General features: G+C 53.1%; 57 protein-coding genes, 1 tRNA gene and 1 other RNA gene (1 of these 59 only partly in view). 34 read left to right on the top strand and 25 right to left on the bottom strand.

Going from position 1 to position 57671, the window contains the following annotated elements; all coding sequences use genetic code 11:
• On the top strand, window positions 1-1410 hold the 3' portion of the coding sequence (locus H6853_03865; GenBank protein ID USO04414.1) for a replicative DNA helicase. The gene continues 75 nt to the left of window position 1, outside the view; only the last 1410 of its 1485 coding nucleotides appear in the window; its start codon lies beyond the left edge, outside the window; it ends in the stop codon at window positions 1408-1410.
• Window positions 1403-2482, top strand: coding sequence for an alanine racemase (alr, locus tag H6853_03860; GenBank protein ID USO04413.1), 1080 nt, complete (start codon window positions 1403-1405; stop codon window positions 2480-2482). Before H6853_03865 ends, alr begins: the two co-directional genes overlap by 8 nt.
• 1 nt (window position 2483) lies before the next feature.
• Here alr and H6853_03855 read toward each other — a convergent pair whose 3' ends face one another.
• Window positions 2484-3257 (bottom strand): DUF1223 domain-containing protein, encoded by a 774-nt coding sequence (locus tag H6853_03855; GenBank protein USO04412.1) that lies wholly within the window; start codon window positions 3255-3257, stop codon window positions 2484-2486.
• 47 nt (window positions 3258-3304) lie between these two features.
• On the opposite strand from H6853_03855, the gene H6853_03850 reads away from it, so the two are divergent.
• The 10 genes from H6853_03850 to H6853_03805 all read left to right on the top strand — a co-directional run bounded on the left by H6853_03850 (window position 3305) and on the right by H6853_03805 (window position 10988).
• A complete protein-coding gene (locus tag H6853_03850) occupies window positions 3305-3859 on the top strand; it encodes a DUF4864 domain-containing protein (GenBank protein USO04411.1) in 555 nt (184 codons plus the stop codon).
• Window positions 3860-3905: 46 nt separating this feature from the next.
• On the top strand, window positions 3906-4382 hold the full coding sequence (gene gpt, locus H6853_03845) for a xanthine phosphoribosyltransferase (protein USO04410.1): 477 nt from the start codon (window positions 3906-3908) through the stop codon (window positions 4380-4382).
• 26 nt (window positions 4383-4408) lie between these two features.
• Window positions 4409-5173 carry an alpha/beta hydrolase gene (locus tag H6853_03840; protein ID USO04409.1) on the top strand — a complete coding sequence of 255 codons (765 nt, stop codon included), beginning with the start codon at window positions 4409-4411 and terminating at the stop codon, window positions 5171-5173.
• Between the two features lie 114 nt (window positions 5174-5287).
• Complete coding sequence (gene rpmI / locus H6853_03835) at window positions 5288-5530, top strand: 50S ribosomal protein L35 (protein ID USO04408.1); 243 nt, start codon at window positions 5288-5290, stop codon at window positions 5528-5530.
• Window positions 5530-5886, top strand: coding sequence for a 50S ribosomal protein L20 (rplT, locus tag H6853_03830; GenBank protein USO04407.1), 357 nt, complete (start codon window positions 5530-5532; stop codon window positions 5884-5886). The genes rpmI and rplT overlap by 1 nt, the downstream gene beginning before the upstream one ends.
• A gap of 165 nt (window positions 5887-6051) precedes the next feature.
• A complete protein-coding gene (locus H6853_03825) occupies window positions 6052-6450 on the top strand; it encodes a CBS domain-containing protein (GenBank protein ID USO04406.1) in 399 nt (132 codons plus the stop codon).
• A 76-nt stretch (window positions 6451-6526) separates the two neighbouring features.
• A complete protein-coding gene (gene pheS / locus H6853_03820; protein ID USO04405.1) occupies window positions 6527-7618 on the top strand; it encodes a phenylalanine--tRNA ligase subunit alpha in 1092 nt (363 codons plus the stop codon).
• A complete protein-coding gene (locus H6853_03815; protein USO04404.1) occupies window positions 7561-8055 on the top strand; it encodes a GNAT family N-acetyltransferase in 495 nt (164 codons plus the stop codon). The genes pheS and H6853_03815 overlap by 58 nt, the downstream gene beginning before the upstream one ends.
• Window positions 8052-10430 carry a phenylalanine--tRNA ligase subunit beta gene (locus H6853_03810; GenBank protein USO04403.1) on the top strand — a complete coding sequence of 793 codons (2379 nt, stop codon included), beginning with the start codon at window positions 8052-8054 and terminating at the stop codon, window positions 10428-10430. Before H6853_03815 ends, H6853_03810 begins: the two co-directional genes overlap by 4 nt.
• A gap of 111 nt (window positions 10431-10541) precedes the next feature.
• Entirely contained in the window at window positions 10542-10988 is a 447-nt protein-coding gene (locus H6853_03805; GenBank protein USO04402.1) for a hypothetical protein, read from the top strand.
• Window positions 10989-10991: 3 nt separating this feature from the next.
• On the opposite strand, the gene H6853_03800 is transcribed toward H6853_03805, so the two are convergent.
• A complete protein-coding gene (locus tag H6853_03800; GenBank protein ID USO04401.1) occupies window positions 10992-12677 on the bottom strand; it encodes a long-chain fatty acid--CoA ligase in 1686 nt (561 codons plus the stop codon).
• Between the two features lie 221 nt (window positions 12678-12898).
• Between H6853_03800 and H6853_03795 the strand changes: the two genes are divergently transcribed.
• On the top strand, window positions 12899-13453 hold the full coding sequence (locus H6853_03795) for a cold shock domain-containing protein (protein USO04400.1): 555 nt from the start codon (window positions 12899-12901) through the stop codon (window positions 13451-13453).
• Here H6853_03795 and H6853_03790 read toward each other — a convergent pair.
• The 4 genes from H6853_03790 to H6853_03775 all read right to left on the bottom strand — a co-directional run bounded on the left by H6853_03790 (window position 13450) and on the right by H6853_03775 (window position 17444).
• Window positions 13450-15054 (bottom strand): heparinase II/III family protein, encoded by a 1605-nt coding sequence (locus H6853_03790; GenBank protein ID USO04592.1) that lies wholly within the window; start codon window positions 15052-15054, stop codon window positions 13450-13452. The genes H6853_03795 and H6853_03790 overlap by 4 nt on opposite strands.
• Before the next feature lie 48 nt (window positions 15055-15102).
• The gene (locus H6853_03785; GenBank protein USO04399.1) at window positions 15103-15762 is read right to left on the bottom strand and encodes a ribulose-phosphate 3-epimerase; all 660 of its coding nucleotides are present in this window, start codon (window positions 15760-15762) and stop codon (window positions 15103-15105) included.
• A 79-nt stretch (window positions 15763-15841) separates the two neighbouring features.
• Complete coding sequence (gene rsmB, locus H6853_03780) at window positions 15842-17143, bottom strand: 16S rRNA (cytosine(967)-C(5))-methyltransferase RsmB (GenBank protein ID USO04591.1); 1302 nt, start codon at window positions 17141-17143, stop codon at window positions 15842-15844.
• Between the two features lie 13 nt (window positions 17144-17156).
• Complete coding sequence (locus H6853_03775; GenBank protein ID USO04590.1) at window positions 17157-17444, bottom strand: chorismate mutase; 288 nt, start codon at window positions 17442-17444, stop codon at window positions 17157-17159.
• A 16-nt stretch (window positions 17445-17460) separates the two neighbouring features.
• On the opposite strand from H6853_03775, the gene H6853_03770 reads away from it, so the two are divergent.
• From H6853_03770 to typA, 3 genes are read left to right on the top strand one after another with little or no spacing between them, the layout of a single operon-like run.
• Complete coding sequence (locus tag H6853_03770; GenBank protein USO04398.1) at window positions 17461-17625, top strand: DUF1674 domain-containing protein; 165 nt, start codon at window positions 17461-17463, stop codon at window positions 17623-17625.
• Between the two features lie 12 nt (window positions 17626-17637).
• Window positions 17638-18246 (top strand): GNAT family N-acetyltransferase, encoded by a 609-nt coding sequence (locus tag H6853_03765; GenBank protein ID USO04397.1) that lies wholly within the window; start codon window positions 17638-17640, stop codon window positions 18244-18246.
• A 50-nt stretch (window positions 18247-18296) separates the two neighbouring features.
• Entirely contained in the window at window positions 18297-20141 is a 1845-nt protein-coding gene (typA, locus tag H6853_03760) for a translational GTPase TypA (protein USO04396.1), read from the top strand.
• A 152-nt stretch (window positions 20142-20293) separates the two neighbouring features.
• Here the strand turns inward: typA and H6853_03755 are convergent, their stop codons facing one another.
• The 6 genes from H6853_03755 to ffs all read right to left on the bottom strand — a co-directional run bounded on the left by H6853_03755 (window position 20294) and on the right by ffs (window position 24410).
• Window positions 20294-20503, bottom strand: coding sequence for a hypothetical protein (locus tag H6853_03755; GenBank protein USO04395.1), 210 nt, complete (start codon window positions 20501-20503; stop codon window positions 20294-20296).
• Between the two features lie 41 nt (window positions 20504-20544).
• Window positions 20545-21330: an exodeoxyribonuclease III gene (xth, locus tag H6853_03750; protein ID USO04394.1), complete on the bottom strand. Its 786-nt coding sequence runs from the start codon at window positions 21328-21330 to the stop codon at window positions 20545-20547.
• Complete coding sequence (locus tag H6853_03745; GenBank protein USO04393.1) at window positions 21327-22172, bottom strand: hypothetical protein; 846 nt, start codon at window positions 22170-22172, stop codon at window positions 21327-21329. Before H6853_03745 ends, xth begins: the two co-directional genes overlap by 4 nt.
• A 12-nt stretch (window positions 22173-22184) precedes the next feature.
• Entirely contained in the window at window positions 22185-22505 is a 321-nt protein-coding gene (locus H6853_03740) for a YbaB/EbfC family nucleoid-associated protein (protein ID USO04392.1), read from the bottom strand.
• A 12-nt stretch (window positions 22506-22517) separates the two neighbouring features.
• Window positions 22518-24215, bottom strand: a complete 1698-nt coding sequence (locus H6853_03735; GenBank protein USO04391.1) for a DNA polymerase III subunit gamma/tau — start codon at window positions 24213-24215, stop codon at window positions 22518-22520.
• A 96-nt stretch (window positions 24216-24311) separates the two neighbouring features.
• Window positions 24312-24410, bottom strand: an RNA gene (ffs, locus tag H6853_03730) — signal recognition particle sRNA small type.
• A 442-nt stretch (window positions 24411-24852) separates the two neighbouring features.
• On the opposite strand from ffs, the gene H6853_03725 reads away from it, so the two are divergent.
• Window positions 24853-24927, top strand: a tRNA-Thr gene (locus tag H6853_03725).
• 90 nt (window positions 24928-25017) lie between these two features.
• On the top strand, window positions 25018-25440 hold the full coding sequence (locus H6853_03720) for a hypothetical protein (GenBank protein ID USO04390.1): 423 nt from the start codon (window positions 25018-25020) through the stop codon (window positions 25438-25440).
• A 243-nt stretch (window positions 25441-25683) separates the two neighbouring features.
• Here the strand turns inward: H6853_03720 and H6853_03715 are convergent, their stop codons facing one another.
• From H6853_03715 to H6853_03695, 5 genes are all read right to left on the bottom strand, one after another.
• Entirely contained in the window at window positions 25684-26697 is a 1014-nt protein-coding gene (locus H6853_03715; protein ID USO04389.1) for a bifunctional DNA primase/polymerase, read from the bottom strand.
• Entirely contained in the window at window positions 26690-26890 is a 201-nt protein-coding gene (locus H6853_03710) for a helix-turn-helix domain-containing protein (GenBank protein USO04388.1), read from the bottom strand. The genes H6853_03715 and H6853_03710 overlap by 8 nt, the downstream gene beginning before the upstream one ends.
• A 164-nt stretch (window positions 26891-27054) precedes the next feature.
• Window positions 27055-27561, bottom strand: a complete 507-nt coding sequence (locus H6853_03705) for a hypothetical protein (protein USO04387.1) — start codon at window positions 27559-27561, stop codon at window positions 27055-27057.
• The gene (locus H6853_03700; GenBank protein USO04386.1) at window positions 27518-27769 is read right to left on the bottom strand and encodes a hypothetical protein; all 252 of its coding nucleotides are present in this window, start codon (window positions 27767-27769) and stop codon (window positions 27518-27520) included. The genes H6853_03705 and H6853_03700 overlap by 44 nt, the downstream gene beginning before the upstream one ends.
• Window positions 27770-27902: 133 nt before the next feature.
• Entirely contained in the window at window positions 27903-28712 is an 810-nt protein-coding gene (locus tag H6853_03695) for an integrase family protein (protein ID USO04385.1), read from the bottom strand.
• Between the two features lie 251 nt (window positions 28713-28963).
• On the opposite strand from H6853_03695, the gene H6853_03690 reads away from it, so the two are divergent.
• Window positions 28964-29413 (top strand): hypothetical protein, encoded by a 450-nt coding sequence (locus tag H6853_03690; GenBank protein ID USO04384.1) that lies wholly within the window; start codon window positions 28964-28966, stop codon window positions 29411-29413.
• Here the strand turns inward: H6853_03690 and H6853_03685 are convergent.
• Window positions 29324-30745 (bottom strand): Eco57I restriction-modification methylase domain-containing protein, encoded by a 1422-nt coding sequence (locus H6853_03685; protein USO04383.1) that lies wholly within the window; start codon window positions 30743-30745, stop codon window positions 29324-29326. The genes H6853_03690 and H6853_03685 overlap by 90 nt on opposite strands.
• 401 nt (window positions 30746-31146) lie before the next feature.
• Here H6853_03685 and H6853_03680 point away from each other — a divergent pair, with 401 nt between their 5' ends.
• The 4 genes from H6853_03680 to H6853_03665 all read left to right on the top strand — a co-directional run bounded on the left by H6853_03680 (window position 31147) and on the right by H6853_03665 (window position 37358).
• Window positions 31147-31539 carry a hypothetical protein gene (locus H6853_03680; GenBank protein USO04382.1) on the top strand — a complete coding sequence of 131 codons (393 nt, stop codon included), beginning with the start codon at window positions 31147-31149 and terminating at the stop codon, window positions 31537-31539.
• A 51-nt stretch (window positions 31540-31590) separates the two neighbouring features.
• A complete protein-coding gene (locus tag H6853_03675) occupies window positions 31591-32949 on the top strand; it encodes an efflux RND transporter periplasmic adaptor subunit (protein ID USO04381.1) in 1359 nt (452 codons plus the stop codon).
• A gap of 49 nt (window positions 32950-32998) precedes the next feature.
• The gene (locus H6853_03670; protein ID USO04589.1) at window positions 32999-36097 is read left to right on the top strand and encodes an efflux RND transporter permease subunit; all 3099 of its coding nucleotides are present in this window, start codon (window positions 32999-33001) and stop codon (window positions 36095-36097) included.
• Between the two features lie 235 nt (window positions 36098-36332).
• The gene (locus H6853_03665) at window positions 36333-37358 is read left to right on the top strand and encodes a hypothetical protein (protein USO04380.1); all 1026 of its coding nucleotides are present in this window, start codon (window positions 36333-36335) and stop codon (window positions 37356-37358) included.
• 22 nt (window positions 37359-37380) lie between these two features.
• Here the strand turns inward: H6853_03665 and H6853_03660 are convergent, their stop codons facing one another.
• Genes H6853_03660 through H6853_03650 form a run of 3 tightly spaced genes read right to left on the bottom strand, consistent with a single transcriptional unit; the run spans window position 37381 to window position 40233 of the window.
• Entirely contained in the window at window positions 37381-38364 is a 984-nt protein-coding gene (locus H6853_03660; protein ID USO04379.1) for a D-alanine--D-alanine ligase, read from the bottom strand.
• 4 nt (window positions 38365-38368) lie between these two features.
• Complete coding sequence (locus H6853_03655; protein USO04378.1) at window positions 38369-38797, bottom strand: SET domain-containing protein-lysine N-methyltransferase; 429 nt, start codon at window positions 38795-38797, stop codon at window positions 38369-38371.
• A gap of 29 nt (window positions 38798-38826) precedes the next feature.
• Window positions 38827-40233: a KamA family radical SAM protein gene (locus H6853_03650; GenBank protein USO04377.1), complete on the bottom strand. Its 1407-nt coding sequence runs from the start codon at window positions 40231-40233 to the stop codon at window positions 38827-38829.
• Between the two features lie 210 nt (window positions 40234-40443).
• Between H6853_03650 and xrtD the strand changes: the two genes are divergently transcribed.
• The 8 genes from xrtD (at window position 40444) to H6853_03610 (ending at window position 49916) form a co-directional block, all read left to right on the top strand.
• Window positions 40444-41997 carry a VPLPA-CTERM-specific exosortase XrtD gene (xrtD, locus tag H6853_03645; GenBank protein USO04376.1) on the top strand — a complete coding sequence of 518 codons (1554 nt, stop codon included), beginning with the start codon at window positions 40444-40446 and terminating at the stop codon, window positions 41995-41997.
• A 41-nt stretch (window positions 41998-42038) separates the two neighbouring features.
• Window positions 42039-43067, top strand: a complete 1029-nt coding sequence (locus H6853_03640) for a glycoside hydrolase family 5 protein (GenBank protein USO04375.1) — start codon at window positions 42039-42041, stop codon at window positions 43065-43067.
• A gap of 3 nt (window positions 43068-43070) precedes the next feature.
• Complete coding sequence (locus H6853_03635; GenBank protein ID USO04374.1) at window positions 43071-44297, top strand: hypothetical protein; 1227 nt, start codon at window positions 43071-43073, stop codon at window positions 44295-44297.
• Window positions 44298-44430: 133 nt separating this feature from the next.
• Window positions 44431-45333, top strand: a complete 903-nt coding sequence (gene cysD / locus H6853_03630) for a sulfate adenylyltransferase subunit CysD (GenBank protein USO04373.1) — start codon at window positions 44431-44433, stop codon at window positions 45331-45333.
• Window positions 45333-47222, top strand: coding sequence for a sulfate adenylyltransferase subunit CysN (cysN, locus tag H6853_03625; GenBank protein ID USO04372.1), 1890 nt, complete (start codon window positions 45333-45335; stop codon window positions 47220-47222). Before cysD ends, cysN begins: the two co-directional genes overlap by 1 nt.
• Window positions 47223-47265: 43 nt before the next feature.
• Window positions 47266-47784, top strand: coding sequence for an acyltransferase (locus H6853_03620; GenBank protein ID USO04371.1), 519 nt, complete (start codon window positions 47266-47268; stop codon window positions 47782-47784).
• Complete coding sequence (locus H6853_03615) at window positions 47762-49102, top strand: lipopolysaccharide biosynthesis protein (protein ID USO04370.1); 1341 nt, start codon at window positions 47762-47764, stop codon at window positions 49100-49102. The genes H6853_03620 and H6853_03615 overlap by 23 nt, the downstream gene beginning before the upstream one ends.
• 7 nt (window positions 49103-49109) lie before the next feature.
• Window positions 49110-49916 carry a hypothetical protein gene (locus H6853_03610; GenBank protein USO04369.1) on the top strand — a complete coding sequence of 269 codons (807 nt, stop codon included), beginning with the start codon at window positions 49110-49112 and terminating at the stop codon, window positions 49914-49916.
• On the opposite strand, the gene H6853_03605 is transcribed toward H6853_03610, so the two are convergent.
• Entirely contained in the window at window positions 49913-51106 is a 1194-nt protein-coding gene (locus H6853_03605) for a glycosyltransferase family 4 protein (GenBank protein ID USO04368.1), read from the bottom strand. The genes H6853_03610 and H6853_03605 overlap by 4 nt on opposite strands.
• 208 nt (window positions 51107-51314) lie before the next feature.
• Between H6853_03605 and H6853_03600 the strand changes: the two genes are divergently transcribed.
• Window positions 51315-53204 carry a WecB/TagA/CpsF family glycosyltransferase gene (locus H6853_03600; GenBank protein ID USO04367.1) on the top strand — a complete coding sequence of 630 codons (1890 nt, stop codon included), beginning with the start codon at window positions 51315-51317 and terminating at the stop codon, window positions 53202-53204.
• Window positions 53205-53216: 12 nt separating this feature from the next.
• Here H6853_03600 and H6853_03595 read toward each other — a convergent pair whose 3' ends face one another.
• From H6853_03595 to H6853_03585, 3 genes are all read right to left on the bottom strand, one after another.
• Complete coding sequence (locus tag H6853_03595) at window positions 53217-53552, bottom strand: hypothetical protein (GenBank protein ID USO04366.1); 336 nt, start codon at window positions 53550-53552, stop codon at window positions 53217-53219.
• Between the two features lie 236 nt (window positions 53553-53788).
• Window positions 53789-54565 carry a hypothetical protein gene (locus H6853_03590; GenBank protein USO04365.1) on the bottom strand — a complete coding sequence of 259 codons (777 nt, stop codon included), beginning with the start codon at window positions 54563-54565 and terminating at the stop codon, window positions 53789-53791.
• A 154-nt stretch (window positions 54566-54719) separates the two neighbouring features.
• Window positions 54720-56066 (bottom strand): UDP-glucose/GDP-mannose dehydrogenase family protein, encoded by a 1347-nt coding sequence (locus H6853_03585; protein USO04364.1) that lies wholly within the window; start codon window positions 56064-56066, stop codon window positions 54720-54722.
• Window positions 56067-56246: 180 nt separating this feature from the next.
• Here H6853_03585 and H6853_03580 point away from each other — a divergent pair, with 180 nt between their 5' ends.
• Together H6853_03580 and H6853_03575 are read left to right on the top strand one after the other, a co-directional pair.
• Window positions 56247-57023 (top strand): SapC family protein, encoded by a 777-nt coding sequence (locus tag H6853_03580; protein USO04363.1) that lies wholly within the window; start codon window positions 56247-56249, stop codon window positions 57021-57023.
• A 28-nt stretch (window positions 57024-57051) separates the two neighbouring features.
• Window positions 57052-57639: an entry exclusion 1 domain-containing protein gene (locus tag H6853_03575; protein ID USO04362.1), complete on the top strand. Its 588-nt coding sequence runs from the start codon at window positions 57052-57054 to the stop codon at window positions 57637-57639.
• Window positions 57640-57671: the final 32 nt, after the last annotated feature.

The raw sequence follows: 57671 nt of genomic DNA, 5'->3' as shown, positions 1-57671 counted from the left end.
GCAGAACAGGGCCTGCTCGGCATGCTTCTTATTGATAACCGCCATCTTGAACGGGTCAGCGACTTTCTGCGCACGGAACATTTTTACCAGCCGCCCCACCAGCGCATTTACGACGCCATCCTCAAAATCGTGGATCGCGGGCAAAACGCCTCCCCCGTCACCCTCAAGGGATTTTTTGAAAAAGACGAAGGGTTAAGCGATGTCGGCGGCGCGAAATATCTGGCGGAGCTGGCAAGCGAAGTGCCTCTGATGAACAATGCCAAAGACTATGCCGATACGATTTACGATCTGTATTTGCGGCGGGAACTCATCCTTCTGGGGCAGGACGTTGTGAATGACGCCCACGAACAAACCGTGGACCGCGATGCCATCGGCGTCATTGAATCGGCGGAAAACAAACTCTTCCAGCTCGCCGAAACGGGGCAGATACAAAACGGTTTTTCGACGTTGCGCGATTCCGTTCTCACCGCTATTGAAATTGCCGAAAAAGCCTATCAATCGGACACCCATGTCACCGGCACGACCACGGGGCTGAACGATCTCGACCAGAAACTCGGCGGGCTTCACGACTCCGACCTTCTGATTTTGGCCGCGCGGCCGTCCATGGGGAAAACCTCTCTCGCGGTCAATATCGGCTTTAACGCGGCCAGGGCTTACGCGGAAAGCGGCGGAAAGGAGGGCGCCATCGTCGGGTTTTTCTCTCTGGAGATGTCCTCGGACCAGCTTGCCACGCGGATACTCGCGGACCAGTCGGGCATTTCCGGCGACGCCATCCGAAAAGGGAATATACAGGAAAGCGATTTCCGCCGTTTTGTCGAAGCCAGCCAGAAGCTCAGCCAGATTCCGCTTTATATTGACGACACGCCGGCTTTAACGATCGGCGCATTGCGCACGCGGGCGCGGCGTTTGAAACGCCAGCACGGCCTCGGGCTTTTGATTATTGACTATCTTCAGCTCCTGCGCGGCTCCGGCTCGCGCCAGTCGGAAAGCAACCGCGTGCTGGAAATCTCCGAAATTACGCGGGGACTGAAAGCGATTGCGAAAGAACTGCAAATCCCGGTTCTGGCCCTGTCCCAGCTTTCGCGGGCTGTGGAACAACGGGAAGACAAGCGCCCCATGCTGTCCGACCTGCGGGAGTCCGGCTCTATCGAACAGGATTCCGACGTGGTGATGTTTATTTTCCGGCAGGAATATTATCTCTCCCGCGAAGAGCCCATGCGCAAAAGCGGGGAGGACGAGGTCAAATTCAATGACCGTTACGCCCAGTGGCAACAGGATCTGGGCGACACGGCAAATATCGCCGAGGTGATTATCGCCAAGCAGCGCCACGGCCCCATCGGCATCGTCAAACTCTTCTTCGAACCCAATCTTACCCGTTTCGGGGATCTGGATACACAGCATCATGGCTGATAGCGCACGGCTCACGATTGATCTGGCGGCTCTGGCCTCCAACTATGTGCTCTTTTGCGCGCGGGCATCCGCCGAAGTGGCCGGCATTGTCAAAGCCGATGCCTACGGCGTCGGTCTGGCCCCTGTTTTTGAACGGCTGAAAAAAGAGGGCTGTAAAAAATTCTTTGTGGCCACGCCGGATGAAGCGCTTCAAATCCGGCGGATAGACTCCGGCATTTCCGTTTTCGTTCTGGGCGGGTTGTTTCATGGAAGCGAGGCAGAATATCTTTCTCAAAACATCCAGCCTGTCCTGAATTCTCCAGGCGACATCGAGCGCTGGAAAAATCTGGCGCGCCAAAAGGAAAAAAAGCTTCCCGCAACCATCCATTTCGATACCGGCATGAACCGTCTGGGCCTTGGCGATGATGAAACGCGCGCGCTTCTGGAAGATTCAAGCATGCTGGAGGGGCTGGATGTCCGGCTTGTGATGAGTCACTTTGCCTGCGCGGATGAAAAAGACCATCCTTTAAACGGGCAGCAGGCCGCCCGCTTTGCCGAAATCGCCCGGCATTTTCCCAAGGCGCAAAAATCCCTGTCCAACTCCTCCGGCCTGTTCCGAAACGAAAGCTGGCATTACGACCTCCTGCGGCCCGGCTACGCGCTCTATGGCGGGAACCCGACGCCGGAAACGAACAATCCTGTCCGGCCCGTGGTCCGGCTGGAAGCGCGCGTCCTGCAAACCCGCAACGTCCGGAAAGGAGAGTCCGTCGGTTACAGCGCCACCCATGTTTTCGAAAAAGACACAATGACCGCCACCCTTGCGCTGGGCTATGCAGACGGCTTCCTGCGCAGCGCCAGCGGCAAAGCACAGCTTTACTGGAAAGGGAAAGCCTGCCCTGTCCTCGGGCGGGTGTCCATGGATCTGGTGAGTATTGAGATCGGGCATCTGGACATCAAGCCACAGCCCGGGGACTGGATCGAAATTCTTGGCCCGCATCAAACCGTGGATGATCTGGCCGCCCGCGCCGGCACCATCGGCTATGAAATCCTGACCTCTCTGGGCCCGCGCTACAAGCGGGACTATACAGGCTGACCTACTGCGTATAAACCGCGCCGGCGGCAATGATCCGGCCGTTTTTTCTGTCCTGCGCAAAAATCGCCATCCCGGCATTTTCTTCCCGGAAAGAAGGGTAAACAGACCGGGTCAGGGCGGCGCCCGTCCAGGGACCGATATCCTTCAGGCGGCTGATGACATTATAGTAACGCATCTTTTTGCCCAGATTGCCGCCTTCCGTAATCGTCATTTCATGCGGCTTGTCGAAAACCGCCTGCCACAAACGTATGTCCCGGCCTTCCAGATCCTTTTCCGGTAAAGAGAACCGGTAAGCCCCGTCTGCGCCCGCCAGAATTTTGACGGTCCCTATTTTTTCCGCGCGCGCTTTCAGGATGGCGGCGCGCACTTTGTCGCTTTCATAGCCGATCACATCCATATGGCCGTTGACCACCATTTGCGGCGTATAATGCGTCGGCACGTCCAGAATTTTCAGGTAATCCGTCTGCCGCTTGGTGCAAAATTCCCTGGAAAGGGATCCGTCCTTCACATCAAAGTAATCGACATGGCAGGACAGGGCGATCAGGCCGGTTTGTTTGGCCAGACTTCCCATGAAACGGTCGGCGGGCGGACAAAATGTGCAGGCCTGGGAAGAAAACAACTCGACCACGACGGGCGCCGGAAGCCCTGCGGAAATCCTGCTTTTCCCGCTCTCTTGCAAACGGGTCTGGGCCTGCGCATCTCCGGCACAAAGCAGGCAAAGAAGCAATCCGGTTAAGAGTGTCTTAAGTTTCAGTCGGTTATAATAGTCTGGCATGGATTTTCATTCTTTTTAAGGAGAGATCACGCGCGTCAAAAAAGGGGATGTTACGTGGTTTTGAGGGCATTGTCATGACTCTTGTCGGAAATAAAAACGTTAAGACACAGGCTGTCTTTATGGCCGCACTGGCTCTTTTGCTTTGCATGAACGCTTCGACGCAGGCCGGCGCGGCGAAATCCGCACCGGAAACCGAAGAAAAGACGCAAAGCATGGAAATCATGCTTGAAGCGCCGAAGGCCGCCATGGCGGATCCCGCCGCAGACCGGATCAGGGACACGCTCAAGGCGGAATTGAAAGCCTTCCGCAAACACGATATTGAGGCGGCCTATTCCTACGCATCGGACAAGGCGCGCACGAAGTATAAGACGCCAAAACAGTTCTTTCGTGTGATGAAAAACACTTGCGGGCCGCTCTCCGACCATCTCTCTTATAGTTTTCTGGACAGGAGCCGGGTGGGAGATGCCATTTTTCAAAAAATGCAGTTTGTCGGCGCAAACGGAATCCCGACGAAAGGCGTTTTCAGGCTGATACAGGATGAAAACGGTCTCTGGCGCACGGACAGCTGTATCATGTTCGAAACGGACGCGCCGGCCGTCTAAACTTTCAGCCTAGGATCAAAACGCATTATCGGTTACCCTGTCTCTTATGGTGGAAGAAACTTACCGCAAAGATTTTCCTGTCTCCTGGGAAGAAATGCACCGGGACGCCAAAGCCCTCGCCTGGCGGCTGCAGGATAAGGGGCCGTGGAAAGGCGTTGTCGCCATCACCCGCGGCGGCATGGTGCCGGCCTGCATCGTCGCCCGCGAAATAGATATCCTGACGGTCCAGACTCTCTGCATTGCCTCTTACGATTATAAAGACCAGAGCAAAGCCAAACTCCTGCACGAACCTTCCCTTGAAGACGGCGGCAAAGGATGGCTGGTGATTGACGATCTGGCCGACACCGGAAAAACGTTCAAGCTGGCGCGGGAGATTCTCCCGAACGCGCATTTTGCCTGTATCTACCTTAAACCGGCCGCCGCAGGCACCGCCGATACTTTTGTCACGGAAGTCTCGCAGGACACATGGATTGATTTTCCATGGGAATGCGACGCCCTCACAGGAACCCCCCAAAAGAAATAAAGGGAAATAAAGAAAAAAGCGAAGCGATGAGAAAACCGATCGAAATTTCCACCGGAACGGAAGACGACCATATTTCCGCCCTGCTTAGCCCGCCAACGGAAATAAGGCCGGACCAGACCGACCTCCCTCTTGTCGTCATGGCGCATCATTTCCCCGGGACGAAGGAATCCCATGACGATCTCTTCGGCGATCTGGAATTTTTGTTCAACACGTCCGGCCTGCCCTCCCTGCGCTTTGATTTTCGCGGCTGCGGGCAAAGCAGCGGGCGGCAGGAACATTTCACCCTTGCCCGCGCACGGGAAGATTTCGATCTGGTTCTGCACTGGGCCAAAAAGAAGGGATATAAAAACATCATCCTTGTCGGCGAAGGACTGGGCGCCCGTCTGGCGCTTGAAAAAACAGGCGATAACACCATGATGCTTTTGCTCTTCTGGCCGTTGATCGATCTGCCGGATTACGCGAAGCGGCATTTTGACACTGAAAACCTCTTCAAAACGGACGGTTCGGCAGATTTCATCATGATAGACCGGAATAAAATCGGCATGCATATGATAGGGGAAATGCTTGATTCCCCGCCTTTTGTTTTCCCAAAACTGGAAATTCCGGTCCTGATCCAGCATGGCGCGCAAGATACCGTTGTGCCCGTCGAACAGCTTGATTTGCTCAAAGGCATGGAGGCAAGGCGGCTGGATATCACGACCTATCAGGACGGAGGCCACGGCCTGCCCGATCCGCGCCACCGGAAAATGATCTTTTTTCATATTGGGCAGTTTTTGGAGAAATATACCTGATTTTTGCTTGATTTTCGGGAGCCTAAGGCTGTATAACCCTCTCAATCGTTGCGGTACGGGCCGAAACTGGCATGCCCTGCGCGCAAAACATGAAGAATATCAAGGAGATATCAAATGCCGAAAATGAAGACCAAAAGCTCTGCCAAGAAGCGTTTTAAACTGACGTCCAAAGGCAAAATCAAATCAGGTGGCGCTTTCACAAGCCACATGATGATGAACAAACCCAAATCCATGAAACGTAAAGCCAAGGGCACCTTTATCCTCAGTGCCGCAGACGCGCGTATTATCCTGCGCAACTGGCTTCCGTACGGGCGGAAGAAGAAAAAATCCGCTCCCAAAGCAGAAGGAGGCAAATAATGGCTCGCGTGAAAGGGGGACCGGCGTCCCATGCAAGGCACCGCAACGTTCAAAAAGCCGCCAAAGGGTATTTTGGCCGCCGCAAGAACTGTTTCCGCACCGCCAAGCAGGCAGTCGAAAAAGCAGGGCAGTACGCCTATATCGGGCGCAAGCAAAAGAAACGGAATTTCCGCGCCTTGTGGATCCAGCGCATTAATGCCGCTGCCCGCCTGAACGGCATGACCTACTCCGTCCTGATGAACGGCCTTAAAAAGGCAGGGATTGAGCTGGACCGGAAAGTGCTGGCCGATATCGCCGTGCACGATGAAGCCGCCTTTGCCGATATTGCGAAAGCCGCCCAGGCCGCACTGAAATAGGCATCAATTGCTCAAAATTTTTCCAAAAGCCCCCGTTTTGGGGGCTTTTTCGGTCATGTGGCACAAAAAAAGGTCATCGGTACAATTACAATCATAAATTTATTCTTTTGTAGTACAATGAAGAAGACTTGAGACACCCCGCCCCATAAAAAAGGAGCTTATGCCATGAAAATTAAAGATGTACCGGCTTTTCAGAAAAACATGGAAGTCCTGTCCATGGATATCAAAACGACGGTTCTTGAGGCTGCCCGGGAAATGGAAAAACGCAATGTCGGCTCCGTCATCGTCACGGAAGGCAAGATGCTCTGCGGCATCGTGACGGAACGGGATTTATTGAGGCGCGTTGTGGCCAAAAACATAAGCCCCGACGGCATTTTTCTTGAAGATATCATGACCTCGAAGCTTGATATCGTGACCCCCGAAGACACGACGGCAAAAGCTGTTGAACTTATGACAAACGGCAATTTCAGGCACCTTCCGGTGGTCGGCGAGTATGGCGAAGTCATCAGCATGCTCTCCCAGAGGGACTTTTATGCCGCTCTGAGGGATTTGCGGGCCTCCTGACGCACTTTTTTACTGGAAACAAACGGCGCAGCCCTTTAAGACATAGGGCTGCGTTTGTTTATTAAGAAAACAGAAAATGACGGATATGACACAAAATATTAATGCGCTGAAAGACGAACTGGCCGGACTGGTCGGCGCAGCCAACGACCTCCAGAGCCTGGAAGAGGCCCGCGTAAAGGCGCTGGGCAAGAAAGGCCGGATAACGGACCTTATGAAAACACTGGGCGGCATGGCCCCGGAAGAGCGTAAATCCACCGGCGCCGCACTCAACAAGCTCAAAGACGAAATCGCCGCCCTGATCGAAAAACAGGAAAACGCCCTGAAACGTCAGGAAATGACGCAGCGGCTTTCCACCGAAAAGATTGATATCAGCCTGCCCGTCCGGCCCGAAGAAAAAGGGGCCGTCCACCCGATCAGCCAGACCATCGAGGAAATGCTCACCATTTTTGCCGAAATGGGCTTTGAAGTCGCCGAAGGGCCGGATATCGAAGATGACTGGCATAATTTCACGGCGCTGAACTTTCCGCCCGGCCACCCGGCGCGGGAAATGCAGGATACGTTTTTCCTGCCCGAAGACCCCGAGGAAGAGGGAGAAAGAGCCAAGAAACTGCTGCGCACCCATACCTCTTCCGTACAGATCCGGCATATGGCGTCAAACAAACCGCCGCACAAAATCGTATGTTTCGGCCGCACCTACCGCTCGGATTACGACATGACCCACACGCCGATGTTCCACCAGATGGAAGGGCTGATGATTGACAAAAAAACACATATGGGCCACCTGAAAGGCTGCCTGATGGATTTCGTGCGGGCTTTTTTCGAGATTGACGACCTGCCCGTCCGGTTCCGCCCGTCTTTCTTTCCTTTTGTGGAACCGGGCGCGGAAATGGATATCGGCTGCTCCCGTAAGGACGGCGGCCTGAAAATAGGCGCCGGCGATGACTGGCTGGAAATTCTGGGCTGCGGCATGACGCACCCGAACGTCCTCAAAAATTGCGGCATCGACCCGGAAGAGTATCAGGGCTTTGCTTTTGGCATGGGTATTGAGCGTCTGGCGATGCTCAAATACGGCATTCCGGACCTGAGAACCTTTTTTGAAAGTGATATAAGATGGCTGAAGCATTACGGGTTCAACCCGCTGGAGCGCCCCAACCGGGCCACCAGCTAGTCCGGCCCTTACAAAAATCCGATTATCCTGACTGGCTTCCGGTCTGGAAGGCGAACTGTCTGCATCGGGTTTCGCAGGACGTCACCTCCGAAACGTGGAGGCGGATATGCAGTCCGGAGGAACAGGTCTTTGCGCTGGGCGCCTGGAAAGACGAAAAGCTCGTCGGGATATTGCACTATGTCCTTCACCCCACCACCGGCAGCCTTACCCCCGCCTGTTACATGCAGGATCTTTATATACTGGAAAATTGCCGGCGGCAGGGTCTTGCCAGCCATCTTGTGGCAAGGCTGTCCTGTACCGGAAACGCGCAAAACTGGGCGCGCATTTACTGGCTGGCGGAACGCTCCAATTTTGCCGCGCAGGCGTTTTATAAAAACCTTGGTGTGAAGCTTGATTTCACGCTACATCTTTTACCAATGCAGGGAAACAGGATATGAAATTCACATTAGGCTGGCTCAAGGAACATCTGGAAACGGAAGCATCTCTGGATGAAATAACGGACAAGCTGACCGCCATCGGGCTGGAGCTGGAAGGGATTGAAAATCCCGGCGAAAAATTCGCCCCCTTTAAAGTCGCTTATGTCGAAAGCGCTGAAAAGCATCCCGATGCCGACCGCCTGCGCGTATGCCTTGTCGATACGGGCAAAGAAAAACTGCAGGTGGTTTGCGGCGCGCCCAATGCGAGGCAAGGCATGAAAGGCATTTTCGCCCCTGCCGGGTCTTATATTCCCGGCACGGACATGACCCTGAAAAAAGGAAATATCCGCGGGCAGGAGAGCAACGGCATGCTGGTATCCGAGCGCGAAATGGGCCTGTCCGACAACCATGAAGGCATTATCGACCTGCCGGAAGACACGCCTGTCGGCACGCCCTTCACGGAAATTTACGGTCTGGACGATCCGGTCATTGATATTTCCCTCACGCCCAACCGTCCGGATTGCGCGGGTGTGCGCGGCATCGCCCGCGATCTGGCCGCCGCCGGTCTGGGCACCCTGAAACCGCTGGACGCCGCGCCCGTCAAAGGCACGTTCAAAAGCCCTGTCAATGTGACGACACAAGTGCCGGACGCCTGCCCCCTTTTCCTGGGCCGCTATATCAAGGGCGTTCAAAACGGCCCGTCGCCGGAATGGCTGCAAAAACGCCTCAAAGCCGTCGGCCTGCGCCCGATTTCTATTTTAGTGGATATTACCAACTATTTCACCGTTGGCTTATGCCGCCCGCTCCATGTTTTTGATGCGGATACCCTCAAAGGGAATATCCACGTCCGCATGGCCAGATCGGGTGAAACGCTGGACGCGCTGAACGATAAATCCTACGACCTGACGGAAGAGATGACTGTTGTGTGCGACGACAGCGGCGTTCTGGGCATTGGCGGCATCGTCGGCGGCGTGCCCACAGGCTGCACGGAAGGCACAACAAACGTATTTTTGGAAGCGGCTTATTTCGACCCCGCCCGCACGGCGAAAACAGGGCGCGCCCTCCAGATCGACTCCGACGCCCGCTACCGCTTCGAACGCGGCATTGATCCTGTTTTCACGTTCGAGGGGATGGAGCTTGCGACCAAACTCCTGATCGAGCTGTGCGGCGGAGAGGCGTCCGACGTGGTTCAGGCGGGAGACCTGCCGGAATGGCAGCGCGACATTGAATTCGATCCCGCTTACACGGCCAGACTTGGCGGCATTGAGGTGCCGGAAAAAGACCAGATCCGGATCCTCGAAGATCTCGGGTTCGACATAAAAGGAAACAAGGTCACGCCGCCGAGCTGGCGCGGCGATGTCGAAGGCAGGCCCGATCTCGTGGAAGAAGTAATCCGCATCGTCGGATATGACCGCATCGAAGCGGTCTCCGTACGCTCCGACGAGGCCATTTCCCATTCGGCGGAAACGCTGTCTTTGACCCGCACCCGCCAGGCCCGCACTGCGCTGGCCGCGCGCGGAATGGCGGAAAGCGTGACATGGTCTTTCCTGTCCAAAGACCTCGCCGCGCAATTCGGCGCCAACGACAATGCGCTGACCTTAAGCAACCCTATCTCTTCGGATCTGGACCAGATGCGCCCCAGCCTGTTGCCCAACCTGATGAGCGCTGCCAGCCGCAACGCGGACCGCGGTTACGGCGACACTGCCCTGTTCGAAGTCGGCCCCTGCTTTGTGTCCGTGAAACCGGATGCCCAGCTTCTGGTCGCCGCCGGAATCCGGCATGGCAATATCGGCCCGCGCCACTGGTCGGGGAAAGAGACAAACCGTCCCAACGATGCCATGGACGCCAAGGCCGATGCGCTTTGCGTTCTGGACGCCGCCGGGGCCAAAGGCAATTTTCAGGTCACCCGCGACGCACCGGATTATTATCATCCCGGACGCTCCGGCGCTTTGCGTCTGGGGCCGCAAACCCTCGCCTATTTCGGGGAGCTGCATCCGGCCGTTCTGGAAAGCATGGACATCAAGGCCCCGACCTGCGGTTTTGAAGTGTTTCTCAACAATATCCCTGCGCCTAAAAATAAAGGGCCGGCCAGAAAGCTCCTGAAACTTTCGCCGCTGCAACCTGTGGAGAGGGATTTTGCGTTTATCGCCGATGAAAATGTCGAAGTCGATTCCATTCTCCGCGCGGCGGAAAGCGCCGATAAGAACCTGATTACCCGCGTGGAGGTTTTCGATGTCTATCAGGGCAAAGGCGTGGAAGAGGGCAAAAAATCCGTCGCGATCAACGTGGTCCTGCAGCCCGAAGACAAGACCCTGACAGATTCCGAAATCGAAGGGCTCGGCCGAAAAATCGTCGATACGGTGGCAAGCAAAACCGGCGCGGTTTTGAGGGGATAGAGGTTTGATCAAATTTTTATTAAGAAAACAAAGCCTTAACAAATATTAATTGACATATTATATGAAAATTGTTACCCTGACTCTCTGTATAAATTCAGGAAGGTTTTGTTCATGAAGGGCATAGCAAGATTTTTTGGCGCCGCAACGCTTGCACTGGCCAGCCTCGGAGCTGCAGCGCAGGAGCCGCAGGAACAAAATCCGGATAACCCGACTTTGGGCTCCCAATCTACAATGGATTTTGTATTAAAATGGGAGAATAATTATTTCCCAGGCGTAGATCCCGCAAGGATGAAAGTATCCCCGACGGTTCTTTCTTTTATAAACAAAATGGATCATTCAGAGATACCGAGGGAAGAGACATATGATGCCCTGAACAAGATCGGCGCTTTTGCCGCCAGAAATTTTGAAAACTCTAACTTTCGAGCAGACGCTTTAGAAATGTCTTTAAAAACCTACGCAAAGTTCAGAGAAATAGGCGCTTCCCATGAAGCGGCCCTTATCCCTCTGGGCGGGAAACATGAAAACACAACAAAACCCCTTCCAACTTTTGAAATTTAGGATTTAGTCCATCACCTCTTCCGCCAGCACGTCCTTGCGGGAGAGTTTGCCGATCATGGTTTTGGGCAGCGGCTGGTCGCGGAACTCCACGCGCTTTGGAATTTCCATGGGGGAAATTTTATCTTTCAGGAACTCCCTTAAATCCTCGAAGGTCAGGAATCTTCCGGTTTTGCATTTGATCCACGCCTTGACGATTTCGCCGCGCTGTTTATCCGGCAGGCCGGCCACGATGCATTCTTCGACGGAGGGATGCAGGTAAATGGCTTCCTCGACATTGCGCGGATAAACGTTATAGCCGTTGGTAATGATAAGGTCCTTGATCCGGTCCACGATGAAGAAATAGCCGTCTTCGTCCATCACGGCGATATCGCCCGTATGCAGGCGGTCTTCATGCATGGTTTCGCGGGTTTCTTTGGGCCGCTTCCAGTAGCCTTTCATCACCTGCGGCCCGCGCGCACACAGCTCGCCGCGCTGCCCGGCGGGCATAATGGTTTTGCCGTCTTCCGCGCTGACGATCTCAATCACGGTGGCGGGCAGCGGCAGCCCGATCGAGCCGGGCTTGTTCTCCCCCTCCACCGGGTTCACGCATAAAACGGGAGAGGTTTCGGTCAGGCCGTACCCCTCCACCAGGACGCATCCCGTTTTTTCCTCGAATGTCTTTTTGACTTCCACAGGCAAAGCCGCCCCGCCGGACACACAATAGCGCAGCGACGACAGATCGTATCTTTTCAGCTTTTTATGGTTGTTGATCGCGGTATAAATCGCCGGCACAGCCGGAAAAACGGTCGGCTTTTTCTTCGAAATCGTCTTGAGCGTCTCGTCAAGGTCGAAGCGCGGCGTGGCGATAATCTCCAGCCCCTTGCGCACGCTTAAATTCATCACGGCCGTCATGGCAAAAACATGGAAGAACGGGATAACGCCCAGCATCTTGTCCTGCCCCGGATGGCAATCATGAAACCACAGGGCCGCCTGTTCCGTATTTGCGACGATATTGGCATGGGTAAGCATGGCGGCCTTGGGCAGGCCCGTGGTGCCGCCCGTATATTGAAACAGCGCGACATCTTCCTTCGGGTCTATTTCGGCGGGCAACGGCGCCACCTCATGCGCAACCATCTCATGAAAAAAACTCGTTCTTTTTCCGGCCTGAACGTACGCAATCTCTTTTCGTTTAAATGTTCGAAACAGCCAGCTTTTGAGGGGCGGCAGCACATCGGTAAAACGGCAGATAACAATATGGTCCAGCCGTGTATCGTGCAGCATTTGCTGCACCTTTTCATAGAGAATCTCCAGATCGAGCGTAATCATCAAATCGGTTTCGCTGTCTTCGATCTGCGCGGCCAGCTCCCGGCGCGCATAAAGCGGATTGAAATGAACCGCCGTCGCCCCCGTATAAAGGATGGCGTAGTAAGCAATCACGAAATAGGGGCAATTCGGCAAAAACAGCCCGACCTTTTTCCCCCTTCCTATCCCCATATCCTGCAGGCTTTTGGCAAACTTCAAGGACAGGCTGTGAATGTCCGCCCAGTTTTGTTTGTACCCTAAAAAGTCAAAGGCCGGATTTTCACCGAATTCCGCCGCCGCCCTGTCCAGCAAATCGAAAACGGGGTGACAGGGAATCTCCGCATTCCATGGAATGTTCTTCGGATAGGATTTTACCCAGACCGGATCGGGTTGATTTTGTGACGTCATGAAAAAGCTCACCTGTTTTTTTTGTTACTCTACCGCCTGCGGGCCGCTTTTGTCACTTCAAACCCGCGGCTATTTTACCCGTTTCAAAATTTTCTATAATCATTTCTTTTTTTTAACATTGGCACACACGCCACAATAATGGTAAAAATAAGGTCAAAGTTCTATTTGTATTCTTTCTTTGTTACCTCTTTTTATAATAATTAAGGATTTGTTTCTTGACGATGGAAGCACCCCCCTGCGACGCCGCACCGAGCACTCCGCCGGTCCGGGCACAATTAAAATGGTTTAACGCAACCAAAGGCTTCGGGTTTATTGTTCCCGAAGAAGACCCTTGCGATGCCTTCGTGCATATCACGACCCTTCAGGACGCCGGCATTCAGGAGCTCGGCGAAGGGGCCATCCTGATGTGCAGCATTGTCAAAGGCCCCAAAGGCGCGCTTGTCACCCATGTTCAGGAACTTGTCGATGCCGGGGAAGACCCCAGCCCTATTTCTTTCCGCCTGGAAGAAGACGGGGAAGAGGTTTTCGAAGAAATGGAAGGGACGGTAAAGTGGTACAAGCCGGACAAAGGGTTTGGCTTTATTATCCCCGAAGACGAACAAAAAGACGTTTTCGTGCACCAGACCTGTCTGGAACGGCACGGTCTTTCCCTTCTTATCCCCGGGCAAAGGGTTCGAATGAAAATCCGCAGCGTTTCCAAAGGGCGGGAAGTTATTGACTTCGATCTTCTGGATTCTTACGAAACGGCTCGGCAAAAAAGCCAGAAACAGGCTTAAGCGCCTTCACACTTCAAACCCCATTTTATTTTGGCAAGATCGCTCTGCATTGTTGCGGTCAAGACAAGCTGTTTTGTTTTTGCGGGGCGAACGCCCTGTCCCAGATAGATACTGTTTTCGACCGACAAAACGGCCCCTTCCGCTACAAAACGCCAGCCCGTGCCGCTCTTTAACTGCAAAAGCGCCTCCGTTCCCCCCTGCACCAGGGATACCGAAACACGCGGATGCAAATGAAACCGGACGGCAATCTTGTGGACGCGCCCCAGCCCGACAGAGCAGCTCAGGTTTTCTTCCCCGCGCAAATCATGCCCCTGATCGCTGAAAAGCAAACGGCGGCGATGCGTAATCCCGTTCAGCGGGACATAGCCGTCATGACAGGCATCCATCAAAACGCGGTCCGGCTTGTCCTCGCGCGTGACCAAGACCTTGCGGGGCTTGCGAACCAAAGAGCCGTCCGCGTGCACCTCGCAAATATTCCGGTCGTCGATCACCAGCGCATTATGGGCCGGCGCTGCGCGCAGGGCATCTTTCCACGCCTCGTTTGTCGGATGCGATCCGCAATTGACAAAAATGCGCTCGCGCCCGTAGCTGAACTCAAAGGATAAGGGGGCCGCATGAACGCCCCGGTCGTGCGGATAGGAAGGCGGCTTCCCGCAATCCATGATAAGAAATCCCTTGCCCAAAACCGCGCGTTCAAAGCCCGTTTCCGGCAGGCTGTTTAGAACTTTTGCGCGGGAGCCAGCATGCATCAAAACCAGCTTGAGCGTATCTTCGTCGCCTTCCTGGGTGCCATTGAACAGCGCAAAACGCCGGTCCCCGTGCCGGAAAAACCGAAGGGCCGGCACCGCGCGATCCAGCGCAAACTGCACTTTTTCCAGCGGAGGATAACCGCCCTGCTGCAACGCGCCGCGTATATCGATCAGGATTTTTATGGCCTCAAGCAGGCTTTGCGGATTGCGGCTGATATGCCCGCCGTCGCTTAAAATCTGCCGGTCCAGTTCACGGTCCAGCAGGTTAAGCGCCCGCTCCAGATCGGCCTCCCGCCCTTCAAAAATCAACCCCCCATATGCCAGCCCTTTAATTGCATGCAGCAAAGGCAATCCTGTGACCGCCCCCGGCAATGCCCTGGCAAGATGATGCACCTGACGGGACAGGCAACAAAAAAACATTTCCTGAAAATCCTCGTCCGCGCTTTCGCCGAAAAAATCGAAACCCGCGGCCCAGTTTGCCACGCGGCGGCCCAGAATGTCGCTGCGCCAGTAAAGCTCATGCCAGCCGTGGTGATGCTCGATCCAGCTTTTGACCATCGCGCGGGCCGCCAGACGCCCCTGATCCCCGCCCAGCGCCTTTAAATCCCGCAGCCAGTCGAAACTGTGAAGATGCTCGATCCAGCTTTCGCTCGCCTCCCCGGGATGCCAGTCCGCATTGTGAAGTTCCAGAGTGTCTCCGCCAAGGGCAAAGACCCCGGAATGAACAAGCCAGCGCCCTTGATCCGCGCTGCCGGGCCACAAATCGCGCGGGCTGAACAAAAGACCCTGCGGAGTCGCGCCGCTGAAAGAGGACCAGCCGTAAAGGAGGGAATTACAGGCCAGACGATGCATCCGGCGATGCAGGGAATGCTTGACGCTTCGGACAAACTGGAAATTCATTCAGGCCCCCCGAAGCGCTTTGATATTTCCGGCATAGGCCTCCGGTCCGCCTTTGAAGGTCGCCGTTCCGGCCACCAGCACATTCGCGCCGGCCTTTACGACATCCCGCGCGGTATCGGCATTGATGCCGCCATCGACCTCCAGATCGATCTCCCGCCCGCACGCATCGATGCGTGCGCGCACATCCCCGATCTTGTCCAGAAGCGGAATAAACGCCTGCCCGCCAAAGCCCGGATTGACCGTCATAACCAGGATCAAATCCACCAGATCCATCACATTGTCCAGCACATCGGTATGCGTCGCAGGATTGAGGGCGACACCCGCTTTTTTACCCAAAGCCTTGATGCTCTGCAGCGTCCGGTGCAAATGCGCGCCGGATTCAGGATGCACGGTGATAATATCCGCGCCAGCCTCCGCAAAATCCTGCACGAACAAATCCACAGGGGCGATCATCAAATGCACATCGAAAGGTTTCCGGGTATGGGGGCGCAAGGCCTTCACGACGGCCGGACCGATCGTGATATTGGGCACAAAATGGCCGTCCATCACATCCACATGGATATAATCGGCCCCGGCGTCATCCAGACGGCGGATTTCCGCGCCCAGATCGGCAAAATCGGCAGACAGAATAGACGGGGCTATTTTAATGGGCTCAGGCATATGGATGTATGTTTTTCGAAGAAAAAAGACCGTTTGGGCCTATTCTATACAGATTTTATCCACAGGTCCAATCCTCTCGTCAGAATTTTTTAAGCCGCGAGATAAAAAACCCATCCATGCCGCCATGCGGGGCCAGATGATAGGGCAGGAGGCGCACATCCCCATCCAGCGTAATCGCCCCTTCGATATTGCCGATTTCCCCGGCCTTAACGGGCGCGCGGCGAAACTCCGGATGCCGGTAGAGGAAGGAGGTGATTTGCCCCTCCCCTTCCGCCTTTTGCAGGGAGCAGGTGCAGTAAATCAGGGTCCCGCCCGGCTGCAAAATTCCGGCGGCATTATCGAGAAGCCGTCCCTGAATCGCGCAAAGCTGCTCTATATCCTTTGGCGTTTTCAAATGGAGCAAATCCGGGTGGCGCCGGATAGTCCCCGTGGCGCTGCAGGGCGCGTCAAGCAGCACGGCGTCAACAGGCTTCTGGGGCTTCCATTCCGCCCCGTCCGCAATCACGGTTTCAACGCGGGCCCTCAGATTCGTCCGGTCCAGATTTTGGAAAAGGATTTTCATGCGCGAAGTCGAGCGGTCGACGGCGATTACATTTGCGCCCATGGAGGCAAGCTGCATGGTCTTACCTCCCGGCGCCGCGCACAGATCCACAACTGTTTTGTCTTTCCTGTCGCCGAACAAACGCGCCGGCAGCGCCGCCGAAGCATCCTGCACCCACCAGCTTCCATCCGCAAACCCGGCAAGCTCGGTGACATTCCCGCCGCCGCTGCGCCGCAAGGAACCGGTCGGCAGCGCGCTGGCACCCAGCGCCCCCTCCCATAATTTTATTTCTCCCTTATCCTTCACGGTTATATCCAGCGGCGCCTCTGTCAAAGATCCCTGCGCAATTTCCGCCGCTTCGATCAGGCCGTATGTCGCAATCCAGTCTTTTAAAATCCACTCCGGCACATTCGTCTGAACGGGATCCTGCTTTTTGACCCACTCGCGCCCTTCGGAAATCATCCGGCGCAGCACCGCGTTGATAAAGCCTTTTTGCCGCTCCGCCCCTTCGGCTTTTGCCAGCGAAACGGACGTATCCACCGCCGCGTGGTCCGGCACATCCATAAAAAGGAGCTGCGTGATGCCGATGTAAAGAATATGGCGCAGCGTTTCCGGGCGCGGCTCTTCCCCCCTGTTCATGGCGCGGCGGATCAGGTCGTCAAGCTGGCCTTTCCGGCGCAGCACCGTTGATACCAGCATACGGGTAAAAGCGCGCTCGCGCCCCGGCAAACTGTAAAAAGCCCGTTCGGATTCCAGGACCTGGTCCAGCGGCCGCTTTTTTTGCAAAACCTGGTCCAGTATCTTCAGGGCGGCGCTTCGCGCGGACAAACCGTCTGACAGGGGAAGGGTCGGTTCAGGCTGCATCGTTTTTACGGATATGGTCGTTTTCAAGATCGCAGCACGCCGTCACAAGAACCGTGTAAAGCCTGCGGATAATCTGCCCGTCTGCGCCTTTTTCCTTTGCGCGGGCGACGCAGCGCTCGATAACCTCTTCCACGCGGTCCTCCAGCACGGCCGGAATATCGCGCGCGGCTTTCAGCTCCGCCACTTCGTGAATAATCTCTAGACGCTGGGCCAGAAGATCAATAATCTGGTCGTCCAGCGCATCGATACGGGCGCGGTAAGGTTTCAATATCTCCATAAAGCGCAGTTTAGCCATGACGGACAAAAAGCCCAGAAAAAAATCAAGCGGAAAGCGGATTCCCGAACAAAAACAGGGGAAAACCGGGCAGGAGCCGCCGAAGGAGATTGGCGGCCCTGTCGGTCCGGAACCCACCCGTTACGGCGACTGGGAAGTCGGCGGGCGCTGCAGCGATTTTTAAAAGTTTAAACCCATGCCCGAAGACCGCACGCTTTTAATCGATATTCCCATGCCGATCGAAACACCGCGTTTGACCTTGCGCAACGTGCTGCCCGGCGACGGGAAGGAAATGCACGCGGCCAAGATGCAAACGTGGGAGATGCTCCACCGCTGGATGCCGTGGGCCACAGATATCGGCACTGAAGAAGATTCAGAGGCCAACATCCGGCAAGCCTATGCCGATTTCATCCTGCGTAAAGACCTTCGTGTACACGGCTTTGAAAAAAGCAGCGGGGAAATGGTCGTTTTTACGGGACTGCACCGTTTTGACTGGAAGATAGGGCGGTTTGAAATCGGCTACTGGGTCCGAAAAGACGCACAGGGAAAAGGCTATGCGACAGAAGCGGCAAACGCCCTGACGCGTTATGCCTTCAAGGTATTGGGGGCCAAAACGGTCGTTATAGACTACGCGGAAGGCAATGAAAAAAGCCAAAGGGTGATTGAAAAACTTGGCTTTGAAAAGGAAGGATGCGCAAAAAAGGACTTGCTCCTGCCGGACGGAACGCTTGCAAACCGCTACCGATGGAGCCGGGAAAATCTTGACGGCCTGCCTGCGCTGGATGTGACATGGGAAACACCATAATGCGCAGAAATATCTGGCTTTTTTGTATGCAGCCCTGTATGTAAGCGCCCATGAACCTGAAACCTGAAAATATCCGCAATATTGCCATCATCGCCCATGTCGATCACGGCAAAACCACGTTAATCGATTCCATCCTGAAACAAAGCGGGTCTTTCCGCGACAATCAGGAGGTGGATGAGCGGGTGATGGATTCCAATGACCTGGAGAAAGAGCGCGGCATCACCATCCTGGCCAAATGCACGGCCATTGACTGGGAAAACACCCGAATCAATATCATCGACACGCCGGGACACGCCGATTTCGGCGGCGAGGTGGAGCGCGTCCTGCACATGGCGGACGGGGCGATTTTGCTTATCGATGCGGCGGAAGGCCCGCTGCCGCAGACAAAATTCGTTCTGGGAAAAGCCCTCAAGCTCGGCCTGCGCCCGATTGTCATGATCAACAAGATCGACCGCGCCGATGCCCGCCCCGATGACGTTTTAAACGAGGTCTTCGACCTGTTTTCCGCGCTGGACGCCACCGACGAACAGCTCGATTTCCCGGTCCTATACGCCTCCGGCCGCGACGGCTGGTGCGATGAGGAACTCAATGGCCCACGGAAAAACCTGCACCCGCTTCTGGAACTCGTCCTGCGCCACGTGCCCGCGCCGGGGCTGGACGCGAACGCCCCCTTTTCCATGCTCACCACGCTCCTGAGCGCCGACCCCTATCTGGGACGGATGCTCACGGGCCGGATTTACAGCGGCAAGGCCAAAGTCAACATGCCCGTCAAAGCCCTGAACCTGAAAGGCGAAAAAGTCGAAACGTTCCGGCTGACGAAACTCATGGCATTTTCCGGCGTGGACCGCGTTCCCGTCGAAGAGGCTGTCGCCGGAGACATCATCTGTCTGGCCGGCATGCAAAAAACATCCGTGGCCGATACCATTTGCGCTCCGGATGTTACCGAGCCGATCGAAGCGCACCCCGTCGACCCGCCGACCATGGCCGTCACCATTTCCGTCAACGATTCTCCTCTGGCAGGAACAGAAGGAAAAAAACTCACCTCCGTCATGATCCGCGAGCGCCTGAAGGCCGAAGCCGAAACAAATGTGGCGATCCGCGTGTCCGAAACGGCGGGCAAAGACGCCTTTGAACTCGCCGGCCGCGGCGAGCTCCAGCTTGGCGTTTTGATCGAAACCATGCGCCGGGAAGGATTTGAACTTTCCGTCTCCCGCCCGCGCGTGCTTTTGAAAGAAGGGGAAAACGGGGAAACGCTGGAGCCGTACGAAGAGGTCATCGTGGATGTCGATGACGCGTATACGGGCGCGGTGGTCGAAAAAATGACGGACCGGAAAGCGGACCTGAACGATATGCGCCCCTCCGGCGCAGGCAAAACCCGCATCACTTTTCTGGCACCTTCGCGCGGCCTGATCGGGTACCAGTCGCAGTTTCTAACCGACACGCGCGGTACTGGAATTATGAACCGCCTCTTTCATTCCTACGGGCCCTATAAAGGAAAAATCCGGGGACGCCGGAACGGCGCCCTTATTTCCACCGATAAAGGGCAGGCCGTCGCCTACGCGATCTTCAACCTGCAGGACCGCGGCGTTATGTTCGTCTCCCACAACGACCCGGTCTATCAGGGGATGATTATCGGCGAGCATAACCGCGAAAACGATCTGGACGTCAACGTCCTCAAGGGCAAAAAACTGACCAATGTCCGCGCTTCCGGCACGGACGAGGCCGTGACGCTTACCCCGCCGAGGAAAATGGGGCTGGAAGAAATGATGGCCTATATCAACGAAGACGAACTGGTCGAGGTCACGCCGAAATCCCTGCGCCTGCGCAAGGTCCACCTTTCCGCAACCGACCGCGTGAGCGCGCGGCGCAAGGAAGCCAAAGCAGGCGCGGAATAGCGTTTGGATACGTCAGAGCGCTCATCGCTTAAGGCTTGGCTCCATCCTGTCATTTCCGAGCGCAGCGAAGAAGCTCCGGGAAACGCCCAGATCCTTCGCCTTCGGCTCAGGGTGACAAAATGGGTTGCAACTCGACCTGATTGCAGAATGCTCTAGGCTTTTAGACCCGGGGGAAGCTGTCCCTTTTGCGGCCCCTTGAGCTTGCCGTCTTTCCCGTAGGTTTTTTGATCTTTCTCAGACACAGGCGCGTCCGCGTCCGTCGTGTTGACGGTCCCTTCCGAAATAACCTCATCGCCATCTATTAAAACCCCCCGACGATTGTCAGTATTCACCTTCGCCTTTGTGTCCCATTCTTTTTTCATGATAAGTCTTATATCATTATAATTATGTAAAGTCAATAGATTCACCCCAGCTCGATCATCACCGGCACGTGATCGGACGGTTTTTCGAGATCGCGGGTTTCGGTCAGGATCGCGTGGCTTTTGAGTTTGGGCACCAGGGGAGCTGTCACCCAGATATGATCCAGCCGCCGTCCGCGGTTTGATTTTTTCCAGTCCCGGTTGCGGTAGCTCCACCAGCTATAGCATTTTTTCTCCTCCGGCACGAAATGGCGAACGGCGTCCGTCCAGTCTAAAGAGGCGTACATTTTATCGAGCTTCTCCACCTCGACCGGCGTATGCGATACCACATTCAAAAGCTGTTTATGCGACCAGACGTCGTGCTCGCGCGGCGCGATGTTGAAATCCCCCAGCGTAATCACAGCTTTATCCGCGCTATAGCGCTCCGCAAACCAGCCCGTCATTTCATCAACAAAATCGAGCTTATGCCCGAATTTTTCATTCACCTTCCGGTCCGGCTCATCCCCGCCCGCCGGAATATAAAGATTATGCAGATCGAAATCTTTAAAGGACACGCCGATATGGCGGCAATCCTCCCGCCCGACACGCGCGTGGATTTCCGCGTTTTCAAACGGCAGGCGGGAGAGAATGCACACGCCGTTATAGGACTTCATCCCGTGGATGTGCTGATGCGCATAACCTTCTTTTGCAAAAAGATCGGCGGGAAAAAATTCATCGGGGCATTTTGTTTCCTGCAGACAGACAATATCCGGCCGGTGGTTCCGCATCACGTCCACGACCATCGCGCTGCGCAATCGCACAGAATTGATGTTCCAGGTCATGATTTTCATGCCCGCTTTTCCTGTTCCAGCGGATAGAATTCTTTCAGGATGACAAACCCGTCGGCGATTGCCAGAACGACTTCGCGGCTAAGGCAGCAGGCAATGTCGCCCGGCCTGAAATCATGGTTTTCCTGCCAGCTTTTGGCCTGAAACACGCTCCAGCGCCGCCCGTCAAAGTCCGCCAGCATGCCGTAACGGCTAAAAGCGCGGATCATTTTGTCCGTCTGTGCCGCCGTTTTTGTCCAGTCGAATGTGCGGGCGGATTCAGGCACCGCATTCCACCAGCTTCCTTTTTTCGTCTGCGGTTTTGCGTTTTTCCAGAGATTTTGAATATCCGACACAACTTCGGACACGATATGCGGCGCCCGCATGACCATCCGCGCCGAAAGCGTTTCGATATCTTCGTCCGGCAGCATTTTTATGGCTTCCTGATATAGAATATCCCCGCGATCATATTCCTGCGCAAGTTTGTGAATGGTCATGCCGCACGCGTCCGGATGCTCCATGATTAATCTGGGCATCGGCATAAAACCCCGCCCTTCCGGCAGCAAGGTCGGGTGCAGGTTCATGCCGTACGCGCGGCTCTTGTCGATGGGCGGAATTTTGGACGGGTACCCGGCCGATATAAAACATTGCGCGCCCAGAGACAGCAGGTCTTCCACCTGCTCCGGCGTCACCGGCGCGAGCTCGAAAGACACCCCAAGCTCCTTCGCCAGTTCTTCGAGCCGCGCATTAAAAGAAAAGACATTGTCCGTTTCAAAAGAAAAAACGGACAATGTTTCATGTCCGTCCTCAACCAGCCGCTTCAGAACATCGGCTGAAAAATCATATCCGAAAAAGACAATTTTCATCCGGCCGCGTCCCTAAAACGGCATCTGCATGTTGGCGGGCAACCCCATTTCCGCCATGAGCTTCTGGGTTTCTTCCGCCAGCGTCGCGTCCGCGCGGCCTTTGGCATCGTTCAAAGCCGCCTTCAGCAAATCTTCCAGAATTTCTTTTTCCCCGTCCTTTATCATGGAAGGATCAATCTCGATCCCCTTGCACTCGCCCTTGCAGCTCATTCTTACCTTCACCATGCCGCCCCCGGAAGAGCCTTCCACCTCCTTGTCGGCAAGCTGCGCCTGCAGGTTTTGCATTTTATCCTGCATGGTTTTGGCCTGCTGCATCATTTTTTGAATATCCATGATCTGCCTTTCTTATATTTCTTCTTTCGACTCGTGAATCGCCCGAAGCTCCGCGTCCGGGAATATCCTTAAAATCTCCGCGACCAGCGGTTCCTGCCTGATTGCATCGAATTTTTGAATTTGCGCGGCTTTGGCCTGCTGGTCCAGGGTCGGCTGCCCTTCCGCGCCGGACACCGTAATGATCCAGCGCTCCCCCGTTGCCTTTTTCAGCGCGCGCGTGAGCGTTTGCGCAAATTCTTTCGGGGCATCCGCCGCCGGGCGAAACTCCATCCGCCCCGCCTTAAGCTTCACCAGATGGACATAGAGATAAACCTGAGACGCCAGCGCCATGGCGCCGTCCTGCTCCAAAGCGGACACGACATCCTGCAACGTTTGAACGGACGCGACGGATTGCGGCAACGTTTCTTCCTGCGGCTGCGGCGCCAAAGCGGCCTGCGCCTGCCTTGCGCCACTTCCGCCGCCTGCGCCCGTCTGCACCGTCGCGCCCTGCGAAGAGGAGGCAGCCGCCGCAACCATAATCCCGGCGCCTCCCTGTGGCACGGACGGATTATCCTGCAGTTTTTTGATAAGCTCCGCCGGGTCCGGCAATTGCGCCGCATAGGCCAGCCGGATCAGGATCATATCCGCCGCCTTTTGCGGAATCGGCGCCATATTCACTTCGCCAAGCCCCTTAAGAAGGATTTGCCACGCCCGCCCCAGCGTCGGCATGGAAAGCTTGGCCGCCAGATCGGCCGCGCGCTCCGTTTCTTCCCGCACCATCGTTTGCCCGGCCTCTTTCAGTTGCGGCAGCGCCCGGAGGCGCGTCAAAAGATGGGTCATGTCCAGAAGATCGTTCATAACGACAGACGGGTCGGCGCCTTTCCGGTACAGATCCTCCATGATGTCCAGCGCGGGGGCGCATTCGCCCTTCATCGCGTGCTCAAGCACATCCAGCACCAGACCGCGATCGGCCAGCCCCAGCATATCCTTCACCTGCGCCGCCGTAATCTTTTCCCCGCCCAGCGCTATCGCCTGGTCCAGCAAGGACAAACCGTCCCGCACGGACCCGTCGGCGGCCCGCGCGATCATCGCCAACGCATCTTCCTCACAGGACACGGCCTCTTTTTCGGAAATCTCCCGGTAATAATCCGCCAGCGTTCCCGCGTCGATCCGGCGCAAATCAAAGCGCTGGCACCGCGAAAGGACCGTTACGGGCACCTTGCGGATTTCGGTCGTGGCAAAAATAAATTTCACATGCTCCGGCGGCTCTTCCAGCGTCTTCAAAAGCGCATTGAAAGCGTTTTTGGACAGCATGTGCACTTCGTCGATAATATAGATCTTGTAACGGGCCGATGTGGGCGCGTAGCGCACCCCGTCCAGGATTTCGCGGATATCGTCCACGCCGGTGCGTGAAGCCGCGTCCATCTCCATAATGTCGGGATGACGATCCTCGCTGATCGCCCTGCACGTTTCGCAATCGTCCGTGGGGCCGGTCGTCGGCCCCGCCTTCCCGTCCGGCCCGGTGTAATTCAGGGCCTTGGCGATAATCCGCGCGGTGGTGGTTTTTCCGACCCCCCGGATACCGGTGAGCATAAAGGCATGCGCGATCCGGCCCGATTCAATCGCATTCTTCAGCGTGCGCACCAGCGCATCCTGACCGATCAGGTCGTCAAAATTCTGGGGGCGGTATTTTCGCGCCAAAACGCGGTAAGGGACTTGAGGATCAGACATGCCCCCTTATGTAGAGGGATTCTCCGATTCGGGCAAGACGCAAGATGGCGGGCCGCCGCCTTTAAAGCAGGATTTGTCAAAATTAAATGTGGAAGAAGTGGAAGGCCGGACTAACGACCCGAAAAATTCTCACGTGCGGCTGCTTCCTTTCGGACCTGACCGGATTGGCAAGGCTTTCGCCCGCGCCGACCTTCCAGACAAGGGTATAACAATCCTTCCCGGCCGGCGCAAGCGTTTAGCCCCGTCATATTGTCTACAGAGCCCAGAAGCCCAGAGCGGCAAACGTTCCGGCAATACAGCAGGCATCCAGACAATGGCTGAAAAGCGTAATCATGTGATATCTCCAAAATGCTAAAAACAGGAAAAAACCAGAAAGGAACCCGGTGAAGTACGCTCGTTTAGACCCCCATCTCTAGTCCTGTAAGATTAAAAAAATATTAAAATGATCACAGGTCTTGAAAATATGTCGAAAAACGATTATCAACGGCAGGTTCCAAGGGACGCCGTTGTAGCTCAGGGGTAGAGCAATGCTTTCGTAATTAAACGGTCACACAGCGGTGACGCTAGAAATACAGGGGTTTTCGATCTTGCCCCCGCCCGTAATAAGGCGATAATAAGGTCGAGGTCTTTTTCATAGGCCGCTGTAGCTCAGGGGTAGAGCAACGCATTCGTAATGCGTGGGTCGGGTGTTCAAATCACCCCAGCGGCACCATTTTCCGCCATTTTTCAAAAATCTAAACCACCTTATTAGACCTTATTACGCTTTTTGATCTAGATATCTATATGGTAGGAAGATACTTCTATGCCTAACAGCCCCATCCAGATTGTTCTGAATACGGATAACTTCATTGAAAGTTGGGATCGCACAGGTGGCGGTCCCAATAAAGATTTTTATGCGAATAATGATGCCGAATTTGTGCAACACAAACAAAAAATCTCCTCGCAATTATCAGATATAAAAAAGAACCAGGTTGAAAACGAATTTTCTGAGATTTCTTATGCGAAGCTTGTGCTAAAGCAATCGGGTCTTGCGAAAAGCCACAGACCAACCAAAGCTCTTTTCAAAAGAGACACAACCCCGGTTGTGGGCGCAGGTGATCTGGGTGAGCTATTTATAGAGCTGGATCCCAGTCGCATTGATAAGGTCACAGAACGGATTCAGCAAGCTGAAGAATTTACAAACTGGAAAGAAGATAAAGGATACAACTCCTTCGGTGGTATTTAATTTTATTGATGGCGAAGATCAACGTAAGTATTCGGCTGCCCAGAGAAATGATCTGCTGAATGTCCTTAGTACGGGCGAGGCACGAGCGCTATATATCTTGAATATAATGTTTGAAGTTCACATAAGATGGAAAGTTCGTAAAAAAACGCTGTTTATTTTCGACGATATTGCAGACTCATTTGATTACAAAAATAAATTTGCGATTATTACCGTCATCGGTATAGTCAGCAATGACGTATCTGTTCATAAAGCGTTTTTGAAGTCCTCAAAGGACTGTAGAACCAAGACCAGCCTTATTTGGTCTTTATCCAACGGTTGCTGAAATAAAAACGCTACACGGCATTTCCCGCCATCGTTCTCAATAACAAGAAAACGCTCGTTAAGCTCCGCAATTTCCTTTTCGGCTTTGGCAGTAACGGAGCTTGCCGATCCGTAAAGCCATTTGGATAAAACGTCTTTCAGCTTTTCTATGCCAAGTAATTCACAGAGTTTTGGCAGACCTGTGACCTCTTCTCCGGCATCCATCTTTTCTTTGGTCGCCTCGGCCTTTTTACGCATGTGTGCTTCATTATCCCCTTTCTGTTCGGCAATAAAAACAATCCAGCCATCGACTTGATCGAGCGGAAGCCCAGCGCGCAATAATGCGCCTGCTAATGCCAGACAAATTTCATCCCGCGCTCCCTGTGCTGTTGGATATTTCTTCAAAAACACAGCTAGGGAAGCGCACAGGCCACAGGATTTTTGAAGTTCATCCCATTTCATCACCGGAATGTCTTCGGGCAACTTGCTATTATGCCATTGTACAGTTTCACCGGAAGGATGAACGGACGGTGGAAACATGGTGTATCCACCGTTTCCCCGCAGCTCCATCACCACAGCCTTCTCGGTAAATCCTGCTATCTCTGCTTGCTCCGATGTTAGCTTAAATTGCTGCGTTTTTCCGGCATCGGGGCAATACAGAATTTTATGCCCGAAAGGTGCGGATTTTCTTCCGAAACCCGGCAAATGTGGAAAGAGTTTATTGGCAATGATTCCAGCCTCAGAACTATCAAAGTCCAAATCAACAAGACCATTGCTGTTTTCCCCCAACGCAACACCTATATTGCAATCTTTGGGAAAGTTCCTTGCTGTTTCGGACGTCAGGCGAGCATCTTTCCACTTATAACCATCAAACGGCTTTTTGTCCTTTGGTTGAAGGGGAATTGGCAACCAACAAAAATCAAGGTATGTTGCGGCAACATTGTAAAAATTATGCATTATCACCTCCATACTCAGAAGTGGATGTGAAACGCTGTTTTTCGAGATAAGCCTCAATATCGGACAAGCGATATTTTACACTGCGGCCCACTTTGATATAGGGAATGGGACTGCCTATCCGGCGATCCCGCTGAAGTTTGTGAGTGCTGCAATTGAGAAGAGTAGCGGCTTCTTTTTCTGTAATTAACTGCATGACCATCTCCTTTCTTTTTGATGTTGAAAGCAGTTGGTCTATTCAATTATCGGGTATTTTGGTTTATGGCCAAGCAGTTTTGGGCTTATTTTTCTTCAAATCTGACTTGACTGCCGAAGCGCCGCAGCCAGTCAGGAAAGAGCGTTTTTATAAATTCAATTTCCTTATCGGTTTCTTCGTATTCGAAGGCCTTTTGTGCCGTATTTGAAATGCAAACGCCCATAGTGTCTGATGTTCCCTTTCAGCTTACCCATCAGTCTAAGACGCGTAGCTCTAATTTGCTCTTTATCATTTTCCGTGATGCCGTCTGGTAACTGTGTTTGAAATTTATACCCTTTGACATGCTCCATACGGGCGATTTCTTCACAAGCCTCTGTAACGGTCAACATTCGTTTTAACCGCGTCCCAGTTTTTATATCTTTCCGAAAACAGGATTGTGTCATAACCGCAGCACGAGATAAAAGCTCATTATCATCCCTATAGCCGTCTTTTGAAATTTTCTTTTGGGGATCACCCAAAATGATTTTCAGTAAGCTATTATAGCGTTTCTCCATATCCCTATTATTGAAGTCACGGGTTTCATATATGATTTCAGCTAGGAATCTTTGCAGTACAGGATAGCCGTAGTCAGCTCGTATGAGCCGATTTATTTCCTGCTTCTTGGTTGCCATTCACCTTCTCCAAAATAAACGCTTCGATTTTTTGCACAGGGTTTCTTAACCGTTCTACATCAACAATGATGTAACCGCCAGTGACATCCGTGACGCGGTGATTAATAAGCCGCTTCAAAGCGTATGCCGAGATTTCAAGGCTTTCGGCGATTGTAATAAATGTCCGGCGCAAATCATGGCAGGTGAAAGAAATACCGGATTGTTTCACGACTTTGGCGATGCCTTTTTCGGTTCGACCAAATGGCCATATTCTCCGGGGCCAGGAAATACAAATTCGTAATTTCCGTAGCGTTTTTGTCGTGTTTGAAACATGCCATAGAGAAAACCGCCCATCGGCAACGTCAATGGATCGCCATTTTTGTATCGGGAATGGTGAAGGTACGGTCTTTAAAATCAATGTCTGCCCAGCGCAACGATTGCGCCTCACTGCGGCGAAGCCCCGTAAACATCAAAAACAGCAGAAAATCACGGTAGGTGTCATTCTCCAATGCCTGCACCGCCGCCCACCAGCTTTTCAATTCATGGGGCTTGATATAGGTGCGCTTGCGCTCCTCTTTGTACCACGCCTTTACGCGGGTTAAATAGACGACCGGATTGACGGGGCAGATGTCGTACGTGGCTTGCGCGAAGTTAAAGATCGCGCGCAAAAGGCGCATGGCTTTGTTGGCTGTATATGCCCCAAACTCTTCGGCAATTTTTGCGTGTTTTGCGCCGACCATATCCTTTGTAATATCGGTCAGTAATTTTTCTTTCCAATCTTTGAGATAGCGGTCTGTAATATAGCGGTAATCGGTTTTGGTACGCTCCTTCAGATTGCGCCGTGTCGCCAGATACGTTTTTAAAGCGTGATTGAGTGTTATCCGCTGTGCATTCTGTTCTTTTTCCTGCGCGTTTGGGTCAATGCCTTGCGCCATTAAATTCAACTTGTCTCTGGCAATTTTCCGCGCTTGCTCCGGGGTGAAGTGCCCGTGCCTACCAATCGTGTAACGGACTGTGCGGCCTTGAATGTCTTTCTGGGCTGTATAAGTTTTGGCCTGCGTACCGACGATCAAATAAAAGCCCCGCAAATCCGTATCGCAATACGCCACTTGTCCCTTTTTAGGACATGGGACTTGGTCAACAAATGTTTTTGTTATTTTAGCTTTTGGCATCGATTGCACTTTTTAATAAGGTTTATATTCAAACCTATAACTCAAACAAAACGCAAAAGACAACCAGAAAATTTAAAAATAATAGTTATTTCAGTAATTTATATTGATAGATACGGCTCCATACGAAACAAAATTAAACCATATGACCCTCGCATTTTATGCTCTGTTTTTTGTTGGTTTGACAAACTTTGCCTCGACTCCGGCACGCTCGCCGGATACATTGAATCAAAATGAATAAAGGAATCTGATTCATGTTACATGACGATGTAGCAGCCCTAAGAGAACGTACAGGCGGTACGCCAGACGAGTTTCAGGGCGTTTCAAAAGACAGGATAAGAGATGTGTTAACGTATCTGCATCTCGGCACGAATGCCGACCTTGTGGACGGCGTTTTCGCACTGCTGGACGATCAGACCGACAGTTGGTTTCCCAAGCCCCCTAAAGACGCAAAAATTACTGACGGCGCGACAACCGCACATCTGGGATGTCATATCGGCATTTTACAGCGCGGAGGCATGAAGCTTGACCGTGAAGGGCGTGATTATTGGATCAAACCACTGCGCGAACTGGGCGGTATTGAAGCCATTACGCTGATGGACGGCGAATTTATCTCAGGCCATGTAAAGGCCAAGTCGCCCAATTCTTGTTGCGTCGGCCAATTTTTCAAGCTGCTCAACACTCGGATAATGCAGGTTTCTTAAGTCGGTGGCATTAACCTGCGTATGGCCGGAGAATATGCGAAAATACTGATCGACCGCCTTCGAGTTCAAAAAGGCGCACAGTCCATGAGCCAGTTTTGATGAAAGTCCCTCGCCGTTTGCGTGGAAATAATTTAAGTGGTTTTCAAAGCCAACTCGCCCGCCGTGATAAACAGCGGCGACAAGCCGCCTCTTTTCTTCTTTAGCTGAAAACCGTTTTGTTAGCACGTAAAGGCCAGCAGGCAAGATTAATGACGCCGTATCTTCATTATCAGCCAGTGCATTGTGCTTTTTAAAATCAGGAATAGGCCCACCGACTTTGCCATTGTCGAAGTGTGCGGGATAAATCAGCGGCACCGTGTTTTCGCCGGGCATCTTGCGCAAATGCTCTTTTGCCCGAAAATCAACTACGCGCCCCGTAGAAACTTTTATTCCAAGATCAGCAAGGGTGCAGGGAAGCGCCTGAATTCGGGTCGCCAGATCATTATTTTCTATCGGTAGGCGAATAAAAGCATGTTTGTCTTCCGGTCTGACGATATCGGAGAATAAAATTTCTCTTGCTTCCATCACATCACTTGAAAGCTGAACACCATTTTGCTTCCAGCCTTTTTTGATCTTAAAGATAATATTTTCCTGCAATACACCATCATCTTTGAAGGCTGTACGGCGCGATTCAAAAACATGCAGCGAAACCAGCGCCGCTGAATCCAGCATCAGGCGGCGAAATGGTTCATAATAAGAACCGTTACAAAATGAGCGGGGCGTAATAGCGACAATTTCACCGCCTTCTTCCATCTGCTGGATGGCAAGTGCAACAAAGGCCGTATAGAGATTGACAGTTTCAATGCCCTGCGAACGTAGAGCCTTCCGCCAGTTCGACGCCGAATTGATTTTACCATAAGGCGGGTTCAAGATGGCACAATTATAGGTGCGGGTTTTATCAAGAAGCGGCGCAGCAGAGCTCAAAATATAGTCGTCTTTAATGAGGCGGTAGCTAAACTGAATGCCTGCATCCGCGCAAATATCGGCGCAAGAAAGCAGCGTTTCCTCTAAAATGGCAGCAAGCTGTTCGTCAACTTCATAAACCGTAGCGTCTATTGATGAGGGCTGTTTGCTGCGACTACAGGCTTCCGTGACGAAGGCAGTGGTCAAAGCGCCCATACCAGCCCCTGCATCAAGCAGTCTGACCTCATCTGGCAGGTCATCAAAATTAGAGGCCATAAACTCCGCTACGTTTGCTGGCGTCATAAACTGCCCAAGCGCAGAACGTCTTTCAACGTCTAATGTTGGCGAGACAAGACGACGGGTTTCATCAATTTGGGCAGCAAGCATCATCTTTATATCTTATTGAAAAGGTAGAAGGTGTTTCCCCTACTGACGTTGAGTTTAACTTACTCTTACCCAGAAAAAAAGTACTCGTTTTGTTCTGTCTTTAAAAAGGTGATAATAAGGTGGAAAGATATTGTTCGCGCCTGAGCGATATTGAAAGAGCTGTTTTTAAAAGTAGAAAAATCGCTGGAAATGCCTAAAAACCCGCCGTATTATATGGCTGGATATTGAACCAACCCGCCCCATATTATATTTACCATAAAATAATTCGTAAAGCATGGGTCGGGAGTTCAAATCTCTTCAACGGCACCATTTTCTCTTTATTTCTCCTGCATATCCTGGTGGAATGCCTTACAGCTCCATGAAACTTTGGGACTTTGTGATACGAATGGTGTACAATAGTTCGTATGCGCAAGATATTGCAGGGATTTCTGGTCATTATCATGCTGACGCCGGTTTTGACCTGCGCCATGTCTGTTTGCCCCGTGCAGGCAGCCAAGGCGGCAACGGTAGAAAAACCCTGTCACGAGTCCGCCAAGAGCACCCAGAAAAAGGCAGCAAAAGGCGGGCCGATGCTGGTGCTGGATTGTATGGGCGTCGATTTGTTTTCCGCAGACGATACGATCGACCTTCAGCCGGACCGGCAGATTGATACGCTTCATTTTGTCTGGGCCGATCTGGTCGCGGAGAGTGAATTCTTCCCCGCGCACAGCAATGCCATTCGCGGTCCGCCCGAATGGAAGCGAATATCACAGGCACATCTTCCGATTATCTTAACGACGCAGCGCTTTAGAAACTAAAGACGCCTCTTTTTTCCGTTTGTTTTTTAACTCTCGAAAAAGGAGACTTTTATGCGCGTTTTTATTTTTATTTTGATGCTCTTTGCCTTTGTCCCGCCGGCTATGGCGCAGCAAGCCGAGGGCGCTTACACCTGCCCGATGCACCCGGAAATCAGCGGTAAAGAAGGCGCCCGCTGCCCGGTCTGCGGCATGAACCTTGCGCCGAAAGAAGAAGTTGAATCGAAAGATTCCGCTTCTGAAACCATGCACGAACATAACCATGGACACGGCACGAAACAATCCATGCCGGAGAAGGCGGAAGACGTCTATATCTGCCCGATGCATCCTCACATCACCGGAAAAGACGGCGATGACTGCCCGATTTGCGGGATGCATCTGGTTCCAAAAAACGAAGGCGCCGGCGACATGCATGAACATGACAAGCATAGCCAGAATGGTATGGAGGGGGCTATCAGCATAGACCCTTCCTACACCCAGACGCTGGGCGTTAAAACAACGCACGTGACATATGAAAATTTCGGCAAAGCTATCCGGGCGTTCGGCAAGGTTGCAGGCGATATGCGCAACGAGCGGGAAATCGCCGTGCAGGAGGAAGGCTGGATCAAAAACCTGAAAACGTCCGCTGTCGGCGACGTTGTAAAAAAAGGAGACGTGCTGTTCAGCGTTTATTCGCCGGAGCTGATGGCCGCGCAGTCGGACTTCCTGATCGGCCGGCGGACAGGTTATAAAATCGGCAATCCTGAACAACGCCTGAAACTGAAAGGCATGGACGAGCAGGCCATTGCCCTTTTGAAAAAGAAAGGCAAGATGATGGAGCACACGCCCTTTCATGCGCCCATGGACAGCGTTGTAACCAGACTGAACGTTCGGGACGGATCGCACCTGACAGAAGGTGAGGTCGCGTTGGTCCTGCAGGATTTTTCGAATGTCTGGATCAACGCCGATGTCCCGCTGCGCGATATCGCGTTTTTACAGGAAGGGACCCGCGCCAGTGTGAGCGTGCCGGAAACGGGGCAGGAATATGAAACGGTTGTGGATTACATTCATCCGGTCAGTAATCCCCAAAACCGGACCGTGACCGTGCGGCTTGTCCTTGAAAACCCGTACGGAATTCTACGGCCCGACAGCTATGTCGATATAGATTTTGATGCGAATACGCAGCCGCGCCTTTCCGTCCCTGAAGATGCCGTTTTGTACGGCAGTATGGGCGCGTATGTCATGGAAGCGCTGGGCAATGGAAACTTCCGCCCGGTGATGGTGAAAACTGGCATTACGGCAAGCGGCCTGACAGAGATCAAAAGCGGCCTGACGGACGGGCAGGAAATCGTTTCTTCTGGACAGTTCATGCTCGATGCTGAAAGCAATCTGCGGGGCGGCATGGCCGCGATGGGGCACAAGCATGTCAACTGACGCGGACAAAAACCTGCAGCACGACCCGGCCAAAAGTTTTGCCGCCCGGATCATAGACTGGTCGGTGGCAAACAGATTCTTTGTCATGCTGGGCGCGCTGGCGCTGCTGGCAGCGGGAATAATCGTGCTGACGAAAATTCCGCTCGACGCCATTCCCGACCTGTCCGATACACAGGTCATTATCCGCACAGAATTCCCCGGACAGGCCCCGCAGGTTATCGAAGACCAGATAACTTTTCCGCTGTCCACGCAAATGCTCAGCCTGCCCAAAACAAAAGTCGTGCGCGGTTTTTCCATGTTCGGCACAAGCTTTGTTTACATCATCTTTGAAGACGGCACCGATATGTACTGGGCGCGCAGCCGCGTTCTTGAGTATCTATCGCAGGTTCGCAACCAGCTTCCGGCAGGTGCAGAGCCGGCCCTGGGGCCGGATGCAACGGGGGTTGGCTGGGTTTTTCAATATGCCCTGATAGACAAGACCGGGCAGCATGACCTTTCCGAACTGCGCAGCCTGCAGGACTGGTTTGTGCGTTTTGAACTGGCCACGCTTGACGGGGTGGCCGAGGTAGCAAGCGTCGGTGGATTTGTCAAAGAATATCAGGTCCTGGTTGATCCGAACAAGCTGCGTGCGTTTAACATTCCTCTTCAAACAATCATCGAGGCCGTACGTTCGGCCAATCAGGAAACCGGCGGGCGAACATTGGAAATGGCGGAAAGCGAATATCTGATCCGCTCTTTCGGTTACGTGAACAAACCGGACGATCTGCGCGAAGCCGTTTTAAAAAGCCCTGACGGCACGCCTGTTACAATCGGTGACGTCGCCCGCGTGGTTGAAGGCCCGGCGATCCGGCGCGGCATTACAGAGCTGAACGGCGAAGGCGAAGCTGTCGGCGGTATCATTGTGATGCGCCCCGGCGCGAACGCCCTTGATGTTATCGGCAATGTTAAAAAACGCCTTGAAAGCGTCAAACAGGGTCTGCCGGATGGTGTGGAAATTAAAATTGTCTACGACCGCAGCGCGCTGATCAAAGGGTCTGTCACATATTTAAAACATAAGCTTATCGAAGAAAGCCTGATGGTGGCGCTCGTCACTTTCCTGTTCCTGCTGCATGCCCGCAGCGCCCTTGTGGCCATTATCACAATACCGCTTGGTATCCTTGCCGCCTTTATCATTATGTCGGCGCAGGGCATTACAGCCAATATCATGTCGCTGGGCGGCATCGCCATTGCGATCGGCGCGATGGTCGACGCCTCTATTGTCATGGTTGAAAACGCGCACCGGAAATTATCGGCCATGCCGCCGGAATCCGAGAAAGAAGAAAAACAAAAAGCCCTTATTCTGGCGGCCAGGGAAGTCGGGCCGGGACTGTTCTTCTCCTTGCTTATTATCACGGTTTCCTTTTTCCCCGTCTTCGCGCTGACGGGACAATCGGCGCGTCTGTTTACGCCGCTGGCCTTTACAAAAACCTATGCAATGGCTGCGGCGGCGTTCCTGTCGGTTACGGTGGTGCCGGTCCTGATGCTCTGGCTGATCCGCGGCAAAATCAAATGTGAAGATGAAAATTTTATAAACCGTTTTTTCATCGCGCTGTACCGCCCGTTCCTGAATGCGGCCTTGAAATGGCGTAAAACAACGATTTCGCTGGCGCTTATCGCCCTTATCAGCACGGCTCTGCCTGTCTCCAAACTCGGGAGCGAATTCATGCCGCCGCTTTATGAAGGTGGCCTGCTTTACATGCCGATGACCCTGCCCGGCGTTTCAACGGCCAAGGCACGGGAAATTCTACAGGTGACAAACCGTCAGATTAAACAGTTCCCCGAAGTTGCGCAGGTTTTCGGTAAGGCCGGACGCTCGAACTCCGCAACCGACCCGGCCCCGCTCGCCATGATCGAAACATGGGTTGAACTAAAACCCCGATCCGAATGGCGCTCCGGCATGACACCGCAAAAACTGGTTGCGGACATGAACAAAAAAGTGCGCCTGCCCGGCATGATGAACAGTTGGGGTTACCCGATTAAAATACGCCTCGACATGCTGACCACCGGCATTCGCACACCGGTGGGCATCAAGATCGCCGGGCCGGATTTAATGCAGATTGATAAAATCGCCAGGGAGGTCGAGTCACTGGCGCGTGACGTGCCCGGCACCCGCAGCGCGATCGCCGACAGGGTTGTCGGCGGCAAATATATCGAAATTGACCCGGACCGGCGTGAAATTGCCCGTTACGGCATTTCCCTCGGCACGGTTCAGCGCGTGATCCAGACGGCGCTTGGAGGCATGCAGCTGGATGAAGCGGTTGAAGGACGAGAACGTTACCCGATCATGCTGCGCTATGACCGCCCGTTCCGGGACAACATGTCCGATCTTGAAGATATTCTGGTTCCGGGCGCAAACGGTGCGCATATCCCGCTGGCGGATCTGGCGGACATCCGCATTGCCGAAGGACCGTCAATGATTAAGTCGGAAGATGCGCGGCTGAACGGCTGGGTCTTTGTCGATATAGAGGGCCGGGATATCGGCTCGTACATTTCCGGTCTGCAGGAAAAACTTAAAAACTACGATTTGCCCGAAGGCTACACGCTGAAATTTTCCGGCCAGTTTGAACAGATGCAGGAAGCAAATGAGCGCCTGAAAATTGCTATCCCGGCAACGTTGCTGATTATCTTGACGTTGCTCTACCTTTACTTCGGACGGTGGGACAGAACCCTGCTGATTATGCTTTCCGTTCCCTTCGGGGTCATTGGCGGAGCGTGGTGGCTGTGGCTTGCCGGATATAACGTTTCCGTTGCCGTTGCCGTAGGGTTTATCGCACTGGCCGGTATTGCCGTCGAAACCGCGATTGTCATGTTGATTTACATCGACCACCAGATGCGCGAACACTGGCCGGAAACATTTGAAGGCCTGCTGAAAAATGTCCGGCACGGAGCCATTCAGCGCCTTCGCCCAAAATTAATGACTGTCGGCACAATCATCCTTGGCCTGATCCCGATTTTCCTGACCGAAGGTCCGGGATCGGACGTCATGCGGCGTATCGCCCTGCCGATGGTCGGCGGCATGGTTAGCACAACAATCCTGACCCTGATCCTGATTCCCGTTTTGTATGCGGCGTATATGCAGTGGAAACTGAAACTTCCTGAAAAACAGTAAAAGGACAAGAGCAAATCTGGCACGGAATCGTTTTTGCGCTAGGCAATCAGAATACGGCGGATGCTGAACATGTTTGTATTGGTGCTTCTAGTGGTGCTCTGTACGAATTTACAGGATTCTACATTAGAATTCCTGATTTTTATATACGCAACAAGAACGTCTTATTCGTGGTATGTGCTGAGTTACGTACAAATATTTATTTACATAAAGCTTAAAAAAATACTACAATGCGTCCATGCGTATTTCACATACTCATTTTTTGGTGGTTAAAGCGTCCGATAACTACCGCCTGGGAGGGCAGTTGGGGGAGATTTTCCGGCAGGAAATTCGTGACCGGGCGGACGCCATGGAAAAATCATTCACGGCGGCCAGGGGATTCCTGACAGACTCGTTTAATGCCGTCAAAAACGGACTTCCGGAATATGCCCAGGAAATAAAGGGATATGCAGAAGCCGCAGGTATATCGAAACAACATATGCTTGCGGTCATGATGGAGGATGAGCTTGACGAATGCCTTGAAAACCGGTCTTCCGGGGCAGAAGAACATTGCTCTACTCTTGCCACAAACGCCGGTTCCCTGATTGCTCACAACGAAGACTGGGACGAAGAGTCTCAGGACCGGTTATGGGTTCTTCGGCGGGAAGTAGGGCCTCCCGGACGGGAGCAGGTTAATCTGGAGCTTTTATATTCCTGTACGTTAGGTGGAAATTCCTTTGGGGTTAACTCCGCAGGATTTACACATGCTGTAAATTCCCTCACTCACCCGTACCCCAAAGGGGCGCAGCCCGGTATTTCAAGAAATATCATTGCGCGCTGGATGTCGGACACGCAAAACCCCCAACAAAGTTTTGAAATATTGTCGCGTATGAAAAAAATCTCCGGTTACAGTCATACGATTGTCGATACAAAAAACAAAAGCGGATGGAATATTGAGTGCAATCAAAGTGAGTGTGTCGCAACAAACCTTGAATATCCCTATGTACACACGAATCATTATCTAAACGGGGCATTCGCACATCATAACGATGTCCTCATAAACGATCCCGAAAGCACGACATTCAGACGCTTCGACGATTTGACCGGTGCGATGGGGCTTCATATGAGCGTTTCAGAAGTAAAAAAACTTCTGAGCCGCAGAAAAGAATGTGTCTTTCGTCCGGAAACGATCGGCAGAATGATCGTGGACGCGCCAAAGGGACAAGCCCACATCTGGCTTGCCAGAGAAAAAAAAGCAGGGTGGATCTCTTACGACCTCCCTTAGCCGCAGGAAAAGCCCGCCTGCTCTATGCCGCTTTTTTAAGGACAATCCTGCGGGCAGCAGACGCCACAATACTTCCAACAAGCTCTTCATAGGACATTCCGGACTGCAATGTCAGGGCCGTCATTTCCGATTTCAGGCTCATCCCGGCCATGGGATTTGCTTCTATAAAAGCCGGGTTTCCATCGGCGTCGATCCTGGTATCGATCCGCCCGGCATCACGCCCGCCGAGAATCTGCCAGCATTTCAGCGCCAACTCTCCCGCTTTCTGCGCCTGAGGATCGCCTTCTTTTGCCAGAACGAGATGATCCTTGTCGTCCAACAGGTTTTCGTAGGAATACCATGGCACAGAGCCATCCTCCTGCATGACTTCAAGCACTCCGATAATCCTTGCGTCCTTGCCTTCCCCGAGCACACCGACCGTAAACTCGCGGCCCGGGAGATACGATTCAACCAGAGCCGGCTGATCAAATTGTGAAATAATAGAAGCGCACATTTTGACCAGAGAATCCTTGTTTTCAACCAGGGAGGCGGCGGTAACGCCTTTGCTCGTCCCTTCGGCAACCGGTTTTACAAAGAGCGGAAAAGGCAGATCAAGATTTGCGGCATCCGAAGCCCTCTTCACAACTGAAAACGGCGCCGTGTTCAGGCCCGCATCTTTTACAAGCTGCTTGGCCAGGGATTTGTCGAGCGTGAGCACCATAACCGCCGGATCAGAGAATGTGTAGGGAATGTCATACGCATCCAGTAATGCCGGAACTTGCGCTTCCCGGGCAATGCCCTTAATGCCTTCCGCGATATTAAAAACCAGATCCCATCTTTCCCCGCTCGCCAGAGCTTCAGTGAGAGATTTTATGCTCCCGATACGGTCAACATCGTGCCCGAGTTTTCTGAGCGTTCCTGCGATGAGTTCAATCGTTTCTTCGCGATCAAACTCGGCGGCTTGCAGGGCTGTAAACCCTTGTTTCAAATACTCGTCTTTGGAGTCGTATGTCATTCCAATCAGCATGGCCTTATTTCTCCTCAAACCATAAAGGAAGGTTGTAATTAATGCATATCTCCTGTCCCGGCATAATATTGGAGAACGCGGTGAAAACAACAGATCTGGCCGGATAATCCAGATTAAAGTCTGCATTTGGACTTGAGCTGTGGTTATACAAAGCGCCAAAACCGCACAGCATCGTCCATATCTCTTTTTCGTCTTTCAGACTGGCGCAGTATCGGCCGGGCCTGGACCAGGAAAAAAGATAATGGTCAAGAAGGCTTTTCTCTACCGAAAAAGATTCTTCCTTATTGAGAATAATCACAGGACATATCTCTATAATCTCTTCTTTTTGAATAAATTTGGTGGCTATCACACCGCGCCCTTTTCCTTTTATGTCGATGACCGCAATACTATCTTTCTCGACAGTAAATTCCGGCATTTTTCTTGCTGCTAACATTTTTTACGCTCCTCAATAATGCGTTGTTTTTAAGGCGTATAAAGCCCCGACATCATGTCATAATCGGCCTGTTGGCCCCGCAGCGCCTGCTGGGCCAGCCCGGTGCGCCCGCCCGGATCGGGGTAACGGTAAGTTCCCCCCTCGAAATTGGTCAGCAGGAGGTCGTCCCCATCGCGGCCCGCGATGTAATCCGGCAGAAGCGGTACTTTTCCCCCGCCACCCGGCGCGTCGATGACGAACTGCGGCACCGCATAGCCCGTCGTGTAACCGCGAAGCTGGCGGATAATCTCCAGCCCCTTTTCGACCGGCGTGCGGAAATGCGCCGAACCGGACACAGGGTCGCACTGGTACAGGTAATAGGGTTTGACCCGCATGCGCAAAAGACCGTGATACAGTTTCTTCAGAATCGCCGCATCGTCGTTAATTCCCTTCAGCAAAACCGTCTGGCTGCCAAGAGGGATACCCGCATTGGCCAGCCGGTTGCAGGCCTCAATGCTTTCGGGCGTCAGCTCTTCCGGATGGGTAAAATGGATGCTCATCCAAAGCGGATGGTATTTCTTCAGCATCCTGCACAAGCTCTTCGTAATGCGCTGAGGCATGACGACCGGTATTTTTGTGCCGATCCGGATAAACTCCAGATGCGGGATCGCCCGCAGGCGGGCCAGCAGCCATTCCAGCTTGTCGTCACCGATGCTTAAAGGGTCGCCCCCGGATAGCAGGCAATCCCGTATTTCCGGGTGGGCTTCGATATACTGCGCGGCCTTTTCCCAGTTGCTGGTGGAAAAACTGTATTCGCCGTTGGTTTCGCCGACCATTCTTGAGCGTGTGCAATAACGGCAGTATGTCGAGCAAAAGCCCGTGGTCAGGAACAATACCCGGTCCGGGTAACGGTGCACGAGACCCGGCGCCGCCATATCGTGATCCTCCCCAAGCGGGTCCGGGTCTTCCCCCGGCGTTTTCAGAAACTCTCCGCCAACCGGAAGATGGGTCCTCCTGAGCGGCTGATCCGGGTTATCGGGGCTAAGCAGGGACATGTAATACGGCGTAATAGCGATGGGAAGATTGCCCGTCCGCTTGATCACTGACGCACGCTCATCCTCGGTCAGGACCATCATTTTCTCGACCGCATCAAGGCGGCGGATGCGGTTCCTGACCTGCCATTTCCAGTCATTCCAGTCCGCCAGAGTGGCGTCCGGATAATATTTCTTCAGGAATGTTCGGGAGTTTTGACTGACGGGGAATCTGGCGCTGGAAGCGCGAGGGCAAGACGGCTTTTCTTTTATTACAGTCTCTTCAGATTTAAAACTTAAAATTTTTGACTTGTGGGCTTTGATCTTGCGATCAGGAGGCTCTTCATCGGGATTCTGCGCTTCCTCTTGGACAGTTTCTGGCTGTTTGAAGGCTGCGGAACCGGGGGTTCCACTGCTCGTGTACATGTTGCGTAATTGCGCTCCTTTCTTCCCAAGACAAAACCGCCTGAAAATCGGGCGGTTCCTTTTATGATATACATCAAATTGGTTCTTTAAAAAATACTTTTTTTTCGGGTTGTAAAAGCGTTTTTTGGCAGGAAAAAACCGGACTTCCACACGGCGGCAAGATGCGCTAAAAGGAACGCGGTTTAAAAACTGGGGGCCATTCGGTAAGCGATGGCTTGGTTTATACGTTTGAAGAGTTATCCGTACCAGAGCGTTAAAATCCATCTGTGGGGAGGGCTCGGGCTGTGCCTGGCATGGCTTGGTTTCCTCTACGCGGACAGCCTCGCCAGGCTGTGGACCCTGTGGCAAACGGACGAATACAGCCACGGCGTCCTGTTGCCGGTTATTTCCCTTCTTTGGGGCGTGCTTCTCCTCCAGCAAAAACCGGTTCCTTTGGCCCCTTCCTTTTCGGGCATTTTCCTTCTTGCCGGGGGGCTTTTTATCAATCTCGGCGGTATGATAATCGCCAATAACTGGCTCTCTCATATGTCTTTGGTGGCATCCGTCACAGGCATCGTCTGGACCTTTTTCGGCACGGCCGCCCTCAGGCGTCTGGCACTTCCCCTGTTCTTCCTGCTGTTTTCAGTGCCCTTGCCCGTGACCCTGACTCCCCTGCTCACCGCCCACATGCAGCTCCTTTCTTCCCATCTCGGGGTCGGCATCGTCCAGCTCCTTGGCATTTCCGTCTATCAGGAAGGCAATCTCATTGATTTCGGCTTCCATAAATTCGATGTGGCAGCGGCCTGCAGCGGGTTGCGCTATCTCTTCCCCCTGACCAGTTTCGGTTTTCTGGTCGGGTTTTGCGTGTACCGCACATGGTGGAAACGCGGCGCGCTTTTCCTGTCCACCATTCCCATCGCCATCGGGATGAACGCCTTCCGGATCGCGTTGACAGGGGTTATAGCCAGTTGGCTTGGACCGGAATCGGTCGAGGGCATGCTTCACGTTTTTGAAGGATTCGTCGTTTTTGGCCTGTGCCTTGCGGCCCTCTTCCTGATGAAAAAACTGATAGATATTCTGAGCCGTCAAAAAGAAGCGCCTGCCGTGCAACTGGATGACTTTTCGTGGAAAAAACCGCTCTGGACCGGCGCCGCCGCCCCCTCCATCAAAATCCTTGCGCTGCTCATCCTCCTCTTTGGAATCGTCTCCGCGGCCTATTTCCTCCAAGCCCGCGCGGAGCGAGGCGGCACGCCCCCGCATCAAAGCTTTGCAGGCTTTCCCCTCTCGATTGGAGAATGGACGGGACGGCGGGACACCCTTTCCGCTCCGGAACTCGAGACGCTGAAGCTGAGCGATTATTTCCTTGGCCATTACACGCACAAACGCGAGGGACAAACCGTCACGTTTTACACAGCCTATTACGACAAGCAGACACAGGACAATTCCATCCACTCGCCGCAAATCTGCCTGCCCGGTTCCGGCTGGAAAATTGTCTCGCGGGGGATCCATTCCGTGGGCTCCCTGCAGGTCAGCAAGGAAATCATCCAGAAGGGCGGTTCAAAAATGCTAGTCTATTACTGGTACAGGGAGGGCGGCCACGATGCCGCGACAAATATGGCGGCCAAAGTCCGGCTTTTCCGGAACGCCGTCCAATACGGGCGCACGGACGGAAGCCTCCTGCGCCTGACAACGTCGATAGACGATGTAAAAGGCCCGGCTTATGCCGAAAAGACGCTCGATTCTTTTTTACAAGACGTCCTTCCCGTTTTATCAACATATGAATAACGTTGTTCCACCCCCGTCCAACAAAGCAGGATCGTCTCAGGATGCCAAAAAATAAATTACCGGGCCGCTGCCTCCTTTTCTTTTTATGGACCCTGCTCTTTCTGCCCGCGCCTGTCCATGCGGCCGCGATGAAAGGATTTAACCTCGCCGGTGCGGAGTTCGGCGCAAAAATAAAGCCCGGAAAACAGGGAACGGATTATTTCTGGCCCGGCGCGGAAGAGGTCGAAATGTACGCGCAGACGGGGGCGAACGTTTTGCGCATCCCTTTTTTGTGGGAGCGCATGCAGCCCGCGCTTTGGAGAGCTTTGAAAAAAGAGGAACTGGCCGCCCTTGATGTCATTGTTTCCGCAGCAGCGCGGAAAAACGTCATGGTTATTCTCGATGTTCACAACTACGGCAAATATAACGGGAACCTGATTGGCAGCGAGGAGGTTCCCGTCTCCGCCTACACGGATTTCTGGTCGCGTCTGGCGCGGCACTATAAAGACAGCCCGAATGTCGCGTTCGGCCTGATGAACGAGCCGCACAAACACAGGGCGAAAGAATGGGCGGATATCGCGCAAGCCGCCATACGGGCGATCCGTGCGGCAGGAGCCTCCCACCTTATCCTTGTCCCCGGCACCCGCTGGTCCGGCGCGCATAGCTGGCTCAAAGGGCCGGGGCCGGGCCGCTCCAACGCCGAAGCCCTGAAAACGCTGGAAGACCCCGCGAACAATTTCATGTTCGATCTTCACCAGTATCTGGACGCCAATTCTTCCGGCATGCATGAGTCCTGCGTCGATGAGGCGGTCGGCGTCAAACGCCTTGCGGCGGTGACGGCCTGGCTCAGGCAAACGAAAACCCGCGCTTTTTTAAGCGAGTTCGGCGCGGCGAATAATCCGGTCTGTTTGCGCGCGATGGAAAACATGCTGGCCTATATGGACCGGAATGACGATGTCTGGGGCGGCTGGACCTATTGGGCCGCGTCAAAATGGTTTGGCAATTATATGTTTAATATATATCCTCCGGATGCGCGGAAATTCCCGCAACTGGCAATTCTGCAAACCGACATGGCAAGACAAGGCGAATAAAAAATGGACGCGCGGCCAAAGCAGATGTTCTTTATCCCTGAAGCGCTTCTGGTCGCGGCAAGCAGCTATATGTTTTTTTTGTGTTTCGTTCACACAAATATTTTTGCCGTATCCAATTACGTCATTATGGCGTGCGAAACCCTGTTTCTTGGCCTTGCGGCCTCCTACATCCTTCTGGTCCGAAAGAAACCGGACATTATCCTGATCGCCTTCGCCCTCCTCGTTTATTTTTGTGTGCTATGGATCTTCAGGGGGGGTGTCGATTTACAAGGTCCCAGAAACATCCTGATCGTCCTGTTTTTCTTTTCTCTGGGCGCGGCCGTTTCGGACGCCAGAAGCCTGAATAAAATCTTCTGGGTCGTTTCTTTACTGGCCTTTGCCGGCGTTCTTGCGGAATATTTTGCCACCGGCCTGTACCTTAAATACGTCAATATTCTGGATTTCTATGTCTCCCGCGCGGACCAGGCCACGCATGTGCCCGAACACCTGAAAGACAATCTTTTTATTAGCGGAATCCGGACAGCCGGCAGGAATCTCCTGCCCTTTCTCGGCGACCATCGCATTTCCTCCATTTTCCTGGAGCCTGTTTCCATGGGAAATTTCGCCATCATACTCGGCATCTGGGGGCTCAGTTTTTCCAAAGAAGACGGAAAGAAAGGACTGGGGTACCTGCTCCTTTCCGTTTTCTTTTTGATCGCCTGCGACTCCCGCTTTGCGAGTATTTTGCTCTTTATCCTGTTTTTCGTGCGCTTTGTGCCGCTTATGCAAAGCCGCATCGTTCTGGCCGCCCTGCCTGTCGCTGTTCTGGCCCTTCTTCTGGTCCATGCCCATTTTAATCCCTCAGACGTGCCCCATGACGACTTTTCCGGACGGCTTCTGAGATCCGGAGAAGCCCTATGGGATATGAGCTTTCTAAATTTTTGGGGAGCAGACGTTCCCCCTCCCCTTCACGATATGGGGTTTGCCTACTGCATCGAAAATTACGGCATCCTTCTGGTCATCCTTTTATGGACCGGCTTTGTTCTGTTACCCGTAGACACCCCGCAAGGCAAATATATCAAGGCCATGGCGGCTTACTACGCGATTGGCATTCTGACGGTAAGCGGCACGTCTTTCTTTGCCATGAAAACGTCGGCGCTGCTGTGGTTCATGGTCGGCATTTTTTGCGTCAAAGCGGTAAAGCCCGCTCTTTGCAAGAAGTCCGAGACAGGCTGTCTGGAGTTGTGTTAAGTCTTTTCCACGCAAGGAACCTGTTACAAAAATACAGGCGCAAAAAGGACGTTGCTTTTTCATCTGTTTTTCCTATACTGCGTCCGCTTTCTGTAAAACGGGGTCCGAGGACCTGTCACGATTGGTAGAATCTATGAGCGCATTGACACATTTGCAAAGACTGGAAGCCGAAAGCATCCATATCATGCGCGAAGTCGTAGCCGCATGTAAAAACCCCGTCATGCTCTATTCCATCGGGAAAGATTCCGCCGTCATGCTTCATCTGGCGCGCAAGGCGTTTTATCCTTCAAAACTTCCTTTTCCGCTCGCCCATGTCGATACGACATGGAAGTTTCGGGACATGATTGAATTCCGCGACAAAATGGCCAAAGAGATCGGATGCGAGCTTCTGGTCTATGTGAACGAAGACGGCGTCAGGCAGGGGATCGGTCCCTTTACGCACGGGTCGGCGCTGCACACGGATATCATGAAGACGCAGGCGCTCAAAAAAATGCTGGATCACTACAAATTCGACGCGGCTTTTGGCGGGGCCCGCCGGGATGAAGAAAAATCCCGCGCCAAGGAGCGTATTTTCTCTTTCCGCTCCCGCACCCATCACTGGGACCCCAAAAACCAGAGACCCGAACTCTGGACTCTTTACAACTGCCGCAAACATGAAGAGGAGTCGATCCGGGTTTTTCCGCTCTCCAACTGGACGGAGCTTGATATCTGGCAATATATCTATCTCGAAAATATTCCGATTGTGCCGCTTTATTTTGCAGCCGAACGCCCGGTGGTTGAACGCGACGGCATGCTGGTTATGGCCGATGACGAGCGCCTTCCGCTGGAAGACGGGGAAAAGCCCGTCATGAAAAAGGTCCGGTTCCGCACGCTGGGATGCTGGCCGCTGACGGGGGCGATCGAGAGCGAGGCGGAAACGCTTCAGGACATCATCAGGGAAATGCTGCTGACCAAAACCTCGGAACGGCAGGGACGGGTCATCGACAAGGACAGCAATGCCTCCATGGAACAAAAAAAACAGGAGGGGTATTTCTGATGTCCTATGAAGCCGCCGCCCTGATAGAAGAAAATATCGAGGAATATCTCCACAGGCATGAGCACAAAACACTGCTCCGCTTTATTACATGCGGGTCTGTGGATGACGGGAAATCGACGCTCATCGGGCGCCTGCTCTACGATTCAAAAATGATTTTCGAAGACCAGCTTGCCGCACTCGAAAGCGATTCCAGAAAAATGGGCACGCAGGGACAGGACCTTGATTTCGCCCTGCTCCTTGACGGTCTGGCCGCCGAACGCGAACAGGGCATTACTATCGACGTGGCCTACCGCTTTTTCTCGACAGACCACCGCAAGTTTATCGTGGCCGACACGCCGGGGCACGAGCAATATACAAGGAACATGGCCACAGGCGCGTCCACGGCGGACGTGGCTGTAATCCTGATAGACGCACGGAAAGGGGTTCTTACGCAAACGCGCCGTCACTCCTTTATCGTCAGTCTCATGGGGATCAGGCATATCGTCCTTGCCGTGAATAAAATGGACCTGATTGACTACGATAAAGCGGCGTTCGAAGCGATAGAGCGCGATTACCGCGCCTTCTCCGAACAACTTGATATCGAGCACATCACCTGCATTCCGCTGTCCGCCCTGAAGGGAGACAATGTAACGGCGCACAGCAAAAAAACGGACTGGTATAACGGTCCGACCCTGATGGCGTACCTGGAAACGATTGAAGTTGAAAACCCGATGCACGCCAAGCCCTTCCGCATGCCGGTGCAGTGGGTCAATCGCCCGAACCTTGATTTTCGCGGCTTTTCCGGGCAAATCGTTTCCGGTCGCGCCGAACCGGGCATGGAGATTAAAATTCTGCCCTCGGGCAAAGTTTCCCGCATCCGGAAAATCGTAACCTTCGACGGGGATTTGCCGGAAGCCGTGGCTGGGCAATCTGTAACCTTCACGCTCGAAGACGAAATTGACGTGTCCCGCGGCGATATGATCTGCGAGGCAAAACATCCGGCGGAGATGACCGACCAGTTCGAAGGCCATTTGATCTGGATGGGGGATGAAGCCATGCTTCCCGGTCGTCCCTATATCATGAAGACAGGAACGCTTCATGTCCCCGTGACGGTTACGCGACTCAAACACGTCATAAACGTCAATACGCTGGAGGAGCACACTTCCGGTTCCCTGACCCTGAACGAAATCGGGCGGTGCAACTTTTCGACGGAACGGCCTTTTCCTTTTGATACCTTCCGCGATATTCCGGGCACGGGGAATTTTATTCTCATCGACCGGGTTACAAACGCGACCGTCGGCGCCGGGATCATTGATTTTGCCCTGCGGCGCGCGGCCAACATCCACTGGCAGTCCCTCGACGTCGATAAAAATACGCGCATGGCCCTCATGAACCAGACGCCGCGCGTCGTGTGGATGACCGGGCTTTCGGGCGCGGGAAAATCCACCATCGCCAACCTTGTTGAAAAGAAACTCCATTCGCTCGGCAAACACACCTATACGCTTGACGGGGACAATGTGCGCCACGGCCTCAACCGCGATCTTGGGTTCACCGATGCGGAGCGCGTGGAAAATATCCGCCGGATCGCCGAAGTCGCAAAACTGATGACCGATGCGGGCCTGATCGTTCTGGTCTCCTTCATTTCCCCCTTCGCGGCAGAGCGCCGCATGGCGCGGGAAAAATTTGAAGACGGCGAATTTATAGAAGTTTTCATTGACGCCCCGCTTGAAACCGTCGAGGCGCGCGACCCCAAAGGCCTTTATAAAAAGGCGCGCCAAGGGGAACTCAAAAACTTTACGGGAATCAGCAGCCCTTACGAACGCCCGGAACATGCGGAAATCACGATTCATTCCGACAAAATGTCGCCGGAAGAGGCCGCAGAAAAAATTGTGGGCATGCTGATATCCTAGGCGGATTTTTATCCGGACAACCCTGTAGAACGGAAGGCTTCGCATGAGGGAGTTACTTTTTTTAACGCTGGCAAACAATCTCCCCCGCATGAGGGTGTTTGACAAAATACGCTTCATTGTTTTTCGTCTGGCGGGCCTGAAGATAAAGGGCCCGTGCACCATCTGGGGGCCCCTCACGATCCGTCCGATCGGCTGCGCCCGGAATATCGAGATTGGGAAAGGCTCGTTTCTTAATACCGAAATCCGGTTCGGCGTCCCTGAAGATAAAGTAATCATCGGGGAAAATGTCATGATAGGCCCCCGGGTCATGTTTGAAACGGTCAATCACGACTTAAAATACATACCGGGCCGGGGAAGAGGATATTGGACGAAACCGATCATCATTGAAGATGAAGTCTGGATTGGGGCCGGCTCCATTATTACGCAAGGCGTAACGATAGGGCGCGGGGCGGTTGTTGCCGCCGGGGCAGTGGTAACCAAGGATGTGGAAAAAAATACCATTGCGGGGGGCGTGCCTGCAAAATGCCTGCGTAAAATAAATGATGAAGAACCGGTGCAATGATGCAGGATATACATTCGAGAAAATCATGACCTCTATTTTTTCCGATAAAACCGGTTTCCTGCGCAAAAAGATCCGGGAAAACGATCACCTCTCCTCTTTGGTCATCATGTCCATGCGGAGCGGGATGTTAATTGCGAAATTTGTTCTGTCGCTGTTTATCGCCCGCTATATGGGGCTGGAAGAGCTGGGGATGTACGGCCTGATTGTCGGCGCCGCAGGAACGGTGCAGGCTTTTATGCGCGGGGGCGTGTTCAATACGCTTTCCAGAGATGCCGTCCATCAAAGCCCTTCAGAACTCACGGTCCATTTGCGTTATTACGGGACGGGCATTCTGGCCCTTTACGCCCTGCTTATACCGCTCTGTTTTGGCATCGGCCTTTATTACGATCGCCCCGTTTTCGCGCTTTTGATTCTGGCTGTCTTTCTGACGGAACATGTTTCCTTCGATATTTTTGTCCTGATTAATAATTTGCAGCGGCAAAAGCTTGCAAACCTCATTCTCTCGCTCCAGTCCGCAAGCTGGATCTATTTATATGTCGGGCTGGCTTTTTTCCTTCCCTCTCTCCGGACACTGGAAACGCTGCTTATGTTCTGGACAGGCGGCGGCCTCGTTGCCATAGCCGCAACGGTTTTTGTGTTCCGGGCGTGGCCGTGGAAAGACGCTTTTGCCGAAAAAATCCGGCTTTCGTGGTATCCGGAAAAAATCAGGGCCTCCTGGCGGCTTTACGCGAATGAAGTGCTGATAAATCTCAATTTATATGTCGACCGTTTTCTCATTACGGCTTTTATCAGTCTTGAAGTAACAGGAGTTTATGTCTTTTTCTTCCAGATCGTGCAGGCGATCAACAATCTTGTAGGCGCAGGCGTCATTCTTGTTTTCCGGCCCCGGCTGATACAGGCTTTCAAGGGGAACCGCCTGAAGGACTTCCGGGCGCTGTTTCAGGAATGCATGGTCCGGGCGCTGGGGAACACGGTTTTTCTAAGCGCCGTTTCCATCGCCCTCATGCCGTTTGTCATCCGGTTAACAGACAAACCTCTGGCCATGGAGTTCCTGCCCCTTTTCTGGCTGATGCTTTTTGCCTCGTTGTTCAGGGTTGCGGCAACCGTTGCAAAATCGGGAATATTTGCGCAGCATCAGGACGGCATGCTCCTCAAACTTGCCATTATAAACTTTGTTTTTATGTGCAGCGCCGGTATATTGGCCCTCCTGTTTGCGGGGGTCTACGGAATTGTATCGATTATGATCGCGACAAGCCTGCCGCCCCTGTTCGTGATGTTTAAGAACCGGGAAACCCGAAAAATCATACCTACGGAGTAGCCTTATTATGTACCAGAGTGAAAAACTTCTCTTCCTTCACATGCAAAAAACCGGCGGCACGCATATCCGGCGCGTTTTAAAGAACGTGATTGGCGGCATTGACGCGGATCATTTTGAGGACAAACACAAAAGGCTCTCTCAAAACACCCATAAATATGTTTTCGGGACCATCCGCAATCCGTGGTCCTGGTACGTGTCCCTCTGGGCTTTCGGGTGTGAGCGGCAGGGAGGATGGGTATACGACAACCTGACCCTGCGCCAGTTAATGCCCAGACGTATCGCGCGCGAACTTGTCTTTTTTAGAAATCCGGCTTACCTGCCGGACCGCTTGAGAGGCGATTATGATTACGGAAGATATTTATATGCCGATGCAATGAAGATCGACCGTTTCCGCGAATGGCTCGAATATATTCATGACGGACGGGGCAAATACACATTGCCGGACAGCTATGGACGCTCCCGCGTGGCCGGTTTTACAGGCTATATGACTTATCAGTTTGTCTTGCAGTTCGCGCAAAATATGGCATGGCGGCGCTGCCGGAGCGCACAGGCCCTGAAAGAATACATGGACCGTCATTTCCTGACAGACAAAATCATAAAGCTGGAAAACGCAAAAACGCAGCTCCTCACCGTTCTGGAGGAGGTCGGTTACGATCTCTCCCCAGCCCAGCGGGAAACTTATGACTCGCTCTTTTCCAAAAAGACAAATACGTCCGAGCATTTGCCTTACCGGGACTATTACGACCCGAAAACAATTGAGATGGTCAGGGAAAAAGACAAAATCATTATCGAGCGTTTCGGCTACGAATTTTAGAGTCTTCCCGTCACCGCCTGCCTTAAACACGTCAGGGCGTTGAGATAACCGGGTTCACGGAAAAACTTTTCCGCCTCTGCTGCGGATTTTTGCGCCTTTTCTTTTACGGCCCGCCTGTTTTTGTAAATGTGACTCAATATTTCCTCCGCCTGCTTCTCTTCAGGCGCGGCCCATTTTGCATCCGTCATAGACGCAAATTCAGGAAAATCCGACTGGACGGGAACCATATCGGCATCTACAAGAAAGGCATTTTCTTCCCTGCAGAAATCCGTGTTTCCAGACCAGTTCGTAACGATGACAGGCGTGCCGAGCAGCAGCGCTTCGGCAATAGGCAGGCCAAAGCCTTCGGACCTGTGAAGAGACATGAAGACATCCGACGTCTTAAGCAAGCCTGCCACCATTTCCTTTTCCCAAAGATCGTCGATCAGCCGGATATTTGGGTAAGACGCAATGTCCGCAAGCAGGCGTTCTTTTTCTTTCGAGTCTCCTCCGTGGTTGCTTTTTAGAATCAGGCAGGCTTTTTCGTTTCCTCCAAAAACGCTTGCAAAAGAACGGATAACGGAGGCGGGATTTTTCCTTTCCAGCGCGGAGCCAAAGCTGAAAAGAGACGAAACAAGAAAAACATCATCTCCTATGCCGAGTCTTTCACGCATGCCAGGATCGAATTCCCCGGCACGGACAGGGTGGTGGACGGTCATAACCGGCTTGTCTGTGTATTTCCGGATGGTTTCCGAGGTAAAGTCGGACGGGCAGAAAACGGCATTCACGTAGCGGAAAGCTTTTTCCCATTCCATCGGGATTTTATCAAGCTCCCATGCCCAGTAAGCCACATTGTAAACGTTCATATAATTTCGCAGACCCGTTTTAAAAATGGCGGGCGGCATCATGGGTGGATTCAGATGGATAATCCGGCAACCGACCTCCTCCTGCCGGCACGTATTTTCAAACGCCCATGCCAGTTCCTCCGGCTTGAGAAACGCTTTTTCCACGCTTGTGCAACGAACCTTTATCCCGTTATCCTGCAATTGCCTTGCGCAAAGCCGCGCGGATTCCCCTATGCCGGACGCGCTTTTAAAAAAACCGACAACCTCTACCCCGTCCCTGCCGTTGGAAAATATCTCTTCCCGGCTACAGGGGATCAGATTATGCAGTACGGAAACGCGAAACTTGCGGTATATCCGGCGAAGCATTTTACGGCTCTCCACTTTCACTTATGTTCTATCCATGCCGGAAAAGCGGCAATGAATTTAACGGTTTGACTTGCCGGGCGATACTAATCATAAACACTGCAAATGCAAATAATTTATGAAAAACCACTTGCGAACGGACAAAAGAATTGTAAACCCTTTTTCCCTGTGATAATCGGAACACCCTTTTTACCGGACATAACATAAAACGATGCCCTTATCTCTACCCCCCGCTTTACGCCGGAAAGATCCTGAAATCCTCGCGCTGATCGACAAGATACATATCGTTGCCGATGAAGCCGCCCTTGAGGATTTTCTGGCGGCACTGGCGAAACCGGATACCGGCAGACCTGTTACAGTCGCGTTCCTGAATGCCCATGCTTTCAATATGTGCCACAGGGACCCTGCGTTTTTAAGCGATCTTATGGCGTGCGATTATGTGCTTCGGGACGGCATCGGGATCAAAATTCTCTTTAAACTCATGGGAAGGGACCCGGGCCTGAACATGAACGGCACGGACCTCATCCCCCGCATCCTGAAACTGTTCGGGAATAAAAAAGCGGCCCTGCTCGGAACGCAGAGCCCTTATCTTGAACGCGCCGCCCGCAAAATAGAGGACGGGCATATAAAGGTTCAAACGCTCATGGACGGTTACCGGAAGGAAGAGGACTATCTCCGGGCCGTTGAGAAAGATCGCCCGCCCCTTGTGCTTCTGGCCATGGGAATGCCGAAGCAGGAGCGGGTTGCGAATATGCTGGGCTGCCGACTGTCTTACCCCTGCCTGGTCGTTTGCGGCGGGGCCATACTGGATTTTCTGGGCGGGAAGGTATCGCGCGCGCCCGCTTTCATGCGGACATACGGTCTGGAATGGCTCTACCGGCTTGCGCTGGAGCCCAAAAGGCTGTTCAAACGCTACGTGATTGGAAATTTTCTTATGCTTGCGCGGGCGCTGCGCCTGAGCCTGTTATACCGCGCCGCCCGCGTCAAACCGGAAACAAGGCCCGCGCCCCCTCTAAAAATATTGCATGTCGTCCGGCAGTTCGACCCGGCGGTCGGAGGGCTCGAAGCCTATGTAAAAAACATGATCTTGCACCAGAAAAATGCGGGCTGCGTGTGCGAAGTCCTGACCCTGAACCGGGTTTTCAATTCGAAGGAACCGCCCCTCCCCGGCCACGAAACAATAGAAGGAATCCCGGTGCGCCGTGTCGGGTATATCGGGGGGCAGCGCTTGTTTTTTCCCCTGATCCGCCCGTCTTTTTTCAAGAGCTTCGATATTGTCCACGTCCATAACACGGACATGTTTTTCGACTACGCGGGCGCCGTTCGCGCCCGGATGAAAAAACCGGTTTTTGCTACCACGCATGGCGGCTTTTTCCACACGAAGGATTTTTCCGTCCTCAAAAAAATATATTTCCGCACGATAACCCGGCACTCCTGCAAAAACTACAACGCTATCTTTGCGACAAGCCGGAACGACTATGACACGTTCAAAGGAACGAACGGCAATCTGGTGCTCCGGCCCAATGCGATTATGCCGCTAGGCGACTTTACGGCGTCGGGGCCGGATTTCATTTATATCGGAAGGCTGGCGAAGCACAAAAACATTGCCGGGTTGATAGAGGTGTTCGCGGCGCTGGCAAACCGGTTCGGCACGGAAGGAAACCTGCATATCGTCGGACCGGAATGGGATGTGACGAAAGAAGAACTAAAAGCGCTCGCCAGACGTCATGCGGTAGAGGAGCGGGTCATATTTCACGGTTTCGTCAAACCGGAGGGCATGGAAACGCTCCTGAAAAAATGCGGGATTTTTCTCTCCGCCTCCGCCTTCGAGGGCTTTGGCATGTCGATGCTGGAAGCCATGTCCGTAGGGTTGATCCCTTTTGTGCAGCCCAACGAATCTTTCCGTGAACTCATCGATGCCGGACAGGTGGGCGCGTGCGTCGATTTTACGCAAGTGCAGGACGCCGCAGAAAAAATTGCCGCGTTGATACCGAACATAAAACCGGCAGACCGCGCATCCGCACGGGAGTATGCGGCAAAATTTTCGTGGGACGAACTCGCCCGAAACACGATGCAGGACTACGGGACATTTTCAGGATAAGGCGGACGATTATTACACCGGCTCCGCAGGCTCCCACGCTGCGGGAAACTCTTTTTCAACAAAGGTAAACGCCATCCCCAGCGTTTCGAGAGCCGGCGCAAAGCGCGGTTCATTGGACAGGCTTGAAATGTAAAAGGTGCCCTCCGGGCTGTCCTTTACCTGATCCCATGTAAGGGTATGCGCAGCATTCAGATTATCCACGCCCTTCTTTTTTCCAACCAGTTCTTTTCCGTTTGAACCGTCCAGAACGGTAAAGCCCTGCGCGGACCAGTAATCCGCCGCCATGCCGTTGATCGCGGCCAGACAGTTGGTTGCTTCTGTTTGTGTTGTAAATTCAAGTATTAACATGTTTTCTCCATATATAAATAATCCAGACATGCGGAAGGTTTATAGCCAGAAAGACAGGAACGACCAGCCACCAATAGCCTTTCCGGAAAATGCGCCGGCAAAAAATAAAATCCGCGCATAACTTGCAGCGGCCAAAGGCATAACGCGCATCGTGCTCACGGCATAATGCACAAAAACGGATTTCAAACCATTGCCGAAACCATGGGATATTCGGCATCGTGCAATATCTTGGCATATTACACATCCGTCCATGAAAGGCCCCACTTGGCTGCCAGGCAGTTGCCCACCTTGTTCATTTCCGCCGCCGTAAGCGCGCGGGCATAAACGGCGATTTCGCCGATGGCGCCCTCAAAACGGCCTGTGTCATTTAGTAAATCCGCACCAACAGAGCACCCGCCGGTTCCCAGATTAAGGGGGACGGTAGAGCTTCCTGTGCCTGATGCCGGCGTAACCGGCGCGCCGCCGTTTTTATAAAAATCGTAGTTGGCGGAGACCTCGTCTTCTTCTCCCTGCCAGACGCTTATCCCGGCACCGCTGAAGTTTGGATTATAAAACAGGTTTCCGTTTCCGAAACGATAACTTGAGCCGTTATTCCCGGCGGAAACCCTAATATTTTTTCCGGCTGCTGCGGCCGAATCCCCCAGATACAGGACGAAATTCTGGTCGCCCTTATCGGCCCGGTGAACGGCAAAAATGGTGAAGGCGGGCGCACCGGATGCAAGCCCGCAACTGTCATTGCGCTTTAATCTTGAGGCCACGCCGCCGTTATTAAATTCCAGCGCATTCAGGCCGCCTATGCTGTCCGTTCCGGTTAAGGGCTGGTAAGACGCTGTTCCCTGCGAAACATGATTCCCGTTTCCGCTTTTATCGTCCCATTGAGAGACGGCGCCGCTCACTTCCGTAATGGTGGAAGAATCCGAAGCATCCAGCCACAAGATATTGTCCGGGATACTTGTAAGAGAAAAAACTGCGCGGCAAAGGGGCGCCATGCCCCGGCCAAGGGTAACAAGCATTTATGATCTCCTTACGTTATTAAAGAATGAAAAAAAACAGCCAAAATCCGGACGGATTCTGGCTGTTTGTGAATATATTCCTATCATAGCGCCCGGCGCATGTCAAGAACATATGAGGAACAAAATGTCTCTTAAATGGGTGAAAGAGACAAAACTATGCCTTCTGAACGGCTTTTAAAGGCGCACCCGGCGCGATTTCCGGGCGGCCGATGGAAATATAATGAAAGCCGAAGTCCCTCATTTCATCGGGTTTGTAGATATTGCGCAGATCCACGAGGCATTTGACCTTCATCTCTTTGCCGATCCTGGCCATGTCCAGTCCGCGATATTCATTCCACTCCGTGACGATCACAAGGACGTCCGCGCCCTTTGCCACATCGTAAGGGTCGTCTTTCCAGTCCACATTCTCCAGATGGGTTTGGGCCTGTTCCTGCGCCGCCGGATCGTGCGCCGTTATGCGCGCGCCGTATTCCTGCAGGATCGGAATAATAATCAGGGAGGGCGCTTCGCGCACATCGTCCGTTCCGGGTTTAAAGGCCACGCCCAGCACCCCGATTTTCTTCCCTTCGACCGTGCCGCCGCAGGCTTCTATCACGCGCCGGGCCATCTGCTGCTGGCGGTCCGCATTGACGTCCACAACCGCTTCGACGATGCGCTGCGGCGTGCCGAACTGGCGGCCCGTCTGTGTCAGCGCCAGCGTGTCTTTGGGAAAACAGGATCCCCCGTAGCCCGGCCCCGCATGCAGGAATTTCGGCCCGATCCGCCCGTCCAGCCCCATGGCTTTGGCCACATGCTGAACATTGGCCCCTGAAGCCTCGCACAAATCGGCGATTTCATTGATAAAGGTAATCTTGGTCGCCAAAAACGCGTTGGACGCATATTTGATGATTTCCGATGTTTCGGGCGTCGTCACCACCATGGGCGTTTCATTGATATAAAGCGGGCGGTAGAGCTCCCGCATCACGGCCGCCGCTTTTTCGGACTCCGTCCCGATCACCACACGGTCGGGGCGCATAAAATCGTTGATCGCCGCCCCTTCGCGTAAAAATTCGGGATTGGAGCACACGTCTATTTTGCCGGTCCTCCCTTCTTCCGCGATAATTTTTTCAATCTCGCGGGCGGTTCCCACCGGCACGGTTGATTTGGTGACAATCACCGTATAGCCCTCGGCCGCCCGCACGATTTCCCGCGCGGCTTCATAAACGTAGGTCAGGTTGGCGTCACGGGTAAAACGGCGCGAAGGCGTCCCCACCGCAATGAACACCGCATCGGCTCCCTTCACAGCCGCTTTCAGGTCCGTGGTGAAAGACAAACGCCCGCCCTGCACCTGCTTTGCCACGAGGCTTTCAAGGCCGGGTTCGTAAATCGGGATATCTCCGGCCTTTAAACGCTCGATTTTGTCGGCGTCTTTGTCAACGCACACGACATCTGTGCCGAACTCGGCAAAACATGTGCCCGAAACAAGCCCGACATATCCTGTTCCCACCACGGCAATCCGCATTTTTCTCTCCTTGAACTCCGCTAATTCCGGGGTTTTAATAGCACGCGAAGACGAGGATACAAAGGGTTTTTCAAAGCCTTTGGAAAACGTTTTGAGGGTTAAAACGTTCTTAAGGATTGTTTTATACGCTCAAATTTGCTTAATTCCTTTTGAAACAAACTACAGGATCGGAACATCACCATGACCAAGGACACTGCCGCCAAAAAAGCGCCGAAACAGGATAAATCCCATATGCCGCTCTTTTACAAGAGTCCGACGCCGCTGGATGCCAAAGCGCACGCCAAGCTGGCTTTGAAAAAGAATTTTGGACTCGACTTCACAAAAGAGGTCAATGCCGTACCGGTCAACCTGATTGAAATGCCCCAGATTTGCCATACCTATCCGATCGCGTTTTCACCGGATGAGAATGCAACGCCTGTGGCCATTCTGGGGATCCGGGACAATGAAAACCTGTTTGTGGACAAGAAAGGGCAATGGGAAGAGGATCTCTATATTCCGGCCTATATCCGCCGGTACCCCTTTATTTTCTCCGAAATGCCCGGGGGAGACCAGCTTTCCCTCTGTCTGGACATCACAGACGAAGTAACGGAAAAGGACGGGGAGCAAAAATTCTTCGATGAAAACGGAAAACCCAGCCAGCTTTCCCAGAATGCGCTGGAGTTCTGCAAGTCCTACCACGCCGCCGCGCAACACACGGTTGCTTTTGGAAAGGCGTTGCATAAATCGGGCATTCTGGTCGAACGGCAGGCTGAGATCAATATCGGGGACGGGAAACGAATCAACTTCTCCGGTTTCCGTATTATTGACGAGAAAAAACTGGCCGAACTGGAGGATAAAACATTTCTGGAATGGCGGGAAAAAGGCTGGATTCCTTTCCTCTACGCCCATTTATTCTCCGGCGCCCAATGGCAGAGATTGACGCGCCTGTTAAATAAGCGTATGGAAAAAAAGAAATAAGGAAAATAGCGAGAAAAAGGAAAAATCCATGGCAAAAGTCGGGGCACAGCGTGCAGCAGAGCTGACAGGCAAATCCAAATCCACCATCCAGCGTTCCATGAACAGCGGAAAACTCTCTTATGAGATGGATGCCAATAACCGCCGGATTATTGACGTGTCCGAACTGGAACGGGTTTTCGGTTTGCAGTCCCACAACACCGAAAGCGGCGCGTCCGAAGCGGTCGAGGCGGAACTTAAAAAAGCCTCGAACATGCTGGAAATGGAACGCATGAAAATGCAGATAAAAGCGCTTGAAGACCAGCTTGAAGCCGGCAAGGAGCAGATAGAAGACCTGAAAATGCAGCGCGACCAATGGCAGAAACAGGCGCAGCAGGTCCTGCTCACTAGCGAATACAGCCAGAGACAGGCCGAAGAATACAAGGCCGAACTTCAGGCCCGCGAAGAAAAAGCGAAGGTCCGCCGCCAGCAAATGCTCGAAGAGCGTATGAAGGGGATGAAAGGCCAGAACGAAAATCAGAATACGGCTCGAAACAGCGCCGATTCGTCAACCGGCGGCCAGAACTCCTCTTTCCAGGGACTCTGGCAAAAAATTAAGGGCAGCAGCAAGGCCGCCTGAAACGGCCCAATGGAAAGATATACGAAAAGCGG

The sequence above is a fragment of the Rhodospirillales bacterium genome (assembly GCA_023898765.1).
Classification (GTDB): Bacteria; Pseudomonadota; Alphaproteobacteria; order Micavibrionales; family Micavibrionaceae.
This window is presented reverse-complemented; position numbering and strand designations above follow the sequence as displayed.

Coding starts and splice junctions, on each gene's coding strand:
- H6853_03680 (USO04382.1), top strand. CDS start 31,147: ATGCGCAAGATATTGCAGGGATTTCTGGTCATTATCATGCTGACGCCG.
- cysD (USO04373.1), top strand. CDS start 44,431: ATGAGCGCATTGACACATTTGCAAAGACTGGAAGCCGAAAGCATCCAT.
- H6853_03810 (USO04403.1), top strand. CDS start 8,052: ATGAAATTCACATTAGGCTGGCTCAAGGAACATCTGGAAACGGAAGCA.
- H6853_03770 (USO04398.1), top strand. CDS start 17,461: ATGACGGACAAAAAGCCCAGAAAAAAATCAAGCGGAAAGCGGATTCCC.
- H6853_03690 (USO04384.1), top strand. CDS start 28,964: ATGTTACATGACGATGTAGCAGCCCTAAGAGAACGTACAGGCGGTACG.
- H6853_03805 (USO04402.1), top strand. CDS start 10,542: ATGAAGGGCATAGCAAGATTTTTTGGCGCCGCAACGCTTGCACTGGCC.
- H6853_03640 (USO04375.1), top strand. CDS start 42,039: ATGCCAAAAAATAAATTACCGGGCCGCTGCCTCCTTTTCTTTTTATGG.
- rplT (USO04407.1), top strand. CDS start 5,530: ATGGCTCGCGTGAAAGGGGGACCGGCGTCCCATGCAAGGCACCGCAAC.
- H6853_03605 (USO04368.1), bottom strand. CDS start 51,106: ATGCTTCGCCGGATATACCGCAAGTTTCGCGTTTCCGTACTGCATAAT.
- rpmI (USO04408.1), top strand. CDS start 5,288: ATGCCGAAAATGAAGACCAAAAGCTCTGCCAAGAAGCGTTTTAAACTG.
- H6853_03635 (USO04374.1), top strand. CDS start 43,071: ATGGACGCGCGGCCAAAGCAGATGTTCTTTATCCCTGAAGCGCTTCTG.
- H6853_03650 (USO04377.1), bottom strand. CDS start 40,233: ATGTACACGAGCAGTGGAACCCCCGGTTCCGCAGCCTTCAAACAGCCA.
- H6853_03655 (USO04378.1), bottom strand. CDS start 38,797: ATGTTAGCAGCAAGAAAAATGCCGGAATTTACTGTCGAGAAAGATAGT.
- H6853_03710 (USO04388.1), bottom strand. CDS start 26,890: ATGCAGTTAATTACAGAAAAAGAAGCCGCTACTCTTCTCAATTGCAGC.
- H6853_03825 (USO04406.1), top strand. CDS start 6,052: ATGAAAATTAAAGATGTACCGGCTTTTCAGAAAAACATGGAAGTCCTG.
- H6853_03795 (USO04400.1), top strand. CDS start 12,899: ATGGAAGCACCCCCCTGCGACGCCGCACCGAGCACTCCGCCGGTCCGG.
- H6853_03720 (USO04390.1), top strand. CDS start 25,018: ATGCCTAACAGCCCCATCCAGATTGTTCTGAATACGGATAACTTCATT.
- H6853_03675 (USO04381.1), top strand. CDS start 31,591: ATGCGCGTTTTTATTTTTATTTTGATGCTCTTTGCCTTTGTCCCGCCG.
- xth (USO04394.1), bottom strand. CDS start 21,330: ATGAAAATCATGACCTGGAACATCAATTCTGTGCGATTGCGCAGCGCG.
- H6853_03595 (USO04366.1), bottom strand. CDS start 53,552: ATGTTAATACTTGAATTTACAACACAAACAGAAGCAACCAACTGTCTG.
- gpt (USO04410.1), top strand. CDS start 3,906: ATGGTGGAAGAAACTTACCGCAAAGATTTTCCTGTCTCCTGGGAAGAA.
- H6853_03715 (USO04389.1), bottom strand. CDS start 26,697: ATGCATAATTTTTACAATGTTGCCGCAACATACCTTGATTTTTGTTGG.
- pheS (USO04405.1), top strand. CDS start 6,527: ATGACGGATATGACACAAAATATTAATGCGCTGAAAGACGAACTGGCC.
- H6853_03790 (USO04592.1), bottom strand. CDS start 15,054: ATGCATCGTCTGGCCTGTAATTCCCTCCTTTACGGCTGGTCCTCTTTC.
- xrtD (USO04376.1), top strand. CDS start 40,444: ATGGCTTGGTTTATACGTTTGAAGAGTTATCCGTACCAGAGCGTTAAA.
- H6853_03745 (USO04393.1), bottom strand. CDS start 22,172: ATGAAAATTGTCTTTTTCGGATATGATTTTTCAGCCGATGTTCTGAAG.
- H6853_03740 (USO04392.1), bottom strand. CDS start 22,505: ATGGATATTCAAAAAATGATGCAGCAGGCCAAAACCATGCAGGATAAA.
- H6853_03685 (USO04383.1), bottom strand. CDS start 30,745: ATGATGCTTGCTGCCCAAATTGATGAAACCCGTCGTCTTGTCTCGCCA.
- H6853_03575 (USO04362.1), top strand. CDS start 57,052: ATGGCAAAAGTCGGGGCACAGCGTGCAGCAGAGCTGACAGGCAAATCC.
- cysN (USO04372.1), top strand. CDS start 45,333: ATGTCCTATGAAGCCGCCGCCCTGATAGAAGAAAATATCGAGGAATAT.
- H6853_03610 (USO04369.1), top strand. CDS start 49,110: ATGTACCAGAGTGAAAAACTTCTCTTCCTTCACATGCAAAAAACCGGC.
- H6853_03600 (USO04367.1), top strand. CDS start 51,315: ATGCCCTTATCTCTACCCCCCGCTTTACGCCGGAAAGATCCTGAAATC.
- H6853_03785 (USO04399.1), bottom strand. CDS start 15,762: ATGCCTGAGCCCATTAAAATAGCCCCGTCTATTCTGTCTGCCGATTTT.
- H6853_03590 (USO04365.1), bottom strand. CDS start 54,565: ATGCTTGTTACCCTTGGCCGGGGCATGGCGCCCCTTTGCCGCGCAGTT.
- H6853_03585 (USO04364.1), bottom strand. CDS start 56,066: ATGCGGATTGCCGTGGTGGGAACAGGATATGTCGGGCTTGTTTCGGGC.
- H6853_03705 (USO04387.1), bottom strand. CDS start 27,561: ATGGCAACCAAGAAGCAGGAAATAAATCGGCTCATACGAGCTGACTAC.
- H6853_03665 (USO04380.1), top strand. CDS start 36,333: ATGCGTATTTCACATACTCATTTTTTGGTGGTTAAAGCGTCCGATAAC.
- alr (USO04413.1), top strand. CDS start 1,403: ATGGCTGATAGCGCACGGCTCACGATTGATCTGGCGGCTCTGGCCTCC.
- H6853_03815 (USO04404.1), top strand. CDS start 7,561: ATGGCTGAAGCATTACGGGTTCAACCCGCTGGAGCGCCCCAACCGGGC.
- typA (USO04396.1), top strand. CDS start 18,297: ATGAACCTGAAACCTGAAAATATCCGCAATATTGCCATCATCGCCCAT.
- H6853_03755 (USO04395.1), bottom strand. CDS start 20,503: ATGAAAAAAGAATGGGACACAAAGGCGAAGGTGAATACTGACAATCGT.
- H6853_03775 (USO04590.1), bottom strand. CDS start 17,444: ATGGAGATATTGAAACCTTACCGCGCCCGTATCGATGCGCTGGACGAC.
- H6853_03855 (USO04412.1), bottom strand. CDS start 3,257: ATGCCAGACTATTATAACCGACTGAAACTTAAGACACTCTTAACCGGA.
- H6853_03735 (USO04391.1), bottom strand. CDS start 24,215: ATGTCTGATCCTCAAGTCCCTTACCGCGTTTTGGCGCGAAAATACCGC.
- H6853_03695 (USO04385.1), bottom strand. CDS start 28,712: ATGCCAAAAGCTAAAATAACAAAAACATTTGTTGACCAAGTCCCATGT.
- H6853_03580 (USO04363.1), top strand. CDS start 56,247: ATGACCAAGGACACTGCCGCCAAAAAAGCGCCGAAACAGGATAAATCC.
- H6853_03765 (USO04397.1), top strand. CDS start 17,638: ATGCCCGAAGACCGCACGCTTTTAATCGATATTCCCATGCCGATCGAA.
- H6853_03850 (USO04411.1), top strand. CDS start 3,305: ATGTTACGTGGTTTTGAGGGCATTGTCATGACTCTTGTCGGAAATAAA.
- H6853_03660 (USO04379.1), bottom strand. CDS start 38,364: ATGCTGATTGGAATGACATACGACTCCAAAGACGAGTATTTGAAACAA.
- H6853_03620 (USO04371.1), top strand. CDS start 47,266: ATGAGGGAGTTACTTTTTTTAACGCTGGCAAACAATCTCCCCCGCATG.
- H6853_03840 (USO04409.1), top strand. CDS start 4,409: ATGAGAAAACCGATCGAAATTTCCACCGGAACGGAAGACGACCATATT.
- H6853_03615 (USO04370.1), top strand. CDS start 47,762: ATGATGAAGAACCGGTGCAATGATGCAGGATATACATTCGAGAAAATC.
- H6853_03800 (USO04401.1), bottom strand. CDS start 12,677: ATGACGTCACAAAATCAACCCGATCCGGTCTGGGTAAAATCCTATCCG.